This window comes from Pseudomonas sp. FSL R10-0399 (genome assembly GCF_009600165.1).
Lineage (GTDB): Bacteria > Pseudomonadota > Gammaproteobacteria > Pseudomonadales > Pseudomonadaceae > Aquipseudomonas > Aquipseudomonas helleri.
Window position 1 is genome coordinate 1 of sequence record NZ_WIWK01000003.1, and the last position, 57,671, is coordinate 57,671.

The window sequence follows — 57,671 nt, forward strand, 5'->3', positions numbered from 1 at the left end:
GCGCAAGCGCTTGGGCTGGAAGACGCCGTACGAAGTGCATACAGGGGTGAGCGTTGCACTTATGTGTTGAATTCAGGCCTCCTTGCGCGGCATTGACCATGGCCCGCAGCAGTACAGCGCAGCCGTCGGCCAAGTCTTGAGGCGCCGCGTTTTCGATTTCGTTGTGGCTGATGCCGCCTTCACATGGCACAAAAATCATCCCGGCCGGGCCCAGCTCGGCGACAAAAATCGCGTCGTGCCCGGCGCCGCTGACGATGTCCATATGGCTCAAGCCCAACTGTTGCGCGCCCTGGCGCACGGCATCGACACACGCAGGATTGAAGTCCAGCGGCGGGAAATCAGCGGTCGGGGTCAGCTCAAAACTCAAGCCGTGCTCGACACTGGCCACTTCAATGGCTTCGCGCACTTCATCCACCATGGCTTGCAGGTGATCGGCATGCAGGTGCCGCAGGTCGATGGTCATGTGAACTTGCCCGGGGATCACGTTACGCGAGCCTGGGTGCAGGGTCAGGCAGCCGACGGTGCCGCACGCATGGGGTTGATGCTGGTGGGCGATCCGGTTGACGGCGCTGACCACGTGCGCGGCGCCGACCAGCGCATCTTTGCGCAAATGCATGGGGGTAGGGCCTGCATGGGCTTCAACGCCGGTCAGGGTCAGGTCAAACCACTTCTGACCGAGGCAACCCATGACCACGCCAATCGTGGTGGCGCGGTCTTCCAGCACCGGGCCTTGCTCAATGTGCGCTTCAAAATACGCGCCTACCGGGTGCCCGAGCACCGGCCGGTTGCCAGCGTAGCCAATGCGCTGCAACTCGGCGCCGACTGACAAGCCTTGTTCATCGACTTTGCTCAGGGTTTCGTCCAGGTCGAATTTACCGGCAAACACCCCGGAGCCCATCATGCACGGCGGGAAGCGCGAGCCTTCTTCGTTGGTCCAGACCACCACTTCAATGGGAGCTTCGGTGGTCAGTTGCAGATCGTTCAGGGTGCGGATGACTTCCAGTCCGGCCATGACCCCGTAGCAACCATCGAATTTGCCGCCGGTGGGTTGGGTGTCGATGTGGCTGCCGGTCATGACCGGTGGCAGGTCGGGTTGACGTCCCGCGCGGCGGGCAAAGATATTGCCAATGCCGTCAACGGTCACCGTACAGCCGGCTTCTTCACACCAGCGCACAAACAGGTCGCGGGCCTGGCGGTCGAGGTCGGTCAGGGCCAGACGGCACACACCGCCCTTGGCCGTGGCGCCGAGTTGTGCCAGGTCCATCAGCGATTGCCACAGGCGGTCGCGGTTGATCAGCGGCGCGTTGCTGTTGAAAAGGTCGGATAACACGATAGGGCTGTTCATGGACACGAGTCTCCCTTCAGGCGCTAAGGGCCAGGTAACGGTTCTTGATCGTTGGGTTGGCACGGAAATCGGCGGCGCTGCCTTCGTACACCACACGGCCTTGTTCAAGCACGTAATGGCGATCGGCAAGCTTGTCGCAGACCATCAGGTTTTGTTCCACCAGCAGCACGGGCAAGCCGTCGTCCTTGATCTTGCGCAGGATCTTCACCAGTTCATCGACGATCACCGGTGCCAGGCCTTCAGTGGGCTCATCGAGAATCAATAGTTTGGGATCGTTGAGCAGGGCGCGGGCGATGGCGAGCATTTGCTGCTCCCCGCCGGACAACGCATGGCCAGCGTTTTTACGCCGCTCCTTGAGGCGTGGAAACATCGTGTAGACGTCTTCCAGCTGCCAGCGGCTGCTTTTGCGCTGGGCAATGCGCAAGTTTTCTTCAACGCTCAGCAGGCGGAAGATCCCGCGATGTTCCGGCACCAGGGCCAGGCCTTCACGGGCGATTTCGAAAATTTTGCGCCCGACCATGTCCTGGCCGTTAAAGCGGATCTGCCCTTTGCGCGGGCAGACAACCCCCAGAATGCTGCGCAATGTCGTGGTCTTGCCCGCACCGTTACGGCCCAGCAAGGTCACCAGTTCACCGGGATTGACCTGCAGCGAGACGCCCTCGAGCACGTGGCTTTTGTCGTAGTAGGAATGGATGTTGTCGACGATTAGCATCAGGCGGCTTCTCCCAGGTAGGCGGTGCGCACACGCTCATCGGCGCGGACAAATTCAGGGGTACCCTCGACCAGGATCTGGCCGTGGCTCATCACCGTGATGCGTTGGCTGATGGACATCACAATGCTCATGTTGTGTTCGATCAACAGCACGGTGTGATCGCGGCCCAGGTCGCTGATCAGTTGGGTCATGATCGGAATATCGTCAATGCCCATCCCGGAGGTAGGCTCGTCGAGCATCAGCAGTTTGGGTTTGGAACAAATCGACATGCCCACCTCCAGCACCCGTTGCTGACCGTGGGACAGTTCGCCCGCCAGGGTGTTGGCGCGCGCGGTCAATTGCAGGCGTTCGAGCACCTGGTCTGCCATGTCCAGGTGTTCACGTTTGCTGTCTACCCGGCGCCAGAAGTTCAGTGCGCCCAGCCCGTCACGGCCCTGAGCGGCAAGACGCAGGTTTTCCCGTACGCTGAGGTTCTGGAACAGACTGGTGAGCTGAAAGGAACGCGCCATGCCCAACGCAACCCGGCCATGGGACGGCTTTTTGATGATGTTTTTACCGCCAAACACAATCGCCCCGTCGGTGGCCCGACGCTCGCCGGTCAAGCAGTGGAACAGGCTGGTTTTACCCGCGCCATTGGGGCCGATCACGGTATGAATGGTGCCTTGCTCGACCTTCAGGTTGACCCCGTTTACAGCATTGAATGCGCCATAGGACAGCTTCAGGTTCTCGGTTTCCAGCAGATAAGGTGTTTTAGCGCTCATGGCTGTTCCTCCTGAATCGGCAGGCGGCTTTTGCGCGAGCCTTTGATGCGTTCGAAAGCGCTGGTAAATCCACCCCACAAACCGCCGCGCATAAACACCACGACGACGATCAAAATGATCCCGAGCAGCATCAGCCAGCGCGGCCACAGGTCTGACAGGAAATCACCCAGCAGCACAATGGAACCGGCACCCAGCAAGGAGCCAAACAGCGACCCGGTACCCCCGACAATGGTCATGATCAGGATGTTTTCGGACATCATCAGGTCGATGTTGGACAGCGGTACAAAGTGCAGCAGCATGGCGTACAGCGCCCCGGCAACCCCGGTGACTGCGCCCGACAGCATGAACACCAGGATCTTGAAGTGACGGGTGTCGTAGCCGATGGCCGCGGCACGGGTTTCGTTCTCGCGGATCGCCATTAACGTGCTGCCAAAGGGCGAGGCAATCACCCGGCGTGCGCCAATGAAAATCAGCAGAAACAGCACCGCGACAAAGCCGTAGAAGTAGCGTGCATCACTCAGCGACATCAGCAGCGTGTCGCCGATGCGGATTTCAGGCCGTGGCACATCGAGCAGGCCGTTGTCGCCGCCGGTCCAGCCGCTCAGGGTGTAGGTCAGGAAGTACGCCATCTGGCTGAACGCCAGGGTCAGCATCACAAAGTAAATACCGGTACGGCGAATCGCCAGGGCACCGACCAGAAACGCCAGCAAGGCACCGGCGATGGCCGCACCCAGCAGTGCGCTGAATAGCCCCCATTGCAGATGAATCATCAGCAAGGCGGCGCAATAAGAACCGGCGCCAAAGAAGATGCCCTGGCCGAAGGACAGCAAGCCGGTGTAACCCAGCAACAGGTTGCAGGCCAGCGCGGCCATGGCGAAGATCAGGATTTCAGTGGCCAGGGTGGCCGACGGCAATACCAGTGGCAGGCCGATCAGTACCGCAATCACCCACAGCAGCATCGAGCGCGACTGTGTTTTGGCGAACGGCAGGGGGTTTTTCTCGCTCATGTCAGGCTCTCCCAAACAGGCCGTAAGGACGCAGCAAAATCACCACGGCCATCGCGCCGTAGATCATCAGGCTCGCACCCTGGGGCCAGATAGTTGTCATCAGGCTTTGCACCACACCCACCAGCAGACCGCCCACCAGTGCGCCACTGAATGAACCCATGCCGCCGATCACCACCACCACGAAGGCCACGCCGAGAATCTCCGGGCCGACAAAAGGCTGGGCGCCGCGCAACGGCGCGAACAGCACCCCGGCGATCCCGGCAAGCCCGGCGCCCAGGGCGAAGGTCATGGAAAACAGGCGGAAGATATTGGTGCCCAGCAGCGACACGGTTTCGGTGCTTTCACTGCCGGCGCGAACCAGCGCGCCGAAGCGTGTGCGTTCCAGCAACAGCCACAGGGCAAAGCCCACCAGCGCCGAGAAGGCAATCAGGAACAAGCGGTAGTAGGGGTACACAAAGTCGCCGATTTCCACCACGCCGCGCAGTAACGGCGGCACCGCGACACTTTTGCCGACCGGGCCCCAGATCATCACGCTGGCTTCTTGAATAATCAGCGCGATACCCAGCGTCACCAAAATCTGGAACATGTGCGGCAGGTTATAAATGCGCTGAATCAGCACCCGCTCGATCACCCATGCGAGGGCAGCAACCAGCAGCGGTGCGATCAGCAGCGATAGCCAGAAGTTGCCGGTCAGGCTGACGGCGGTGTAGCAGAGGTAGGCGCCCAGCAGAAAGAACGCACCGTGAGCGAAGTTGACGAAGTTCAACAGGCCAAAAATGATGGTCAGTCCGACCGCAATCAGAAAATAGATCATCCCCAGGCCCAGGCCATTGAGGATTTGAAACATATAAAGTTCGAGCATGCAGATACCCTCTGCAGGCGGTCGTGGCTGACCGGCTGCGTGTAGCAAGTGCTAAATAGTCGGTTGTTTAGCTGAGTACGCAGCCGGTGTCGGCGACGGGGGCAAACGACTGACCGGAACTGACCACCAGCGCCAGATCGTCCTTGTCGGTCATTTCGCGCTCCGGTTTGCCCAGCATCAGGTAGTAATCCTTGATCACTTGATGGTCACCGGCGCGGATGGTTTCTTTGCCGGTCGGGCCTTCGTAGCTCAAGCCCTGCATGGCGTTGGCCACGGTGGGACCATCGAAACTGCCCGTGGCGGCGATGGTGTCGAGCATGACCTTGGTGCTGATGTAGTCAGCCGCCAGCGGGTAGTTGGGGTTGATGCCGTATTTGGACCGGGTCGCCTTGACCAGCTCGCGGTTGAGCGGGGTGTCGACCTGATGCCAGTACTGGGCGCCGAGGTACACGCCTTCAAGCACATCACTGCCCAGCTCCTGGAATTGATCCAGCCCGGCGGACCACACCAGCAAAATTTTCATGCGCTCTTTCATGCCGAAATTCACGGCCTGACGCAGCGTGTTGTTGGACTGGCTGCCGAAATTGAGCAGCACCAGCACGTCCGGTTTGGCTGAAATGGAGTTGGTCAAATAGCCGGAGAATTCCTGCTCCTGCAAAGAGTGGTAACTGTTGCCGACAAGCTCCAGGCCATGTTCCTTGAGCACTTCCCGGGTGCCATCAAGCAGTGCCTCGCCGAACACGTATTGTGGGGTGATGGTGTACCAGCGCTTGGCCTCCGGCAGGCGTTTGATCAGCGGTATCAGGGTTTCACGCACCGCGCCATAGGTGGGCACGGACCAGCGAAACGTCGAACTGTTGCAGTCCTTGCCGGTGACTTCATCGGCGCCGACCGGGGTCATGAACACTCCGCCAGTCTTGTTCACTTCCTTGGCCACGGCCAGGGCAGACGATGACAGGGTGCAGCCCTGGAAAAACCGTGCGCCGTCCTGGCCAATGGCTTCCTGAACCTTGCGTACTGCTTTGCCGGCATTGCCTTCGGTATCAATCACCTTGTAGACCAATGGCCTGCCCAGCAACTGCGGGTATTGCTCGACGGCCAGACGCGAGCCCATGTCGGCAAACTTGCCATAACTGGCAAAGGCTCCGGACATGGACTTCAACCCATAGAAGGTAAAGGGCTCGGCGGCGAAGGCCTGGCGTATGCCAAGCGGAAGGCTTAAAGCACTGGCAGCAGCCAGGCCAGCTTTCAACAAAGTACGACGTTGCATGGGGTAACTCCCTGGTTTAATTATTGGCAGGAGTAGCAATGGCAAACGGCGGATCAGGTCCTGTGGGCAGGCCTTTTATTGGATAGGGGTGGAGCGCTTGCTAACACACGGTTACGGCAAAACGGTTCAGTGGTGGTGATCGAACTCCAGCAGGAAATGCGGATTGACCTGGCCTTCGAGGGCGGTCATGTGATGCTCGGCGTCGCACATGTGCTCGTGCATCAAGGTGCGCACTTGCGCCTCATCCTCGGCACGCAGGGCAACCAGTAACTGCTTGTGATAATCGAGGTTGGCGGCATCAAACTGCTTGCGTTTAGGTTTGTAGGCCTTTTTCAGGACCACCAGATCGCGCAGCAAATCGTTAAGAAACTGCGCCATAAAACTTAACAGCGGGTTAGGGCAGGCCCGGGCCAGCAGGGTATGAAACTCAAGCTCGGCCAAACGCTGCTCCCGCTGGCCGGCCTCGCTGTCTTCAGGGGCGCTGCAGAAATCTACGTTGGCTTGCAGCGCTTGATAATCTTCGGCGCTCAAACGCCCGATAACAGAAACCGCCAACTCGACCTCAATGACCTTGCGCAACTGATAGACCTGTTCGCCATCCAGATGCTGGAAGTGCAGGTAGTTACGCAAGGCACGGCTGGCCGGCTCAGTCCCGGCCTGATTCAGGTAGGCACCGCCGCTGGGGCCGGTACGTGTACTCACCAGGCCTTCGACCTCCAGCGCCTTCAAGGCTTCGCGGGCTGAGCCTTTCGAGCATTGAAAGCTTTCCATCAGCTCACGCTCAGTGGGCAGACGATCACCGGGCTTGAGTGCATCAGTCACGATCGAGCGCTTCACCGATTCGACAATCACATCGGACAGCTTCTGGCGTTTGCGGCGAATCGGGCGATTAAGCATGTTTTCTATTTATCGTATTAATGCGGATAAATAGTAATAAATAGATCTGCGCAGGCGCAGTCAACCATCGACCGGGCGAGGTGTCGTTTTCAGAGAAAAGGGGTCGGGAATGGATATGGCTGTAGGAGCGAGCTTGCCTCGCGATCTTTTAACAGATCGCGAGGGTCAGGCGTCGTAGCGCAGGCAGTTTTTACTTAGCCGAAACAATGCTCGCCACCAGCTGTGGCTTGCAGTTCAAGTAAGCCGACGATTTGAGCCAGCGCTGGTCGGGGTACCAGGCAAACATGAACTGTCCGTTCTTGAGGTTGTCCACTACTTGGCGTGCCACTTGCGGGCGCACGGCGGGGCAGCCCTGGCTGCGCCCGATGCGGCCCTGGCGTTGGCTCCACAGCGGATTCACATAGCTGGCGCCATGGATCACGATGTCGCGGTCACGGGCCCGGTCATTGATGCCCGGCTCAAGGCCATCCATGCGCAAGGAGTAGCCGTTGGCACCCTGGTAGCTTTCGCGGGTACGAAACAGCCCGAGGCTGGACTGGAAGCTGCCTTCGCTGTTGGAAAACCGGGTGGCAAAATTTTCACCGGAGTTTTGCCCATGAGCGACCAGCTCACGCAGGACCAGCTTTTTAGAGGTCAGGTCGAAGATCCATAAGCGTCGGGCGGTTGAAGGCATGGAGTAGTCGATGACCGCCAGGTGCCGAGCTTGACTGGCACCGTTGTTAACGGCGCATTGCATGGCGCTGAGGGCGCTTTGCAGGACTTGCGGATTGAGTTCCGGAGCGGCCTTGGACAGGCTGTTGTAGAGCACCGGGGCGGAAGTATTGGCGGCGAACGCCGGGCTGCAGACTGAGCCCAGGGTCGCGGCGACCAGAAAAAGTCGTCGCAAAAAAATCAGCATATAAAGAAAGCTTCCACATTAAATAAACGAATGACATTGCGCTGATCCAAGGGCCACCGCGATTTAGCTGCTAGCCTGACTGTATAGCGCGACAAGCAACACGGTGACCCTCACATAAAGGCCACGGACTGGAGTTAAGCAGTTGATCAAAAAACACGCATGTTACTTGACCCTGACCTTGCTCGCTGCGCCACTGGTCGCACTGGCTGATGAGCCGCCAGTAGAGCCGTCGAACCCGGTGCAAGTGGCGTTGACGCAACTGCCGCAAGCATGCCCGACCCTGGCAGGCAGTATTAATGAGCCCACACAGGCACTGCTTGAGGCTTTTTACCAGAGCCAGAATTACCAGCCAATCTGGGCCGACAAAGTGCGTTTGGCGACCTTGCAAGCCGCGTTGCCAACCCTGGCGGATGATGGCCTCGACCCACAGAACTACCTGTTGCCCAAGGGGCAGGACCTGTGCGCCGATATCGACATCAGCCGCCAGTACCTGCAAGCCCTGCAAGACCTGCATTACGGGCGCCTGCCGCAAGCGCGTTTTGAGCCGGTCTGGCATGCCAATGAAGTAGTACCTGACAGGCGCGAGATTCTGCCGATTGCCGAAGCCGGGTTGAATAACATCAGTGACGCCTTCGCCAAGGCGCGCCCTGCGTTTGAGCAGTACAAAAACTTGCGTCAGGTCTACGCCCGGCAGCGTCTGCAACCGCTACCCAAATGGCCAACAATCGGCGACGGCCCTGTGCTGCGCCCCGGCATGCAAGACTCTCGCGTCCCGGCCTTGGTGCAGCGGCTGATGAGTGAGGGTTATCTGGATCATAAAATCGCGACAGCGGATAACGTCTACAGCAATGAGCTGGTGTCCGCGGTCAAAAGCTTTCAGCTCAACCATTCCTTGCAGGCCGATGGCATCATCGGGGCGGGCACGGTGAAAGAGCTGAACGTAAGCCCGGCGACCCGCCGTGAACAGTTGCGGATCAACCTGGAGCGCTTTCGCTGGATGGCCCAGGACGTTGAGCCCTCCATGCTGCTGGTCAATGTGCCTGCGGCGCAGTTAACGGTGTATGAAAACGGCCAACCGATTTGGCAAACCCGTACTCAGGTGGGGCGTGCTGACCGGCAGACGCCGCTGCTCAAGTCGCGGGTCACGCGGCTGACCCTGAACCCGACCTGGACCATCCCGCCGACCATTTTCAAGGAAGACAAACTGCCGCAAATCCGCCGTGATTCGTCTTTTTTGAGTCGGCACGACTTGCAGGTTATTGACAGCAACGGGCAGCCCGTCTCGCCGCAGAGTATTGATTGGGACCGCCCCGGCAATATCCTCCTGCGTCAGGGCGCCGGGCCAAGAAACCCGTTGGGCAAGATTGTCTTGCGCTTCCCCAACCCGTTTTCGGTGTACCTGCACGACACGCCAAGCCAGGCGCTGTTCAGCAAAGGCCCGCGGGCATTCAGCTCGGGGTGTGTGCGCGTTGAGTCGGTATTCCAACTACGTGACGTACTGGTCACACCGGCGGAAAAAAGCCGCACGGAAGACCTGCTCAGCACCGGCAAAACCCATGAGTTCCGCTTGTCCAACCCCAAACCGATTCTGATGACCTACTGGACGGCCCAAGCCGATAAAACCGGCAAAGTGATCTACACTCCGGACATCTACAACCGTGATCCGGCCCTGATAACGGCGCTGAGCAGCAAGCGCTGATCTAAACCCCCTGTAGGAGCGAGCTTGCCTCGCGATCTTTTGCTGCTTTAAAAGATCGCGAGGCAAGCTCGCTCCTACACGTTAGTATCCAGCTTCCGATATTGACCGTAGAGAGAACCCCGATGGCTCAATGGCCTGACTCGCGCTTTATCAATCTGGTTGGCATTAGCGTTCCGATCATTCAGGCGCCCATGCTCGGTGCTGGCGCCGATGTAATGATCGGTGTGGCAAAGGCGGGTGGTCTGGGCTCACTGGCCTGCGCCACGTTGAGTCATGATGCGATCCGTGAGGAAGTCGCAGCCTTTCGTGCGGCTACTGACCAGCCGTTCAATTTGAACTTCTTTTGTCACCAGGCCCCGGCATACGACGAGGCGCACATTCAGCGCTGGAAGGCGTTGTTTAAAGACTATTACGCCGAACTTGGCGCTGACTTTGACGCACCCACTCCGGTCTCCGTCCGTGCGCCTTTTGATGAGGCCACGTGTGCGCTGGTCGAGGAACTGCGGCCTGCGGTGGTGAGCTTCCATTTTGCGCTGCCGGCCCCAGAGTTGATGGCGCGGGTCAAAGCCACGGGCGCGAAGATTCTCAGCTCGGCAACCACTGTTGAAGAAGCACAGTGGCTCGAACGCCACGGTTGCGATGCCATTGTTGCTATGGGCAATGAAGCGGGTGGCCATCGGGCGATGTTTTTAACCACTGAGTGGACCAGTCAGATCGGCACCTTCGCGTTGGTCCCACAAATCGCTGATGCGGTCTCGGTGCCGGTGATTGCCGCTGGCGGGATTGCCGATGCGCGTGGTATCGCAGCAGCCTTTGCCTTGGGCGCAAGTGCCGTGCAAATCGGTACCGCGTACCTGTTTTGCCCGCAGGCGAAAATATCCAGACCTCATCACCGTGCGCTGCGCGAAGCCAGCTCCAGTGATACGGCACTGACCAACCTGTTCACCGGGCGACCGGCGCGGGGCATTCTGAATCGAGTGATGCGAGAGATTGGGCCGATTAACCCGCAAGCCCCGGCGTTTCCGCTGGCTGGCGGTGTTTTGCTGCCCCTGAAAGCCAAATCCGAGCCTGCCGGCTCAGGCGATTTCATCAACTTGTGGGCTGGCCAAGCGTTCCCGTTGAGCCCAGGACGCACGGCTGAGCTGTCATCGTTTGAGCTGACCCGCAAGCTGATCGACGACTATCAGGCGCGTTCAGCGGGTCAATAAGTACTTGATGTTCGAGGCTGCGGCGCACATGCCGCAGCCTCTTTGCTTACCCAAGACTCAGGGCAAATGCAGCAACACGAAGTCGTTCTTGTCGAACTGCCCGGTCAATGCCGGAACGATATTGCCCAACTCGGTGCCTTGCAGTGCTTGATAGTCCTTGCGGTCCATCACGATCCATACCGGCGCTTGCAAGGCCGTCAATTCAACTGCTGACTGAGTGAATACCGGCAGCAAGTCGCGGTCCACGTTAACCATGAACTTGATGGCCTTGGCGTCTTTGCCCATGCCATGCAACACGAGCGGCGCGGGTGCCTGGTCGATCAGGTGCAGGGCGTTGAGGGTGAAATCGCGAGTGTTGTAGGCGTTCTGCTCAGCCGGTTCGAGCACCAGAATGTAGCTGCTCCACATCGCCAATACCGCACACGCACCCAAGCCCACAGCGCGCAAATGTGCTTTGAACAGTAGACCCAGTGCGATGACCTGCAACACGCCCAAAATGATATAGATCGCGTTCAGGGGCGGCAGTTGGTCGGCGAAACGCTTGCTTGCGACTATCAGCCCGGCAATCAGCAAGGCTGGCAACACCAGCACAATGGCCTGGATAAATACGCGTAATGCGGCGAATGCCCGACCTCGAACACCTTGAAACGGGTACGCGGCAATAATTGCGGCCATCGGCAGCATCGGCAATAAGTAACGGGCTTTTTTCGCTTGCGGGACCGACAGGCCGATCATCACGATCAAGCCTGCTGCGGCGCAATACTTGACCAGATGCAAGGCCGGGCTTGACGGCTTGCGCCCGGCGATTAAGACAACAACCAGCACCAGTACGGCCAATGGATAGGCGAGGGCGTAGTTACCCATGGAACTGGTGAAGTAGTAAAAGGGGCCGCTGGCGCCTTCAGAGCCGTCGATACGGCCAGTGACCTGCATGCGGATCACGTCTTGTACAAACGCTTGCCCGCCACTGACCCAGGCCAGAAATAACAGCAGGCCAATGCACAGCAGCAAAATCACCAGTGCCTGCAAGCCGACGCTGATCATGCGTCGCCATTGGCCGCTGAGCAGGAAGTAACTGCACAACATACCGGTTGGGATCACCAGACCAATCGGGCCGCGAATGGCAAAACCGAGGACCAGCAACAGCAGCAGCCAGAAGTGTCGGCGCGGTGCTTCAAAGTGATCGTGGGCATACGCCAGATAGAACGCGCCAAGGCTGACGGCCGCGAGCATTTGGTCCAGCGACACGGCACGGGTTTCGGTGATGAAGGTCATGCTGAGTAACAGCAGCGCCACGCTGAGCAAGGCCCACGTCGTGGATTGCGGAGCCACCAGGCGATAGATCAGGGTCACAATGATCGAGCTGGCAATAGCGGTGGGCAGCCAGGCGGTGAGGCTGTTGACCTCGCCAAATGGCAACGACAGCAGCCAGGTAAACACGGTGGTGGTGGCGTTGTAATCAGCGTAGGGCTCGCCATAGGTGGTAGGGAAAAAGCTTGGGCCGTGACGCAGCATTTCCTTGGCAAACATCACAAAGCGCGAATCAAAGCCGATCGCAGCCTGGTGAATATCACCCACAATAAACAGCAGTAAGGTCAACGCACCCAGTAGCAGTGACTGTCGGTGCAAGGCACGTAAAACGCTGGGGGAAGAGAAAGCCGGCATGTCGAGTTTCCTTGACTCAATAGGGGGCGTGCAGGGGCAAACAGTCGAATTTCATCCATAAAAAACGCCGCCATTGTTACCAATGGCGGCGCTGTTGAAGCGTTAAACGGCTGTAGCGCCTTGTGAAACCGGCAAGTTGATAGACTCGCCGCGCCCCATCGGGAAGTACTGCAAGCCCGCGCGGGTCAGGCGCTCGCTGTCGTACAGGTTACGACCGTCGAAAATCACCGGGGTTTTCAGGCGTTGTTTGATCAGGTCAAAATCTGGCGCCTTGAATTGCTGCCATTCAGTGCACACGATCAAAGCATCGGCGCCTTGCAACACGGATTCCGGGGTGCCCATCAGGCTCAGGCGAGGCTCATCAACGTACAGGCGCTGAGTCTCTTGCATGGCTTCAGGGTCGAAGGCGCGAACGTCTGCACCCGCGGCCCACAAGGCTTCCATCAGTACGCGGCTAGGCGCGTCGCGCATGTCGTCGGTATTGGGTTTGAACGCCAGGCCCCACAAGGCAAAGGTTTTGCCCTTGAGGTCGCCTTTGAAGTAGGCATTGATGCGATCAAACAGCTTGTGCTTTTGACGCTCGTTGATGGCTTCTACAGCTTGCAGCAGGTCGCTGGAGCAATTGACTTGCTGAGCGCTGTGGATCAGCGCGCGCATGTCTTTAGGGAAGCACGAACCGCCATAGCCGCAGCCAGGGTAGATAAAGTGGTAGCCGATGCGGGTGTCGGCACCGATGCCCAGACGCACCGACTCAATGTCTGCACCCAGGTGTTCGGCTAGTTCGGCGATCTGGTTGATAAAGCTGATTTTGGTCGCCAGCATGCAGTTGGCGGCGTACTTGGTCAGCTCGGCGCTACGCAGGTCCATGTTGATGATGCGGTCATGGTTGCGGTTGAACGGGGCGTACAGGTCACGCATCACGTCGCGCACTTCGTCGCGCTCGCAACCAATGATGATGCGGTCCGGGCGGCGGCAGTCACTGACGGCCGAGCCTTCTTTGAGAAATTCCGGGTTGGACACCACGTCAAATTGCAACGAGCGGCCGGCTTGTTCCAGCGCTTTGTTGATGTGCGCGGTCAGTGCGTCACCGGTGCCCACGGGCACGGTGGATTTCTCGACCAGAATGGCCGGTTCTACGCGGTGACGGGCAACAGCGTCGCCCACCGAGAATACCGCTTTAAGGTCTGCCGAACCATCTTCGCTGGGCGGAGTGCCAACGGCGATAAACAGTACCTGGCCATGCTCAACAGCGGTTTTTTCGTCGCTGGTGAAGCGCAGGCGCTTGCTTTCGAGGTTTTCACGCACCAGGCTCGAAAGTCCCGGCTCAAAAATGCTGACGTGACCTTGCTGTAACAGCTCGACCTTTTTCTGATCAATGTCCATGCAAATCACGTCGTGGCCGACTTCCGCCAATACCGTTGCCTGCACCAGGCCTACATAACCACTACCAAATACACTGATTTTCATGCGCTGTTCCTGGAACTTGGGGTACGTCGAGAGTTGATCGTCAGCACCCCCAGAATGACCAAGGCCACCCCAAGGGTTTTTGAAAGGGTGAAGCTTTCATGGAATACCGGCAGGCTGGCCGCCAGCAGATAGACCAGGGCGTAGCTGAAGCTGAGCAGCGAATAGGCCCGCCCTAAGGGCAGATCACGCAAGGCCAGCAACCAGCAGAGCATTGACAGTGCGTAGGCCATGATCGCGGCAAACACGACTGCCAATGCGCTGATTGAAACGTCTCCTTGGCTGATTGCCTCCAGCCACTGGGTCGGTTCCGGCAAGCGCGTCATGCTCCAGCGCATGCCCAACTGGGCGCCGCTGACCAGCAATACACTGGAGCAGGCAAAGGTAAAACCACGGCGCAGGCTCATGCGTGTTGCCCTAGCAGAACCACACCGGCAATCACCAGCCCTACGCCACACCAGTGGCGCAGGTCGATGGTTTCTTTAAACAGGTAGCGGGCTACCAGAGTGATCAATACAAAGTTGAGGCTGAGCATCGGGTAAGCGATGCCCACTTCAAGGCGTTGCAACACCAGCAACCACACCAGCAAACCCAGACCCAGGCATAGCAGGGCCAACCATAGCCAAGGGGAGCGCAGCTTTTGCGCGATCCCCGACTCAGGCCCACGCCAGCTTTCAACGGCGTACTTCTGGGCCACTTGGCCTGCACACGTCAACAGACATGCCATGAGCAACAGGGTGAGGGTCATGGAGTGGTCTGCGGGTAGATCAAAATCACCATGTTGCCTTCGTCAAAACGTTGGGCGTCTTTGGGCAGCATGTCCATTTCATGGGTTTCATCGCTGTCCTTAACCCGCATCACAACACCTACCGGGCCTTTAAGACGTGCATCGGCAAGCCATTGCTGAACGTCTTCCAGACCGATGCTTTTGCCTTTGGCATCGTCATAAGTCAGGCCGTATTTAACCTCGCCCTGCGTGTTGTACAGCGTCACGTCTGGACGACGCAGGCGCCATGACAGTGCCGATGCCGCGCCCAAGTCGTTACTGAGCAGGGCAGTCGCAGGCTTCAATGCGTCCAGATGATGCAGCACAAACTGGTCAGGCATTTTGTTGTGCACCACGCTGCTTGGCATGCTGGCTGGCAACACCAGGACCAGAACGCCCATGGCGACTGCAGGCGCTGCCCACATTTTCAGCGGACGGGTCATGGCCAGCAGGCCGGTGACGATCCAGGTCAGCAAGACCACGACCAGCAAAGCCATGTGCAGCGGCTCGTTGTCGTAGAACGGTTTTTTGATCTGGAAGAAGATCAGGGCCAGTAAGGCCACGGCGCCAATCAGCAGGTTGACCAGGCCGTTGAGGCGCAGCGACAGGGTTTTCGCCTGATCAACGCGGTCCATCAGGGCATGGCCCAGCAACAGGGCCAGCGGCAGCATGCACGGCATGATGTAGGTCGGCAGTTTGCCCTTGCTCAGGCTGAACAAGGCCAGTGGCAGCAACATCCACATCAGCACAAAGATCACGCCGGTCTGACGCTTCTGGCTCCAGGCATCTTTGAGCGTGGCAGGCAGCAAGGCTGCCCACGGCAAGCTGGAAACCACCATCAGCGGCAGGTAGAACCACCATGGGCGACCGTGCTGGGCATCTTCACCGGCAAAGCGGCGGATGTGCTCGTGCCAGAAGAAGAAGCGCCAGTAATCCGGCTCTTGTGCGTGCACCGCCAGTACCCAGGGCAACGACACGACAGCCGCGACCAGCATGGCGACCAGGCCGTATTTGACCAACTCCAGAAAGCGCTTTTGCCAGATCATGTAGGGCAGGGCGATCAGCACTGGCAGCAACAGGGCCAGGAAGCCCTTGGTCATAAAGCCCATGCCGCAGGCAAAACCCAGCAGCGCCCAACTGAACAGGCGCTGGCGCGAGTCTTGGGTATCGACTGCAAACCACAGGGCAACCAGGCTCAGGTTGACCCACAGGGTGAACTGCGGATCGAGGTTGGAGTAGCCAGCCTGGCCAGCAATGAGGCCGAAGGTCATGTACACCAGCGCGCAGGCGAAGCTCTTGCGCGGGTCGTTCCACAGGCGGCGGGCGACCAGGTAGGCCAGCAACACGCTCAGGCCCGTAGCAATCGCCGAGGCAATCCGCACGCCAAACAGGTTTTCACCAAAAATGGCCTGGCCGATAGCGATCATCCAGTAACCGGCAATCGGTTTCTCGAAGTAGCGTATGTCCATGAAATGCGGGGTGACCCAGTTACCATCGACCAGGATTTGCTGGCCGATCTGGGCATAACGCGTTTCGTCCGGGATCCACAGGCCGTGGGTACCCAGGGGCAACAGGTAGAAAGCAACAAATGCCAATACCAGCAGCGGAATCATCCAGCGTTGAGTCATGGCTTCTGCACTCCCAGCCAACCTTCACGGCCTTCCAGCACGCCACGGCTCAATTGGCCGGCGGGCAGGCTGTCGATATCGGCAGGTAATAAGTCCTTAAGGGGCTGAAAGTGAATGTCGCGGGCACGGGCCTGCGTCAGCAATTGACGAAAGTCATTGGCCATTAGAATCCCTTCTACTTCTGCATGGATGGTGTACGCGTTCAGCTTTTGCGGGCTGAAGCGATCAAGAATGTATGAATTGAAGTCGGCAGCACTCAGCTCGGGTCCGACTACTTCATCGAATGTAGGCAAATCAACAGGGATTTGCGGCGCGCCCAGTCTGCCGTCGGCCAACCTTGGCCGAAACAGACTGTGCCCGCGGCAATCGCTGTTGTAACGAAAGCCAAAGGTTTCTTTGGCCTGGACTACGCGTTCATCTGCGCGCCAACCGGCGGCGGCCGAACATTCGACCGCTTGCCCGGTGATGTCGCTCAGGGTGTCAACACCCCGGCGAATCTGCTCGATCAGTTGTGCCTCGCTCCAACGCCCGGTGTTGGCCTGCCAGCCGTGGTGATCCCACGCGTGCAAACCTACCTCGTGGCCCGCAGCCAGGGTCTGGCGCATCAAATGCCCCAGATCCTTGCCGATCGGTTTGCCAGGCCAGGCGGTGCCGGCCAGCAAAATATCCCAGCCATACAAACTGGCTGCCTTGGAGCGCATCATTTTCCAGAAGAACTGGGGCTTGATCAGGCGCCATAAATGACGGCCCATGTTGTCCGGCCCCACACTAAAGAAAAACGTGGCTTTTACATCGGCTTCGTCGAGCAGTTCGAGTAACCGCGGCACCCCTTCACGGGTGCCTCGGTAGGTGTCGACATCAATACGTAGTCCAGCTTGCATTAACGTTTTTCCGCGATTTCAACCATGGCTTCACGCAGGAAGAAATCCAGAGTCTTGCCGATGGTTTCGCTCAGCTCGGTGGTCGGTGTCCAGTCGATCAGGCGACGTGCGTTCTCAACGCTTGGCTTGCGGTGGCTCACGTCCTGGTAGCCGGTACCGTAGAACGACTGGCTTTCAACATCGCGGAAACCGGCGAACGGCGGGAAGTTGTCACGCAGCGGGTGCGCTTCGAACTGACGCAGCAACTCATGGCCCAGTTCACGAATGCTGGCTTCGTTTTCCGGGTTGCCGATGTTGATGATCTGGCCGTCACACTTGCCGTCTTTGTTTTCAATGATGCGTGCCAGGGCTTCGATGCCGTCAGCCACGTCAGTGAAGCAGCGCTTCTGAGCGCCACCGTCAACCAGACGGATCGGGGTGCCTTCCACGAGGTGCAGGATCAACTGAGTGATGGCGCGCGAGCTGCCAACACGAGCCGAATCCAGACGGTCCAGACGCGGGCCCATCCAGTTGAATGGACGGAACAGGGTGAACTTCAGGCCTTTGGTGCCGTAAGCCCAGATCACGCGGTCCAGCAGTTGCTTGGACACGGAGTAGATCCAGCGCTGCTTGTTGATCGGGCCAACAATCAGGTTGGAAGTGTCTTCGTCGAAGTTCTGGTCCTGGCACATGCCATACACTTCGGACGTGGACGGGAAGATCACGCGCTTGTTGTACTTGACGCAGTAGCGAACCAGCTTGAGGTTCTCTTCGAAGTCCAGTTCGAATACGCGCAGCGGGTTGCGGGTGTATTCGATCGGCGTGGCAATGGCGACCAGCGGCAGGATCACGTCGCACTTCTTGATGTGGTACTCGATCCACTCGGTGTGGATGCTGATGTCGCCTTCAACGAAGTGGAAGTTCGGGTGGCTGCGCAGGCGGTCAATGGCATCAGAGCCGATGTCCAGGCCGTACACTTCGTAGCGGTCGTCTTGCAGCAGACGCTCGGACAGGTGGTTACCGATAAAGCCGTTAACGCCCAGGATCAGAACGCGGGTACGACGGGCTGGACGGCCGGATTCGCTGCCACGCAGACGCGAGCCGTCAACCAGACCTAGTTCACGGGCCAGTTGCGGGCCGCTCAGGTACAGGCCGTTGTCGTTGCGCTGACCGGCGGTGATCACCAGCGAGTCTTTGCCACAAGCGATACGCAGCGGGTCGCAGCTGATCACGTTGCCCGGTGCCTGGCCTTCGTTGCCGGCAACCACTTCACTGGCCCAGACAATCAGTTTGTGCTCGCCAACGGCGCAGAACGCGCCTGGGTACGGCTGGGTGACCGCACGGACCAGGTTGAACAGTTCTTCAGCCGGACGGTTCCACTGCAGCAGGCCATCAGCGGCAGTACGACGACCAAAGTAAGTGGCCTTGGATTCGTCTTGCGGGGTTTCTTTGAGCTTGCCTTCAGGCAGCACAGGCAAGGTTTCTGCCAGCAGTTTTGCAGCGGTTTCACGCAGCTTGGCGTGCAGGCTCAGCGCGGTGTCGCTGCGCTCGATGCTGATGCGTTCCTGGGCAACAATGTCACCGGCATCGGCACGTTTGACCATGCGGTGCAGGGTAACGCCGGTTTCGGTTTCGCCGTTAACCAGTACCCAGTTGGCTGGAGCGCGGCCACGGTAGCGGGGCAGCAGAGAACCGTGCAGGTTGAACGCGCCTTTGCTGGAGCTGGCCAGCAGTTCTTCGCCCAGCAGGTTGCGGTAGTAGAACGAGAAAATGTAGTCGGCATTCAGTTTGCGAATGCGCTCGATCCACAGTGGGTGGTTAGCATCTTCCGGAGCGTGTACCGGAATGCCTTTACGGGCGCACAGTTGGGCCACAGAACCGTAGAAGTTATTTTCCGAGGGGTCATCAGCATGGGTGAACACGGCAGCAATGTCGTAGCCTGCATTTAGCAGGGCTTCGATGCCTGTGCAGCCAATATCGTGATAGGCGAAAACAACGGCTTTCAAACTCATGGTTAGACCTGTGTCGAAGTAGAAGAAGACGAGTTGCAAGGTGTAGCAGTTTCAGTGGCCGGTTCAGCGCGGACGATTTTCTCGATGAAGAACCGAGGCCGTGCACGCACATCGCTGTACATGCGCCCCAGGTACTCACCCAGCAGGCCCATGCCAATGAATTGGCCGCCGGTGAACACAAACAGCACGGCAAACAACACGAAGGTGCCGTCGCCCGCCCAGGTAGCGCCAAAGATCAGGCGTAGTACGATCAGCAGAATGGCGAAAATGCCGCCCAGCAAGGCCATGCTGAAGCCAATGATGCTCAGCAGGCGCAGGGGGGTGGTGGTCATGCAGGTGATCAAGTCAAACATCAGGTTGATCAGGCGCATCGGGCTGTATTTCGAATCGCCGTGTTCACGCTCGGCGTGCTGCACCAGCACCTCGGTGGTGTGGCGGGCAAAACTGTTGGCGAGAATCGGGATAAAGGTGCTGCGCTCGCGGCATGCCAGCATCGCGTCGACAATCGAGCGGCGATAGGCGCGCAGCATGCAGCCGTAGTCGCTCATGGCAACGCCGGTGGAACGCTGTACGGCCAGGTTGATGAGGCGCGAAGGCCAGCGGCGCCAGGCCGAGTCCTGACGGTTGTTGCGCACAGTACCAACCACGTCATAGCCCAAGGCTGCCTGGGCAACCAGACGCGGGATTTCTTCTGGAGGGTTTTGCAAGTCAGCGTCCAGGGTGATGACTACATCGCCTTTGGAGTTTTCAAAGCCGGCCATGATGGCGGCATGTTGTCCATAGTTACGGTTGAGGATCACCGCCACTACCGGGCTGCCTTCACGCTCGGCAGCGTCTTGCAGGATTTGCGCCGATTTGTCTCGGCTGCCATCGTCGACCAGTACGATTTCGTAAGCTTGGGTAAGCTGGGCACAGGCTGCTTCGGTACGGCGCAGCAGCTCAGGCAGGCTCTGTTCTTCGTTGTAGACCGGAATGACGATCGACACGCACTGGATAGGGTAGGGTTTCAAGTTATTCGTTCCAGTCAGTTTCAATGGTACAAGATGACTCGTCTGAGAAGTCGGCCTGTTCAGGCGCGCTAGACAGATTACGCCTGCAGGCATTAAAGCCTAAAACTGACGAAGGTAAAGTCATCAAACTACGTTATCTACATGATTTTTCTTACAAACTATTTTTGTTATTCCTAAAAGCTGACGCCTACGTTAAACGCAGAGGTGTGAAAAACCTATGAAAGTTGAATCAAAAGGCCATGTTTTTAGGGGGCAGACAGGTGCTATTCAGGAAACCCCGTGTAGCGCTTGGCCCGCGGCTTTATGGGTAAAAGTGTGAGGGAAATGTATCGGGTAACAAGGATGGGGTTTTGGCGATTTTAAACAATGATCCAAGTCATTCATTACACAGAAAAATGACTTTTTTTAACGTACGCAAAAAACAGCGCCAACCTGCGGATTTGTGAAGTGCGTCACACAGATTGGCGCTGCTCAAGCGGGTTTAGTTCAAGCCCAGCTTGCCGCGCAATGTAGACAGGTCTTCGGCCAAAGTGTTAACCGGGCCAACCAGTGCCTTACGATCGTTATCCTTGACCTTGTCGTAGGTTTCAAAACCGCCATCTTTGGTTTTGTACTTGGCCAGAATCTTGTCAACCGTGGCAAAGTTTTTGTCGACCTTGTCGGCAAAAGCTTTGTCATTGGCTGCAATTTGCGGACGGAACAGGTCGAAAATCTTCTTCGCGCCGTCTACGTTGCCCTGGAAGTCATACAGGTCGGTATGGCTGTAACGGTCTTCTTCGCCAGAAATCTTGGTCGCAGCCACTTCTTCCATCAGCGCAGCCGCACCGCCCACGACTTTATCTGGCGGGAAGGTTAGACCGGCAACGCGGGTTTGCAAGTCTTTGACGTCGGCATTGAGTTTGTCAGCCAGCACATCGAGGCCTTTGGTGGTGTTCTCGGAGAACAGGGTGTATTCGATGCGGTGGAAGCCGGTGAAGTCTTCAGCGGTCACGCCTTTCTCATGGTCATCAACCCGGGAGTCGATAGACGCGTCGAGGTCACTGAACAGCTCGGCGATCGGCTCAATCGACTCGTAATGCACGCGGGTCGGTGCGTAGAGCTTTTTGGCGGTGGCCAGGTCGCCCTTTTTGATGGCGTCGGTGAACTTCTGGGTTTCTTGCGCCAGCGTGTCGATTTCATCGGTGACGTAAATCTTGTAGTCCGATACAGGTTGCACCAGGTCCAGTGGTGCATTCGCCGCGAATACCGAGAGCGGGGTGTGGAGCAAACCTAGAGCGATAAACAGTGCGAGCGGCGTCTTCTTCATGGGACTTTTCCGGTTTTTTTTAGGTTCAGGTTGGGGGTGAAATCAAGTTCGGGTCAGGGGCGCTGTGGCATTCAGCAGCGAGCGCCCAATAAAGTCCTTGTCGTCGCGTACGCCCGGCAAGGTAAAGAAGTAACCACCGCCAATTGGCTTGAGGTATTCCTCCAGTGGCTCACCATTGAGTCGGGTCTGTACGGCGATAAAGCCGTTTTCCAGGTTGCTCTGGTAGCAGATAAACAGCAGGCCCATGTCCAGCTGGCCGTTCTTGTTGACGCCGTTCGAGTAGTTGAACGGGCGGCGCAAGATCAAGTTTTTGCTGGTTTCGGCGGTGCGCGGGTTGGCCAGGCGGATGTGCGCATCCAGCTTGGTGACTTTGCCTTCGGGGTCTTTGCTGTAATCCGGCACGTCGGTTTCGTGATGGCCATCCATCGGTGCGCCGCTGGCCTTGTTGCGGCCGAAGATGCTTTGCTGCTCTTGCAGCGGCGTGCGGTCCCAGCGTTCGACGAAGTTGCGAATGATGCGCACCGCCTGGTAGCTGCCATCGACCGCCCATTTGGGTTCATCGCTGCCTGGCTGAACCCAGACGATGCTGTTCATCAGGGTGTTGTCGTTGGAGTCCGGGTTGGCTGAGCCATCACGGAAACCCAGGAAGTTGCGCGCGCTCTGCGGGGGAACGCCCGGTTTGGTGGGCGCTTGCGGCGGAACTGTGCCTTCTTGCTTCCAGCGCACCAGCAGCAGGTCGGGCAGGTTTTTAACGATGTCGCGCAGGGCGTGGATGTTGGTGTCGGCGGTGTTGGCGCAAAATTGCAGGCTCAAATCGCCATGGCAAAAGGCAGGCTCCAGCGCGTCGTTGGGAAAGCCCTGCATGCGGCTCAGGTGTTTGGGCTTGACGCTGCCCAAGCCGTAACGCTCATCAAACAGCGACTCTCCGACCGACACCGTCACGGTCAGGTTGTCAGGCGTAACCACCGGGCCGAGGATCCCTGAGTCGGTGGGTGGCAGTTTGGGGTCGACTTGTGTCACCGGGCCGCCCTTGGTCATAAACGCGATGCGTTCGTTCAGGGTGCGGAACAGGCGTTCGAGGTCTGCACGATCAGTGGCCAGCACGTCGAAGGACACCAGCATGCCGGCAGCCGGGCGAGGCGTGACGATGCCGTTTTGGTGCTGGCCGTGGAACTCGTGGTGATCCTGGGTCTTGTCGCTGCTGGGTGCCTGAGCCACTTGCGCATTGGCTGCACCGCTGGCGGCCATGGCCGGGCAACTGAGAGCGCTGCCTGCCAGCGCGGCACCGGCGACGCCCATGCCGAGCAGTACGCGACGACGTTGCAGGTTGATCTCATTCTGGGTGTTGTCTGAATCGCTCATGTGCGTCTCGTCTGCATTACAGGCCGGAAAGGCCGAGGGCTGGATCGATTCCATCGAGTGCATCGGCCAGAGCCTTGGCCTTGTTACTGATTGCTTGACGCTGGGCGGCGCTTACCGTGTCGTACGTGGCGTAACCCTGTGCGGTTTTAAAGGTGTCGAGTTCGGTGTCGAGTGCAGTGCTGGCGTTATCAATGTTGAGCAAGATGTCGGCATTGTTTTTGGCCAGCAGTGGGCGCAACAGGTCAACCACTTTGCGGGTGGTTTGCAGGTTGGCGGCAAAACCGTTGAGGTCGATATGGCTGTAGCGCTCTTCTTCGCCGCTGGTGGCGCGGGTGTCGGCCATGTTGTGCAGCGTGCGCGAAACGATGCTGACTAACTGCTCGGGCGGCAGTGATTGCGCCATCAGTTGCTGCTTGAGCAACGCCGCATTGGCTTGCAGTTGTTCGGCCACAGGCGCCAGGCCCTGGGTGCTGCGTTGATCAAACAGGCCATATTCGAGGCGATGGAAGCCGCTGAAGCCTGGATCCTGCTCGCGTTTTTCAAAATAGTCGGCGCGGGCATTGAGGGTGTTGTCCAGTTCGCCCAAACGTTGCGCGGCGGGTGCCAAGCGCTGATAAGCCTCGCGCGCCGGTACATAGAGTGTTTGCGCCTGGGCAAGGTCGCCACTGCTGATAGCTTGCGACAGAGCTTCTACCGCCTTGATCAGCGCGTTGCTCTGGCTGCTCACGTACACCCGGAACTCAGACAGCGGGCCGATAAACGCCACCATCGATGGGCGCGCCTTGGCCTTGGCTTCAGATTCGGCGGTCGGTGTGACATGGAGCTTGCCGCGCGGGTTGCTGAGCAGGCCGCAAGTAATGGCGTAATCACCGGGGTTGAGCGTGGCATTGATCACCTGACTCAAACCGGGGGCAATGTTTTCGCGCTCTTCGATCACCAGCACGCCGTCGAGGATTTCCCATTCCACTGCGCGTTCCGAGGCGTTGACGATGCGGAAGCTGTTAAAGCCTGCCGGAACTGTCAGCTCATTCGGTTCGCAGCTGTGCGGGTGAATCGTAACGGTGATTTCATTGCTGTGAACCTTGCGTTTGGCGGCGGCCAGTTGCGAGGCGTAATAGAACAAACCGCCGGCCGCGATCATAACGATCACCGAGCCGGCCACCGCCCAGCGCAGTGCGCGAGGGGGTGTACCGCTTGCAGGGGTAGACATGCAGGACCTTATGAGTTTGTCACTGAAGAGGGTTGAGCAACCTTTGGTGCGGGCGGGGAGCGAAAGAACATCACCAGGGCCGCGACCAGATAAATGACATAAGCGCCGAGCACGCTGACGGTGGGCGCATCTTGATAGCCGAACATGCCGGCGAGGACTGAGCCGAGCGGGCCGTCCATCGGCAGCGTGCTGCTAATGTCAAACACCACGCCTTGCAGGGCATTCCACAAGCCGGCTTCGTGCAGGGCCTGGACGGAGTTGGCCAGAATGCCCGCCGCTACTACCAGAATGAACAGCCCGGTCCAACGAAAAAACAGGCCGAGGTTCAGGCGCATGCTGCCGGTGTAAATCGCAAAACCGACAAAGATCGCCAGAATCAAACCGAGCAGAGCGCCCAAAGGCGCTGCCGGGCCCTCGCTTTGCTGGAAAACCGCGAGCAGGAAGAACACGGTTTCCAGGCCTTCACGGGCCACGGCAAAAAACACCATGGCGATCAGCGCAGTGACCTGGTGTTTGGAGCCGGCAAGAGCGTGATCAAGGGAGGTGTGCAGCGAGCTTTTAATTGAACGCGCGACTTTGCGCATCCAGAACACCATCGAACTGAGGATGCCGACGGCAATCAGGCCGACGATGCCTTCAAAGAGTTCTTGTTGCTTTTGCGGGAATTCAGCGCTCATCAGCTCCAGGCCGCCACCGACCAGCAGGGACAAGGCTGCGGCAAGGAAAACCCCGATCCATACCGCTGGCATCCACTGCCCACGCCCGGTTTGCTTAAGGTAGCTGGCAATAATGCCGACGATAAGCGCGGCTTCAATGCCCTCGCGCAGCATGATCAGAAAAGGAACAAGCATGAAGAGAGCACCGCGTCACGAATTAGTAGTGGCTAATTTGTAACATACTGATACGTATTGCTAAACAAGAATCGATTTCATTGGCTGAACGGTTGCTGAACGCATGTTCTGGGAGCGGGCTTGCACGTGGAGTTGCTGGCGCTGACGGGCAAGCCTGCTCAAGGGTTAATTCTCGGTAGCCTCTTTTGGGGTGTTGCTTGGGCTGGCAGTGAGGGTCTCCAGCGCCGCCTCCGCCTTGAGGGCTCTTAATGTCAAAGCTGCGCTGGCTTCAAGGGCCTGATTTTGCGCTTCTTTTAATGCCTGACTTTCTTGGGTGGCGACCCGCAAGCGTTCTTGCAGCAATGTGCGTTCGCTTTCTTGCTGGCTCAGTTGGGCGGTCAGTCGTTCATTCAGGTTGCTCAGTTTGTGCTGCTGATCGCTGGCTTGATTCAGCTCTTTGCTTAATACGCGGCTTTCACTGAGTACGCGTTCGTTATCGCGGTGCAGTTGGGTGATTTCGTCCTGACGCACCAGCGCGCTTTGCTGCGCTTGGCGCAATTCCATTTGTAGTTGTTGCAGTTGCCCTTCATGACGGCGCTGTTCCTGCTCGCGCTGCTCTTTGACCGCGCTGCGGTAATGCTCCAGCGCATCGCGGGCGTGCAGGTGTTTTTCTTCCAGAGAGCGGATCTGCTCGTCGCGGTCGTTGAGGCGCAGCTCGAAATCGCTGCACGCCTGATTGAGGGCGGCGTTGCGCGTTTGCTCGGTTTGCAGCATGGAGCGGGTGGCTTCCAGGTTCGCAGTTTCTTGCTGCAAGGCCGTGTTCTGGATGTCCAGCTCTTTCTGCAATTGCAGATGGTCTTGCTGCGCTTGCGCCAGTTGGTCGCGTAACTCTGCTTTGAGCTGCTCGTAGTGCGCTTCGGCGCGGTCTATCGGCTCTTGCGCTTGCTCTTTCAGGCGCTGAGCGAGGCGGGCGACCAGTTCGCTCAGCTCGTCACCTAACTGTTCGTGCTGCACGCCACGCCGGGAGTCAGTCTCGTCGAGCTCCTTGAGGTAGCGGTGGATCGTGGTTTTCGACCCGGTGTTGCCCATTTCAATTCGTACTGCATCGATGCTGGGGTGTTCGCCGCGAGCCAGTATCGCCGTGCGCGCTATTTGCACCACCGCCTTGTTTACGCCGCCACGAGCCATGGCCTTCTCCTACGATTATGTACTGTGGTATGTACCCTGTAATTACGTACTATATTAGCACTTTATTTTTGTCATTAATTGCTAATTTTAAGGCGGGATATACTGGTATTATCCCGTGTCATAGCGCCTGAGCCGTTTTTTAGGCGCTATTTCAGTACGTCAACCAAGAGAACAGGGCATGAGCGAGCTGGATCGCTACTTAAACGCCGCGACCCGCGATAACACCCGTCGCAGTTATCGGGCAGCCATCGAGCATTTCGAAGTGACCTGGGGCGGCTTTTTGCCCGCCACCAGCGACAGCGTGGCGCGCTATCTGGTTGCGCACGCCGGCCTGCTGTCGATCAACACGCTCAAGCTGCGTTTGTCGGCGATTGCGCAGTGGCATAACAGCCAGGGCTTTGCCGATCCGACCAAGTCACCGGTGGTGCGCAAAGTGTTCAAGGGCATTCGCGCGCTGCATCCGGCCCAAGAGAAGCAAGCTGCGCCGCTACAGTTGCAGCATCTGGAGCAAGTCATTGACTGGCTTGAAAGTGAGGCGAATATCGCGCAGGCCAATGCGGATCAACCGGGACTGCTGCGCGCGCGGCGCGATGCGGCGTTGATCCTGCTGGGGTTCTGGCGCGGGTTTCGTAGCGATGAGTTGTGTCGCTTGCAGGTCGAGCACGTCCAGGCGGTGGCAGGCTCGGGCATTACCTTGTATTTGCCGCGCAGCAAAAGTGATCGCGACAATCTGGGCAAGACCTTTCAAACCCCGGCGCTGCTGAGGCTATGCCCGGTGCGGGCTTACATCGAATGGCTGAATACAGCAGCCCTGGTACGCGGCCCGGTGTTCAGGGGTATTGATCGCTGGGGCAATCTGAGTGAGGAGGGCTTGCACGCCAATAGCGTGATCCCGCTGCTGCGCCAGGCGCTGGAGCGCGCCGGTATTTCTGCCGAACATTACACCAGTCACTCGCTGCGTCGCGGTTTTGCAACATGGGCGCATCAAAGTGGATGGGACTTGAAGTCGCTGATGAATTACGTCGGCTGGAAAGACATCAAGTCAGCCATGCGCTATGTTGAGTCCACCCCGTTTGCCGGGATGAGCATGACCGCTGAAAAACGCATTGGTAGCTGATCGACGTCAACTTGAAAGCCGGCCATTCGGTCCATATTTAGTTTTTGACTATTTATAGGGTCGGCTGATAGTCAAAACCAATCGTGAGCATCAGCTTTACCAATGAGCCAGATACGAAATGAGTTGTTAGGATTCACCCCATCAACTTTTCAACCCTGACGGAGAGTCAACGATGCCTATCATCAACAGCCAAGTAAAACCGTTCAAAGCTACTGCATACAAAAACGGCAGCTTCGTGGAAGTGTCGGACGCTGACCTGAAAGGCAAGTGGTCTGTAGTGTTCTTCTACCCAGCCGACTTCACCTTCGTTTGCCCAACCGAGCTGGAAGACCTGGCTGACAACTACGAAGAGTTCAAAAAACTCGGCGTGGAAATCTACAGCGTGTCGACTGACACCCACTTTGCTCACGCTGCCTGGCACAACACTTCGCCAGCCATCGGCAAAATCCAGTACACCATGATCGGCGACCCTACGCTGACCATCTCCCGCAACTTCGACGTTCTGATCGAAGAAGCAGGTCTGGCTGACCGCGGTACTTTCGTGATCAACCCGGAAGGTCAGATCAAAATCGTTGAACTGAACGACGGCGGTGTTGGCCGTGACGCTTCCGAGCTGCTGCGCAAAATCAAGGCTGCTCAGTACGTTGCTGCTCACCCAGGCGAAGTCTGCCCAGCTAAATGGAAAGAAGGTGAATCCACCCTCGCTCCTTCGCTGGACCTGGTTGGCAAGATCTAAGTCTGTGAAGACTAGGGCGGTGATCCGCACCTGAGTTGTCAGCAGCATCGCCCTCAAAACGCCCGGGCGATATTCGCTCGGGCGTTTTTTTTGACACAGAATTAAACAGTTAGGAGATCGCCCGTATGTTGGACGCCAATCTAAAAGCACAGTTGAAGTCATACCTGGAGCGGGTCACACAGCCGATCGAGATCGTTGCGTCTCTCGACGACGGTGCGAAATCCCGTGAAATGCATGACCTGTTAAAAGAAATTACCAGCCTCTCCAGCCAGATTACCTTGCTGGAAAACGGCAACGATGCGCGCAAACCGTCGTTCTCGTTGAACCGTCCAGGCGGCGATATCAGCTTGCGTTTTGCTGGTATCCCGATGGGCCACGAATTTACTTCGCTGGTGCTGGCCCTGCTGCAAGTCGGCGGCCACCCATCGAAAGCCAGTGCCGAAGTGATTGAACAAATCCGCTCACTTAAAGGTGAGTTCAGCTTCGAGACGTATTTCTCGCTGTCATGCCAGAACTGCCCGGATGTGGTGCAGGCGCTGAACCTGATGGCGGTGTTGAACCCTAACATTCGCCACGTGGCGATTGACGGCGCGCTGTTCCAGGACGAAGTCACCGAGCGTCAAGTGATGGCGGTGCCGAGCGTTTACCTCAACGGGGTTAACTTCGGTCAGGGCCGCATGGGCCTGGAAGAGATCCTTGGCAAGCTGGACACCAGCGCCATTGAGCGTCAGGCCGAAAAAATCAGCGCCAAAGAAGCCTTTGATGTGCTGGTTATCGGTGGCGGCCCAGCCGGTGCAGCAGCGGCCATCTACGCGGCGCGTAAAGGCATTCGTACCGGTGTGGCGGCAGAGCGCTTCGGCGGCCAGGTGCTCGACACCATGGCGATCGAGAACTTTATCTCGGTGCAAGAAACCGAAGGGCCGAAACTGGCCACCGCGCTGGAAGAACACGTCAAGCAATACGACGTCGACATTATGAACCTGCAACGTGCCGACAAGCTGTTGCCGGGCAAAGCGGGTGAGCTGCACGAAGTTAAGTTCGCCAGCGGTGCTTCGCTCAAAGCCAAGACCGTGATTCTGGCGACCGGTGCCCGCTGGCGCGAAATGAATGTGCCGGGCGAGCAGGAATACCGCAGCCGTGGCGTGGCTTACTGCCCGCACTGTGACGGCCCGCTGTTTAAAGGCAAGCGCGTTGCGGTAATCGGTGGTGGTAACTCGGGTGTCGAGGCGGCCATTGACCTGGCAGGCATCGTGTCACACGTGACATTGCTCGAGTTTGACACCAAGTTGCGTGCTGACGCCGTGTTGCAGCGCAAGCTCAACAGCTTGCCAAACGTAACGGTGATCACTAACGCCCAGACCACTGAAGTGACCGGTGACGGGCAGAAGGTCAACGGTCTGCGCTACAAGGACCGTGCGACAGAAGCTGTGCACACTGTTGAGCTGGAAGGCATTTTTGTGCAGATCGGTCTGCTGCCTAACACCGACTGGCTCAAAGGCACCATCGAGCTGACTCCGCGTGGCGAGATCGTGGTTGATGCACGCGGTGAGACATCGATCCCGGGGATCTTTGCTGCCGGTGACGTGACCACCGTGCCTTATAAGCAGATCGTGATTGCGGTCGGCGAGGGCGCTAAAGCTTCTCTGAGCGCTTTCGATCACTTGATCCGCACTTCGGCGCCGGATTGATTGCTCTGCAATAGAGTCGCGTTGCGTTAGCAAAGCCTCTCAGTAAACAAAAGCGCAGCCCACGGGCTGCGCTTTTTTTGTGTGCAAAATGGATTACGCTTTGGGGCTTGAATCTTTCAGCAAACCATTGGCCAGCGCGACGAATGCATTTTTTGCTTTCTCCAGTGCGGCCAGTGGTTGTGGATCAGCGGCGATCCACAAGGCGGCGCTCAATGTGGCGCCATTCAACAGCCTGGCTGTTGCTTCAACCTCGATGTCCTGGATGACGTGCTCGCTTTTCAGCTTCTCCAGGCAGTCCATGGTGCCCTGAATGCAAGCGTTCTGGTTTGACCACAGGGCAGGGTTGCCCAGTACTGCGGGGCCATCGAGCAGCACAATACGCTGGATTTCCGGCTCTATCGCCATCTCCATGTAGGCGATGCTTTCATTGATAAAGCCATCCCAGGTGGAGTTCGCCTGAGCGGTAATGGCGTGCAGGCGTACAGACGTCTCGGCGTCTATTTGCTGGATGACGGCCTCAAGCAAGCCTTTTTTGTCGCCAAAGTGGTGATAAAGCGCTCCCCGGGTCAGGCCGACATTGGCAGTGAAGTCATCCATTGAGGACTCGGCATAGCCTTTGCTCGCGAATGCTTGCCTGCCTGCTGCCAAAAGCCTGTGCCGCGTGTCTTCGATCATCTCTTTGCGTGTTCGTACCATAGAGGCGCAGATCTCCTGAATCCAATTCAATCCATACAACATACGTGGCGTATCTAATGCTACGGGCTTGATCGCTTCTGAACAACGCTCATGTTTCAGGCGTAAAAAAACCCATGAGCGATCATGGGTTTTTTGACGTGCGAACGTTACAGCGGGGTCGGCTGAATGATCTCGACCCAGTAGGCGTCCGGGTCCTTGATAAAGGCCAGAGACTTCATGCGGCCGTCAGTCAGGCGCTTCTGGAAGTCCACGCCCAAGGCTTCAAAGCGCTCGCAGGCGGCGACGATATCAGGTACCGCGATGCAGATATGGCCGAAACCACGCGGGTCAGTGTTGCCGTTGTGGTAAGCAAAATCGGCATCGTTTTCGGTGCCGTGGTTGTGAGTCAACTCCAGGATGCCTGGGATCGACTTCATCCACACGGTGCGGGCAGCATCGTCAGCCGGGATCAGGGCTTTATCAACCAGCGCCAGAAAGTACAGGCTGAATTCGGCTTCCGGGAAGTCGCGCTTTTCCAGCAGCGAGAAACCCAGGACGCGGGTATAGAAATCGAGGGATTTCTCGATGTCTTTGACGCGCAGCATGGTGTGGTTGAAAACGAATTGTTGGGTAGCGCTATCCGGTTGTGCGGTTACGCCAGGGACGTTGTTCAGCTCTTGCAGGCTCATGAACCCTCCGAAAGTGATGCATGGGTAAACAGTCGATGCACGAATGATACGGAATGTGACGGCCTGCGCGAACCCCGCGGGCAACAAAAGATCGTTGTTTGGGGTGTTCAGCGAGAGTGCGTGGAGGGGAATTGGCAAAATTCAGGCAAAAAGAAGCCCGCCGAAGCGGGCATGGGGCGCTAGTCCTTTAGCAGCCTCTATCCTGTGATGAATCGTGTGAAAAAACTGTGAAAGGGCATCGGTTAATTTGGCCTTTCATCCGGGGAGACTCCGTTCTCGGGAAATGGGCTTATTGTGCCTTGCGCGAGGGTCATCATTGTGACAATTGATCGTGAGTGATTATTAACATTTTGCTTAACGGCGCGTGTTGCACGAACCTCACACTGTCTGTAAGTCACGTTAGTTATGTCTGGGTTTAGTGATATTAAAAAACCCTGCCGGGCAGGGTTTTTATACTACTAAAGCATTAAGTGCGTACCCAGGACTCAACAGTGGCTGCGCCGTATTGTTCTTTCCATGCCTTCAAACCACGGTGATTACCACCTTTGGTTTCAATCAATTCGCCGGTATGCGGGTTTTTATAGACTTTTAAAACACGAGCCTTGCGCTGTTTAGGCGCTGCTGTTTGGCGCGCAGCTGCAGGGTTTGGATCCAGAATGGCAATAATCTCTCGCAGGCCTTTGCCGTAAGAGCTCATCAGCGCCTTAAGTTTCTGTTCAAACTCGATTTCTTTTTTAAGCCCGGCATCATTCTTCAAGGCTTCCAACTGAGCCATTTGTTCTTGAAGGGCCTTTTCGGCAGCACGGTATTCAGCAAGTCTGGACAAGGTCATTACTCCGGTCATGGCTTCGGCATTGACAGGGCCGAAGTGAATTAATGAGGCGAGGCAGCAAGGGGTAGACAGAGACCCGAGTCAACAGTTCAGCCGAAACACGAGGGCTTTGTTATTGACTGTCAATAAACTTCAACCTGATCGAAATTGTAGTTGTCATTTTTCCGTGCGCCAGCCGATATTCACTTTTGCTGAAGAATCACCTTGAACGTTTAAACCGACGCTCGATGTTGCGCCATTAAAGACTTAATGAAATCGTCGGCAGTTAACGGACGGGCATATAGATACCCCTGCAAGAACTCTACGCCTTTAAGTGCCAGGTACTCACTTTGCTCTTGTGTTTCGACGCCCTCAGCCACCAGCCCGAGGTTCAGCTTGGCGCTCAAGTCAATGATGCTGTCCAGGATCGGGCTGGATAATGCATCTGCCCCAATCATGGCGACAAAGCTTTGATCGATCTTCAAGTAATCGACATTGAATTCGTGCAAGTAGCTCAAGCTTGAGTGCCCGGTACCAAAATCATCCAGCGCAATCATGATCCCCATCGCGCGCAGCTCGGCAAACAACTGGTGGGTGATCACGCTGGGTATCACCAATTCGCGCTCAGTCAACTCCAGTACCAACGTGATGCGTCCCGGCGGGAATGCCTGAAGCAGCGCACGGCAATCGTCTATCAGTTCAAGGCTGTGGCAGTGATGAGCGCTAATGTTGAAGCCCAAGTGAAAGCCCGGCGCCATGCTGTTGGCGTAAGGCGCCAGTAACTGTGCAGTTTGACGAAACAGTGAACGGGTCATCGGCACAATGAGACCCGAGTGTTCCGCCAGTGGAATAAACAAGTCAGGCCGCACCAACCCTTCAGTTGGGTGTTGCCAGCGCATCAGGACTTCGGCACCGGCCCATTGTTGTGTGTCACTGCGCACCACTGGCTGAAAGTAAGGAATGAACTCTTCAGCTTCCAGCCCGCGTTGCAGCTCGTGGGTGGGGGAGGATAAAGACATACGCTTTTGCAGCCAGAGAACAGTCGCGCCAGAAACGCAGCCCAAAAATACAAACAGGGCCAATAAGCCCAAGTACCGGGCTTTAATAAAACGCCACAGCGTGCCTTCGCTAAACCCTGCCATGACGCGATAAGGATATTGCGCAGACGACACGCTTACAGATGCAACAGGATAAGGCGCAGGCGGTGTGTTACGGACCACTGCGTAGCGGTCTATGGAGTTGTTGGCCACTTGAAACATCATTTGCGTGTACGGGTTGATTAGACTCAAGACATTGATCAAGTGCAGGCCGTAGAGGCTGACAATGGCACCGGCCTGGTCTTGTTCGCGGCGATAAACCAGCAGCGGCTGGTCTGGGGTAACCGCGTTGCCGGGCATGAGCCACAACACACCGTTGTTATAGTCAGCCGCATTGACCGGTTCTTTAAAGTTGCCAAACAGGGATGTGCAATAAATCTGGTTATTCCAGACCAGATTCACTGAGCGGACAAAAGGGCGGCGCGTCACCTGTTCACGCAGGTCCAGTTCTACCTGTTCGCACGGCTGGCCTGCGAGAGGGGATACAACATCTGCGGCCAGCTTGGCATTGTCCAACATGAGATCGAATTGGCGAACGGCCTCTTTAGCGGTATCACTGGCTTCTGATTCCAGTGACCTGCTGGCCTGCCAGACAATGATAAAAACACCCAGGACAATGGGCAGTAACGCGCTGAGTACGACCAGCGCGTAGCGATCGGTCCATTTTCGGGTCCGTTTGAGCGTTAATGGCATTCAAGATCCCGAGGACTGATGGCGACTGCGGCAAGGTGAGATGAATAGACAAAGCCTAGCATTGGTTTAGGGTCATTTCACATGATGTAAGACAAACATGATTACGCCATGTAGAATCCGCTTACGCATACAAGAATAATGACCCCTGTCATCAGGCGTCACCACCGCGTAAGAGATGGCTAAATGAAGATATTCGGGTTTCAACTGATCTACGGAGATTTCCTGGCGCGCAGTGTACGCGGGATCTCCTGTGCGCCGCCTGTGTCCCTCAGCATTCTTGGCAAATAACCTACTGTTAATTGTAAAAATGACTCTGATGAGGCGCCAAAATGGCCGATCTATACGAAAACCCAATGGGCCTGATGGGCTTTGAATTCATCGAATTCGCAGCACCCGTAGCCAATACCCTCGAACCTATCTTTGAAATCATGGGCTTCACCAAGGTGGCCACCCATCGCTCCAAAGACGTGCACCTGTATCGCCAGGGCCATATCAACCTGATCCTCAATAATGAGCCGCACAGCGTTGCCTCCTATTTCGCCGCCGAGCACGGGCCTTCCGTGTGTGGCATGGCGTTCCGCGTAGCCAACGCGCAAAAAGCCTATAACCGTGCGTTGGAACTGGGTGCTCAACCTATTGAAATCCCGACCGGCCCGATGGAGTTGAACCTGCCTGCGATCAAGGGCATTGGCGGCGCGCCGCTGTACCTGATTGACCGTTACGGCGAAGGCAGTTCGATTTATGACATCGACTTCGTGTTTATTGAAGGTGTTGAGCGTCATCCAGTGGGAGCAGGGCTGAAGATCATCGACCACCTGACGCACAACGTGTATCGCGGTCGCATGGCTTATTGGGCCAACTTTTACGAGAAGCTGTTCAACTTCCGCGAAATTCGCTACTTCGACATCAAGGGCGAATACACCGGCTTGACCTCCAAGGCCATGACTGCACCGGATGGCATGATCCGTATTCCGTTGAACGAAGAGTCGTCCAAAGGCTCTGGTCAGATCGAGGAGTTCTTGATGCAGTTCAACGGTGAAGGCATTCAGCACGTGGCCTTCTTGACCGATGACTTGATCAAGACCTGGGATGCATTGAAAAAAATCGGCATGCGTTTCATGACCGCGCCGCCAGACACCTACTACGAAATGCTCGAAGGTCGTCTGCCTGACCATGGTGAATCGGTCGAAGCCCTGCAGTCGCGCGGCATTCTACTGGATGGCTCGTCGGTTGAAGGTGACAAACGCCTGTTGCTGCAAATCTTCTCGGAAAACCTGATGGGCCCGGTGTTCTTCGAATTTATCCAGCGCAAGGGTGATGATGGCTTTGGCGAGGGCAACTTCAAGGCACTGTTCGAATCCATCGAGCGCGACCAGATTCGTCGTGGCGTGCTTGAAGCCAACTAAGTAACAGCCAACGGCTGCAGGAGCGAGCTTGCCTCGCGATCTTTTAAACACGCTAAAGATCGCGAGACACGCTCGCTTCTGCACGTTTGGCGGTTAGTGTTAAAACAGCCCCGCTGCAATGTTGATCGAAAACCCCAGCACTGCCGTATTGAACAAAAACCCCAGCAGCGAATGGCCCAGCACTGCTTTGCGCATTTCGCGAGTGGCGACTTCTACGTCTGACGTTTGTACCGCAACGCTCAGGGTGAAAGAAAAATACATAAAGTCCCAGTAGTCCGGGTTCAATTCACCTTCGGGGAAGCGCAAGGCTGGCTCCGTCCCTTCGTTGTTATAAAACAACCGCGCATAGTGCAGGCCGAAAATAACCCCGATCATCAGCCATGAGCCCACCACGGTCAGCCCGGTAAAGGCGTAGTGCAGCAGTTGCTCGGAGTGACGCAGTTGGCTGTTGCCGGTGAGTTCGAGGGTAATCGCCGCCAAGCTGACAACCGCCGCGAAGCTCACGGTGAACAGCACCATGCTGGCATTTTCGTCTTCTATTTCTGCGGTGCGTTTGACGTCGCCCACTTTGGAGCGAAGCATCAGCCACAGGGTCAGGAGCAAGTACAGCCAGACACCGGCGTTCCAACCCAACAGAAACTTGGTGGTCAACGAGGTGGCGGGATTAAAGATGCCGACCGCCAGCCCCAACAAGGTGCCAGCGGTCAGGCGAGGATGGGTACGTGCAAGGTGCGGCATCGTCAATACAATCCATGTTACTGGGCGTTGCCGAACCTTAGCACGTGAAGCAGGCGTTAACGTTGACGCGGTTTGCTGCGGGTCAGTTTCATCACCACCACAAAGAATACCGGCACAAATACCACGGCCAATGTGGCGACGATCATGCCGCCGATAACGCCTGTACCAATGGCTTGCTGGCTGCCCGAGCTGGCGCCTGTGGCAATCGCCAGAGGCACAACGCCGAGGATAAAGGCCAACGAAGTCATGACAATCGGCCGCAGACGCAAGCGGGCGGCTTTCACCGTGGCCTCAACCAGGTCATGGCCTTCGTCGTACAGGGTCTTGGCGAATTCGATGATCAAAATGGCGTTCTTGGCCGACAAGCCAATAATCGTAATCAAGCCCACTTTAAAGAACACGTCATTCGGCATGCCGCGCAACGTCACCGCCAACACCGCACCGAGCACGCCCAAAGGCACTACCAACAGCACTGCGGTGGGAATCGACCAGCTTTCATACAGCGCCGCAAGGCACAGGAACACCACCAGTAACGACAGGCCCAACAACAACGGCGCCTGAGAGCCGGAGAGCTTTTCCTGCAGCGACAACCCAGTCCATTCAAGGCCGATGCCTGCCGGCAACTGATCAACCAGGCGTTGCATTTCCAGCATGGCTTCACCCGTTGTGTGGCCCGGGCCTGCTTCACCCGAAATACTCACCGCCTGATAACCGTTGTAGCGGGACATCTGCGACGGGCCTTGAATCCAGCGCGCTTCGACAAATGACGACAATGGCACCATTTTCCCCAGGTTATTGCGCACATTGATCTTCAGCAGGTCTTCAACCTGGCTGCGTTGATCGCCTTCAGCCTGTACGACAACCCGTTGCATGCGCCCCTGATTGGGGAAGTCGTTGACGTAGGCAGAGCCCACGGCGGTCGACAGCACATTACCGATGTCGGCAAACGAAATGCCCAGCGCATTGGCCCGTTTGCGGTCGACTTCGAGTTGTACTTGCGGGCTTTCTGCCAGGGAGTCTTCGCGCACGTTGGCCAGCACCGGGCTTTTCTCGGCCAGAGCCATCAACTCGGTTCGCGCTTGCATCAGCACGTCATAACCGACACCGCCACGGTCTTGCAGGCGCAATTCAAAACCGCTGGAGGTGCCCAAACCACTGACCGCAGGCGGCAGAATGGAGAACGCCACCGCGTCTTTGAGCTCGCCAAACGCGGCGTTTGCGCGATCTGCGATGGCCGAAGCGGAATCCTTGATGCCACGGGTCGACCAGTCCTTGAAGGTGGTAAACGCCAGCGCGGCGTTCTGTCCGCTACCCGAGAAGCTGAAGCCCAGAATCATGGTCACGTTGCTGACCCCGGGCTCTTCGGCGTAGTGAGCTTCGATCTGCTTGGCCACCGCGATCGTCCGGCCCTGGCTGGCCCCTGGCGGCAACTGAATGTCAGTAATGATGAAGCCCTGATCCTCAACGGGCAGAAAGGAGGAGGGCAGGCGCGCAAAACACACCACCAGCACCACCAGCAAGGCACCGTAAAGCAACAGATAACGGCCGCTGCGTTTGATCAGGTGCACCACCCAATGCTCGTAGCCCTCAGACAGACGCTCAAACTTGCGGTTGAACCAGCCAAAAAAGCCGCCCTTGGCATGGTGCTCACCCTTGGCAATGGGCTTGAGCAGTGTCGCGCACAGGGCCGGGGTCAGCGACAGGGCCAAGAACGCCGAGAACAGAATCGAGGTTGCCATCGCCACCGAGAACTGCTGATAGATCACGCCCACCGAGCCCGGCATAAACGCCATGGGAATGAACACGGCCACCAGTACCAGAGTAATGCCGATGATCGCCCCGCTAATTTGCGTCATGGCCTTGTGCGTGGCCTCGCGGGGCGGCAAGCCTTCGCTGAGCATGATCCGCTCAACGTTCTCAACCACCACAATCGCGTCGTCCACCAGAATCCCGATGGCCAGTACCATACCGAACATGGTCAGTACGTTGATCGAGAAACCCAGCACTAGCATCGTGGCGAATGTGCCCATCAGGGCCACAGGCACTACCAGGGTCGGGATCAGCGTGTAACGGATGTTCTGCAAAAACAGGAACATCACCGCGAACACCAGCACCATGGCTTCGATCAGTGTGTACACCACCTTGGTGATCGAGACTTTGACGAACGGCGTGGTGTCATAAGGGATCTTGTACTCAACGCCCTCAGGGAAGTAGCGGCTCAGCTCATCCATTTTGGCGCGGATCATATTGCCGGTACTCAAGGCGTTCGCCTCAGGTGCCAATTTGACGCTGAAAGCACTGGACGACTTGCCGTTCAGGCGGGTGCCGTATTGGTACTCCTGGCTGCCGATCTCAACCCGTGCCACATCGCTGACCCGAACCGTGGAACCGTCCGGGTTGGCGCGCAGGACAATATCGCCGAACTCTTGCGGGCTCGACAGTTGGCCCTTAACCAGCACCGTGGCGGTAATTTCCTGGGTCGAACGCCCCGGCAAATCACCGATGCTGCCAGCAGACACTTGCGCGTTCTGGCTGGCAATCGCTTGGTTGACGTCCGCCGGTGTTAGGTTGAAACCAATGAGTTTTTGCGTGTCGATCCAGATCCGCATGGCCCGTTCAGAGCCATACTGCTGAGCCTTGCCGACCCCTTCAACACGCTTGATCTCGTTCATCACGTTGCGCGCGAGGTAGTCGCTGAGGGCAACCTCATCCAGCCCGCTGCTCGGGTCTGCGGTCAGCGTTACCAGCATCAAGAAACCCGAGGAGATTTTCTCAACCTGCAAGCCTTGCTGGATAACTGCTTGTGGCAAACGCGACTCCACCGCTTTAAGGCGGTTTTGCACGTTGACCTGAGCCATTTCCGGGTCTGTACCCGGCTTGAACGTGGCTGTAATGCTGGCACTGCCCAAACTGCTCTGGGACTCGAAATACAGCAGGCCGTCGGTGCCGTTGAGCTCTTGCTCAATCAGGCTGACCACGCTTTCGTCCAAGGTATGCGCCGACGCGCCGGGGTACACCGCATACACTTCAACTTGCGGCGGCGCGACCACCGGGTATTTGGCCACGGGCAGCTTCGGCAGCGCCAAGGCCCCGGCCAGCACAATAAATAACGCTACGACCCAGGCAAAGATCGGGCGATCGATAAAAAACTGCGGCATGCTCACCGATCCGTGGAGTGTGCGAGGGGAGGTGTCGGGTCATCAATTTGCACCTGTTCACCGGGACGTGCGTGTTGCAGACCTTCGATCACAATGCGGTCGCCCGCCTTCAGGCCTTCGTTAACGATCCAGCGATCATTGATCACGCCGCCCAGTTGCACGGGCTGCTGTTTGACCTTGCTTTCAGCATCTACCAGCAGCACCTGCGCCACCCCCGCGCTGTCACGCAGAATGGCCCGTTGCGGCACGCTGATGCCTTGCTTATTGACCGCCTGTTCCAGGCGCACGCGAACAAAGCTGCCCGGCAACAAGTCGCGGTCCGGGTTGGCAAACTCACTGCGCAGGATGATCTGCCCGGTGCTCGGGTCAACGCTGACATCGGTAAACAACAGTTTGCCCGGTACCGGGTAGAGACTGCCGTTGTCGCGGATCAAGGTGACGCGTGCCTGATTCTTGCCGACCTGTTGCAAGTCCCCGGCGCGAAATGAATCGCGCAGGTTGTCGAGGTCACGGGTTGATTGCATCAGGTCAACCTGAATCGGGTCCAGTTGTTGGATGCGAGCCAGCGGTGTCACTTCACCCTGGCCTACCAGTGCACCTTCGGTGACCAGCGCACGACCGATACGCCCGGAAATCGGCGCTATCACGGTGGCATAGCCCAGATTCAGTTTTGCCCGTTGCACAGCGGCCTTGTTGGCGGCGACTTCGGCCTGGGCCTGCAGCGATTGCGCGCGGGCATTGTCGTAGTCCTGACGGCTCACAGCATTGCTGTCGACCAAGGCGCTGTAACGCTGGTCTTGCAGTTTTGCCTGGAGGGCAAGTGCCTCGGATTTGCGCAGTGCTGCTTGCGCGCTGTCCAGATCGGCCTGCAACGGCGCAGGATCAATAATAAACAGCACGTCCCCTTGTTTGACTTCGCTGCCTTCTTCGAAAGCGCGCTTGATGACGACGCCCGCCACTCGCGCGCTGACCTGCGCGACACGCGGCGCAACCACGCGGCCACTCAGTTCGTTATTGATCGACAGCGCTTGCGGGACGATGACTTCAGTGCTGACCTTGACCACAGGCGTCTTTTCTTCAGTGGCCGGAGTTTTACCGCAGGCACTCAAGGCTAAAGCCAGTGCCGAAAGACATAGCGGGACGAAGAGCTTTTTCAACGTTCGTGCCTTCTTATATATGCAGGGTAAGTCTGTAAAAGACCTTGGCATGCTAAGCGCAGCACGCAAAAGGCGTTGTGAAGCTGTGTAGGCGGTGTGTGAAAAAGTGTGAAGGTTCTGCTCCTATCCCTGAGAGGTTGTATATCCTTTGGGTTTTCCCCCGGTTGTAAGCATTTATTATGCCCACTATCTTGCTGGTCGAAGACGACGCCGCACTCTCCGAACTGATCGCCAGCTATCTGGAACGCAATGGTTACCAGGTCAATGTCATTGCGCGCGGTGACCAAGTGCGTGATCGAGCGCGAAACAACCCCCCGGATCTGGTGATTCTCGACCTGATGTTACCGGGGCTGGATGGTTTGCAGGTCTGCCGATTACTGCGCGCCGACTCCGAAAGCTTGCCAATCCTGATGTTGACTGCGCGCGACGATAGTCATGATCAGGTTCTGGGGCTAGAGATGGGGGCCGACGATTATGTGACAAAACCTTGCGACCCTCGCGTCCTGTTGGCGCGTGTGCGCACTTTATTGCGGCGCAGCAGCCTGGCAGAGGCGCACGTCGCCAGTGACCGGATCCTGATGGGCAACCTGTGCATCGACTTGTCGGAACGCACAGTGACATGGCGCGGCGACATCATCGAACTGTCCAGCGGCGAATACAACCTCTTAGTGGTGTTGGCCCGGCATGCCGGCGAAGTGCTCAGCCGCGACCAGATCCTGCAACGTCTGCGCGGCATCGAGTTCAACGGCACCGACCGTTCGGTTGACGTGGCCATCTCCAAATTGCGCCGCAAGTTCGACGATGACGCCGGTGAAGCCCGCAAAATCAAAACTGTGTGGGGCAAAGGTTACTTGTTCAGCCGCTCGGAATGGGAATGCTGATTCGTGTTCAAAATTCTCATCCGTCTGTATCTGGTGACTATCGTGACGTTCGCCGGGGCCATTTATCTGGTGCCGGAAATGATCGTGGCGGTGTTTCACGACCGTTTCATGAATTACAACGTTGATATGTCACGCGGCATGCAAGCCTTGCTGGTCAAGCAGTTTGACCAGGTGCCTGCGCAACAGTGGCCCGAGTTAGCGCAGGCCCTTGATAGCCAATTTGCACCGCTGCGGATCAATCTGCTGCCCATTACTGACCCGCAGTTCAGCACCGCCGAACAGCACCAGTTACATCAGGGGCAGGGCGTGTTGCGCATCGGTGAGTGGGGTTGGCGCACGCGGGTGGTTTCACCGTTGAACGGCGAGCAGGCCATCGAACTGGTGATGCCGCCTGATCCGTTTGACCTGAACGTGCTGTATTGGAGCATCAACGTGTTGATTGGTGCGGCATTGCTTGCTGGCTTATTGCTGTGGCTGCGCCCGCACTGGCGCGATCTTGAGCGCCTCAAACGCACGGCAGCACGTATTGGTCAGGGGCAGCTCAGCGAGCGTACGCAGATATCCCCGCGCTCCAACATTTACAGCCTGGCCAGCGCCTTTGACACGATGGCCCAGGACATCGAAAACCTGCTCAACCAGCAGCGGGATTTGCTCAACGCCGTCTCACATGAGTTGCGTACCCCATTGACCCGCCTCGATTTTGGCCTGGCGCTGGCACTCTGTGACGACCTGCCGCCCGCCAGTCGTGAGCGCTTGCAAGTGCTGGTCGGGCATATTCGCGAATTGGATGAATTGGTGCTGGAATTGCTGTCGTTCAGCCGTCTGCAAAACCCGGCGCTGGTCCCGGAGCGCATCGAGGTGTCACTGGCGGAGTTTATCGACAGCATCCTCGGTAGTTTTGACGAAGAGCTTGAAGCCCCGGAAATCGTCCTCGACGTGATGCTGCACGGCACCGAAGAGCGTTTTGTCCTCGACCCGAGGCTGACGGCCCGGGCTTTGCAAAACCTGTTGCGCAACGCCATGCGTTACTGCGATCGACGGATTCAGGTGGGGGTTAGCCTCAATGCCAAAGGCTGTTCGCTGTGGGTGGATGACGACGGCATCGGCATTCCCGAGCAAGAGCGGGAACGCATCTTCGAGCCGTTTTATCGCCTGGACCGCAGCCGCGATCGGGCAACCGGTGGTTTTGGCCTGGGGTTGGCCATCAGCAGGCGAGCCCTGGAAGCCCAGGGCGGCACCTTGAATGTTGAGCAATCGCCGTTGGGCGGGGCGCGTTTCAAGCTGTGGTTGCCAGTCTGACGCAACGTAGCGCGGGCGAACCCGCGCTTTGCCTCAGATCGAGCGGCGTTGCCGGCTCACGTGTTTCAAGCCTTCAAGCACCAGGACCGCCACGGCCAGCCAGATCGGCCCATAGGTCAGCCATTGGCCTTCTTCCAGGCTATCGCCCAGCAACAGGGCGACGGCCACCAGCAGCACCGGCTCAACGTAGCTGAGCAGGCCAAACAGGCTGAAGGGCAGCAAACGGCTGGCGAGAATATAAGAAAAGCCGGCGGCCGCACTGATGATCCCCATCAAAGGCACCAGCCAATACAGTGCCTGGCGCTGCGCATCGAGGTCTACATGCTGGCCCGCCAGCACAAACCACAGTGCAACTGGGACCATCAGCAGCATGTCCAGCCACAGACCGCCCAGGTTATCGATGCCGATTTTCTTGCGCAGCACGAAGTACATCGGGTAGCCGATGGCCACAACCAGTGTGGTCCAAGAGAAACCGCCGGTGCGGTACAACTCGTTCGCCACGCCAATCACGGCCAGGGCGGTGGCTATTTTCTGCAAATGCGAGAGATGCTCGCCGTAGACAATGCGCCCGGTGAGAATCATGGTCAGCGGCAGCAGAAAGTAACCCAACGACACATCCAGGCCATGCCCGTTGAGTGGCCCCCACATAAACATCCAGAGCTGCACGCCGACCAGAAAGCTGGTGATCAGTGCGCAAGGAATTAGTAGAGGTTTGTCTCGTAAGCGATTGAAAATTATAGGAACCCATTTCCAATCACCAGAGAAGCAGAGAAACAGAGTCATGAAGGGCAGCGAAATCAGTATTCGCCAGCCGAAGATTTCCTGGCCATCAAGCGGCCAAAGCAGGGAAGTGAAGTAGTACAGGACGCCAAACAAGCACGAAGCCAAAATCGATAAAACAATACCTTTAGACACAACAACCTCAATGGATCTACAGCGTTACTCATGAGAGTGGGCACATAGATTGAGGTTGTTGGAGGTCGTTGGCAAATCCCCTTTAAACCAGTGACTTGGCTTAAATACTTACAGAAAACGATCAAACTCTAAAAGTCCAAGCAAATACTGGGCCAAAGTCGTTTTAAACGAGCGTTCGTGTTTTCTGAAAAAGTGATTAACGGTAGTTTGGGCAGCATCCGGGCAGGCTCAAACGCTACACAGATCGACGTTGGCGCACCAAATGTTTGAACCCTTCGAAGATCAGCACCATCACCGCCAGCCAGATCGGGATGTACGTCAGCCATTGGCCTGAGCTGATGCTTTCGCCCAGCAGCAGGGCGACAAGGACCAACAACACCGGTTCAACATAACTGAGCAAGCCAAACAGGCTGAACGGCAGCATCCGGCTGGCAATGATGTAGCTGATCAAGGCCAGGGCACTGATGCCGCCCAGAATCGGGATTAGCACATACAGTGCTGCTCGCTCGCTGGCCACGTCGAAACCGTGTTCGCCGCTTTGCACGAACCACCAGGCAATCGGGATCAGCAACAGCATGTCAAACCACAAACCGCCGAGGTTGTCGGTCGCCATGCGTTTGCGCAGCACGAAATACACCGGGTAACCAATGGCCACCAGCAGCGTGGTCCATGAGAACCCGCCCACGCGATAGACCTCGTTGGCCACACCAATGGTGGCCAGGGCAGCAGCGATTTTTTGCAAGTGCGACAAGTGCTCGCCAAACACGATGCGCGCGGTCAGCAGCATGGTCAGCGGCAGCAAAAAGTACCCCAGCGACACATCCAGGCTATGCCCGTTAAGCGGCGCCCACAGGAACAGCCAGAGCTGCACCCCAACCAGCGCGCTGGAAGCCGCCAGCACGCCCCACAACCGAGGCTGCTTGCGCAGGCGGGAGAAGATCACCGGGACGTGTCGCCAGTCACCCGAGAAAAACATGAACAGCGTCATGCATGGCAGCGTCAGAAGCATCAGCCAACCGAAGATCTCAGCCCCGCTCAGGGGCCACAGCATGGACGTGTAGTAATACATGACACCGAACAGGCTCGATGCCAGAACCGATAAAACAATACCTTTGGACACAACAGCCTCGTTGAAACGCACTTTATGATTTTTAGGAAGTGCATAGCTTGAGGCTATGGAAGGTGCAGGGCAATAACATAAAGGAGGTAGGGGTTTGTTCCCGCAGGGTTAACCGATTCAGTCGCGGTAAAACACTTGCACCAGGTGATAGCCGAATTTGCTCTTCACCGGGCCGTGCACCACGCGCAGCGGCTTTTTGAAGATGATCTGATCAATCACCCCGACCATCTGCCCCGGACGCACTTCGCCCAAGTCACCCCCGCGCTTGCCTGACGGGCAGGTCGAGAACTTTTTGGCCAGCACATCGAAGGCTTCGCCTTTGGCAATGCGCTGCTTGAGCGACTCGGCTTCTTCGGCGGTCTTGACCAGAATGTGGCGGGCTTGAGCTTTCATGGGGCAGATACCTTGCAACTGTGGGGCTTTTTACGAGGGCGCGGATTATGCCTGAGTTTTCTCCAGGTAGCGCGGCAAGTGCAAGCGCACGCGGGTGCCGGAGCCACTTTCGCTGATGATGCTGACGTGCCCGCCGGACTGCTGGGCAAAGCCGTAGATCATCGACAGGCCCAGACCGGTGCCTTGGCCCACCGGCTTGGTGGTAAAGAACGGGTCAAAGGCCTTGGCAAGAATTTGCGGAGTCATGCCCGCACCGTTGTCGCTGACTTCAAACATCACATACTCACCGGCCTTGATCGGCTCAAGCGTGCTGGACTGGCTGTCCGTGAGGTAGGTATTGGCGGTACGCACGACCAACTCGCCGCCGTCTGGCATGGCGTCCCGGGCATTGATAATCAGGTTGAGCAGGGCGCTTTCGAGCTGGCCGCTGTCAGTGTTCACGGCCCAGACGTCTTCGCCCAGTTCAACGTGCAAATCAATATTGGCCCCTTTGGTACTGCTGAACAGCGCTTGCAGTGAGCTGACCAGTTGGTTGGGGTCCAGCGGCCTGCGGTCCAGCGACTGACGCCTGGAAAACGACAGCAGTCGGTGGGTCAGGGCAGCTGCACGCTGGGCTGAAGACACGGCTGCGTCGGTAAAACGGCCCACTTCAGTGATCCGCCCGGCCGCGATGTAACGCTTCATCAAGTCCAGGCTGCCGAGAATCCCGGTGAGCATGTTGTTGAAGTCGTGGGCGATACCTCCCGTTAACTGGCCGACGGCTTCCATTTTTTGGGCATGCCGCAAGGCTTCTTCGGCCCGTTCACGCTCTTGCATCTCGCGTTGCAGTTGCGCGTTGGCTTCGGCCAAGGCCTGGGTGCGCTGCGCCACGCGTTCTTCTAGGGTTTCATTGAGGTTGAGCAGCGCTTGCTCGGTTTTTTTACGCTCGGTGATGTCCAGCGCCGCGCCCATAAAGCGCTGAGCGCTGCCAGGGCCACCGGAAAAACAACGGCCCCTGGCAAAAATCCAGCGCACCTTGCCGTCCAGGTTCTGCAGGCGATATTCCTGGGCATACTCGCCGTTGCGGGTCACGCAGTCCTTGATCGTACGGGTCAGCAGCGCGCGGTCATCAGGGTGCACGCCTTGCAGGTAGGCGGTGATCGGCAATTGCCCGGAAAGCTGCGGCTCGATTCCGTGCATTTGCGCGAAGCGGCTGTCGGTCACAAACAGGTCCTGGTCAATGTTCCAGTCCCAGGTGCCGACGCCATTGGTGGCGGTCAGTGCCAGTTGCAGACGCTCTTCAGTGTCATGCTGGGCTTTGCGGCTGGCCAGCGAGCGTTGGCGCAACTTGATGGCGGTGCGCCTGCGCCGTGAGGTCTTGGCCGCCGTCATCAAGATCCCGGCCACGTTGCCTTGTTCGTCGTGAACCGGGCTGAAGGTCAGGTCCAGCCAGAGTTCGGTGGCGTGCTTCTGGTCCGGGTAAAGAAAGTACTGGTCCAGGTACGAGCGGCTTTGTCCGGCCCACACCGAGGCAATCACCGGACGACTGAACTCGGTGTATTCCGGCCAACTGAAATGCAGCGGCTGAGCAAAGCCTGCGGGGTGCTTGTTGCCCGCCAGTGCGGCAAAGCTGTCGTTGTAGATTTGCGTCAGTTCAACGCCCCACAGCAACAGCATTGGCATGGGTGAGTGCATGACCATTTGCGCACTGGTTCGCAAGCTTTGCGGCCAGTCAGTGATCTGGCCCAAAGGGCTGCGTGCCAACGCCGTGAGTTGGCGGGTGGTAAAAACGGCGCTCATGGATAAGTCCCGAGTGTGAAGCTAAAAGAAGTGTATTTAATGCCGGATAGCGGCTAAAGGCTATTAATGATCTTGAAAAGCCCGTGCTTGAGCGTGCGACTAAGGTCCAATGAGTGTCGAGCTTAGCCTTTCGTACAATTGCGCCCCGTTTTTACAGGCAAGGGATTCGCTTCGGTATTTCACCGCAGGTGCGACGTCCCTTGTTTTTGTTGCGCGAAAGATTCGCTGCTGGAGCATGGTCATGGTTCATCCTTTTTCATCGTTGAAGCAAAGCCGCATGGCGCGTATGAGTGCACTGGCCGTGTTTGCCGGTTTCGCTGCCCAGACGCAGGCCGGCGGTTTTTTTGAAGACAGCAGCGGCTCGCTGGAGTCGCGCACGGTGTACTTCAATCGCGACTTCCGCGATGGCAGCAGTTCAAGCCCTCAAGGCGCTTCCAAACGCGATGAGACGGCCCAAGGGTTTATCCTCAACCTGCAATCGGGCTACACCGAAGGCACCGTCGGCTTTGGCCTCGACGCGCTGGGCATGCTGGGGATCAAGTTGGACTCCAGCCCGGCCAACAGTAACAGCGGCCTGCTGCCTTCGACCGGCAGCGATCCGCGTCGTTCCAAAGATCAATACGCCAAAGGTGGCCTGACCGCCAAAATGCGTGTTTCCAAGACCGTGCTCAAGTACGGCACCTTGCTGCCTGACCTGCCGTTGCTCAAGTACAACGACGGCCGTTTGCTGCCCAACATCTTCAACGGCGCGATGCTGGAGTCCCAGGAAATCAAAGACCTGAAGTTCATGGCTTCGCGTCTGGACCGCTACACCGCACGGGACTCCACCGACTCCCAGGACCTGCGGCTGAACTGCAAAAACAAGCGTTATGCCTGCAACATCACGGCTGACCATTTCACGATGTACGGCCTCGATTACAAGGTTAACGAGCAACTGACGGCGCAGTACCACTACGCTGAGCTACAAGACATTTACCGTCAGCAGTTCATTGGCCTGTTGGCCAAGCAGCCGATGGGGCCGGGTGTACTGGCCGCCGATGTGCGCTTGCTGAAAAGCGATGACAGCGGCTCGTCCAGGGCCGGAAATATCGACAACCGTGCCTTTGGCACTCTGCTGTCGTACTCGTTGGGCGGTCATAAATTCGGTGCCGGTTGGCAGACCCTGAACGGCAAGACCTCAATGCCGTACCTGGATGGGACCAATCCGTACCTGGTCAACTATGTTCAGGTCAACGACTTCGCCAACGCGCAAGAGCGTTCGTGGCAACTGCGTTACGACTACGACTTCAAGGCCATGGGCATCGACGGCTTGTCCTTCATGACCCGTTACGTGAACGGCGACAACATCAAAGTGGTTGGCCGCAACGAAGAAGGCAAAGAGTGGGAGCGCGACAGCGAGCTCAAATACGTGGTGCAGAGCGGCCTGTTCAAAGACGTCAGCGTGCGCTTCAGAAATGCGACCTACCGCACCAACTACTCAAAATTCGCCCGCGACGTCGACGAAACACGACTGATCGTCGGCTATAACCTGTCGATCTGGTAACCATCCCCCCTGTAGGAGCGAGCTTGCCTCGCGAGCTTTTAAAGATCAAAAGATCGCGAGGCAAGCTCGCTCCTACAAGAGATGTCTCAATCCAATTGGTGCCTGTACGGCAAATCCGGCCCGGTTTTGCTGCAGGTCAGTGCCGCCGCACGGCACGCAAAATCGAGCAGGGCGGCGATGTCCGCTTTGCTCAACTGCTGAAAACCTTCGATTGAATCCCGTTGCTGCTCGGTCAGCCAGGCGATGACCGCAGCCTGAAAGGTGTCACCGGCACCCACGGTATCGGCCACGGTCACCGACTGCGCTGGCAGCGAATACTGCCCATGTTTGCGACTGAACACGCTTGCGCCTTCTGCGCCCCGAGTCAAAAACACTAACTGACAACGCTGACTCAACCAGGATTGCGCGATCTGCTGCGGGTCTTGTCCCGGATACAGCAACTCAAGGTCTTCATCGCTGACTTTTATCAGGTCAGCATAGGGGATCAGTTGCTTGATCCGCTGGCGCCACACCTCGATATCAGGCTCAGGGTTGAGCCGCACGTTAGGGTCAAGGCTGATCAGGCGCTTGCCGCTTTCGCGTTGCACCAAGGCCAGCAACGTATCGGCAATCGGTTGCACCACCAGCGAGAACGAGCCAACGTGCACACCACGTATCTGCGGCCCCAGCGTTGGCAAGTGCTGCACGTGCAATTGCCGGTCGGCACAGCCTTCACCGCGAAAGCTGTAATTGGGCACGCCATTGGCATCCAGCGCGACCATGGCCAGCGTGGTGGGTGCATTGATCTCCCACCAATACTGAGCCGTCACGCCTTCGTTGAGCAGGACCTGTTTCAGGCGTTTGCCCAGATAGTCTGTGGAAAGCCCGGCAAACAACCCGGCTTCGACGCCCAGTCGGCGCAAGCCCACGGCCACATTGAAGGGCGAGCCGCCAGCAATCGCATTAAAGCCGACTTTATTCGGCAAGCCAGCCGTGTCCGCCTGGGCAAAAAAATCAAATAACGCTTCACCGCATACCAGGTACATAAGTCTCACTCGGTTAAGGCGCCTACCTGTTCTCGGTAGCGCTGATAAGCCTGTTCATAGGCAGCGACGTGGTTCGGGTCGGGTTGGGTCTGGCTGTTTGACTCTAGCCGCACACAACGTTGGCAGAGGTCTTCAAGGGTCTCGGCACCTGCGCTGACACACCATGCCGCCTGAATGGCCGCCCCCAGTGCTGCCGCTTCGCTTTGTTCGGTACAGACCACCGGGGTGTTCATGATGTCGGCCACCATCTGGCGCCACAGTGCGCTTTTGGAACCGCCGCCAACCAGGCGGATGGCCTGGCTTTGCAGGCCGTTGCGGCGCAATAAATCCAGACCGTAACGCAAACCAAAGGTGGTGCCTTCGATGGCGGCGCGGCACAGATTGGCCTGGGTCATGTTGGTCAGGGTCAGGCCCTGAACACTGCCGGTGGCGTGGGGCAGGGCGGGCACCCGTTCACCGTTCAAAAACGGCAGCATGCTGACCCCGTCGGCGCCAATCGGGGCCTGGCTGGCCAGCGTGTTAAAGACCTCGACGGACAACCCGAACAAGTCACGAACAGCGCTGGTGGCATTGGTCAGGTTGAGGGTGCAAATCAACGGCAGCCAGCCGCCGCTGGAGGCACAAAAGCTCGCCACCGAGGCATCCGGGCTGACCTGCGCTTGCGCATTGAACGCATACACCGTGCCCGACGAGCCGAGGCTCATGGTGATGATCCCCGGGCTGATATTTCCCGTACCGATGGCGCCCAGCATGTTGTCGCCGCCTCCGCTGGATACCACGGCATTCGGGTTGAGGCCCAGCAAGTGGGCGACGTGCGAGCGCAGTGTGCCGACCGCTTGATGGGGTTCCAGCAGCTGCGGCAGTGCCTGTTCCAGACGCCCGCTGGGGTCGATGTGGCGCAAGATGCCGAGGTCCCACTGGCGGGTTCGCACATTAAAATAACCGGTGCCGGAAGCGTCGCCATATTCACTGCAATAGCGCCCCGTCAGCCAGAAATTCAGGTAATCGTGGGGCAGCAAAATATGCGCGGTCTGTTCAAGTACCTGCGGATGGTGACGGCGTGTCCAGAGCAGTTTGGACACGGTATAACCCGGTGCAATCACCAGCCCCAGGCGCTCGAGCGCCCCGGCATCACCGCCCAGCCAGTCCAGCAGTTGTTGGTTTTCGGCGCTGGACTCGGTGTCACACCAGAGTTTGGCCGGGCGCAGGACGTTACCCTCTGCGTCGAGCAATACCAGCCCGTGCTGTTGGCCGCTGACGCCGATGCCTTGAATCTGCAGGCCGCTGACCCCGGCGTTGTTCAGGGCCTGGCGGGTGGCGATCTGCAAGGCCTCTAGCCATTGCCCGGTGTCTTGCTCGCGACGCCCGTTTTCGCCCTGGATTAATGTGTGAGCGGCAGCCCCCAGCCCCAGCACCTGGCCGGACTGGCTGTCGAGGACCAGGGCTTTTGTGCCCTGGGTGCCGCAATCGATGCCCAGATATAGATGCTTCATAGAAACCTGGCCTTGCAGTACGTGTGGTCGCGGATGAGGGTGGGGGGAATAGGCGCTTTTACAGCCGCGCCAGCCTCTCCAGCGTCCCGCTCACGCCCACTTCACGCAAACTGTTGAGGCACCAATCAAACGCCGCCACAAACTCGGCCGACTGCGCGATTGCCGTGCCAAAAATTTCCTCAACCCCCAGCAAGCGCTGCACGATCAGCTCGTCGTCAGCCACCAGCGCCTGGCAGAACTCAGCACGCGGGTCCGGAATGGCATAGGTTTGCCCGGTTTCATCAACCCCCTTGAGGTACAACGCCCACGCCGCGACCACCAAGGCGGCACGCTTCAATTCAGCGCCGTCGGCAATCAGGCGATTGATCGTCGGTACGGTGAATTTGGGGAATTTCGACGAGCCGTCAGAACACACGCGCTCCAACTGGTCGGCAATCGCCTGATTGGAGAAGCGCTGCACCAGTGTGTTTTTGTAAACCGCCAGGTCAATGCCCGGCACGGGCGCCAGTTGCGGGGTGACGTCTTTGTCCATATAGGCGCGCATGTACGCCACAAACAGCGGGTCGTTCATGGTGTCGTGGACGAAGCGATAGCCCTTCAAAAAGCCCAGATATGTCAGCGCCAGATGGCTGCCGTTGAGCAGTTTGATCTTCATTTCTTCATAGGGCGTGACGTCATCGGTGAGCTGCACGCCCACCGTTTCCCAGGCGGGGCGGCCGTTGCTGAACTTGTCCTCCAGCACCCATTGAATAAACGGTTCACACACCACCGGCCAGGCATCGTCGATGCCCAATTGGTCATGCAGTTGCAAACGGTGGGCGTTGCTGGTCATGGGCGTGATGCGATCGACCATTGCATTGGGGAAGCTGACGTTGGCGGCGATCCAGTCGTGCAAATCCGGGTTGCTCAACGCGGCGAAGGCCAGCAGGGCTTTACGGGCCACATTGCCGTTATGCGGCAGGTTATCGCACGACATTACGGTAAAGGCCGGGGTGTGGTTGGCGCGGCGTTGGGCGAGGGCGGCACACAACACGCCAAACACCGTGCGCGGTGCGTGCGGCTGGGCCAGGTCCTGCTGAATCTGCGGCAGATGAGCCATAAATTCGCCGGTGCTGTCGTCGATGCAGTAGCCACCTTCGGTGATGGTCAGCGAGACGATGCGGATGTGCGGGCTGGCAAGTTTGTCGATCACTGCTTGAATGCTGTCTTCGGCCAGCAGCATGTCGCTGATCGAGCCGATGATGCGGCTTTGCGTGTCGTCGCTGTCGCCCAGTTCGAACAAGGTATAGAGGTAGTCCTGGCCTGCCAGGTCGTCACGCACTTTGCGGTCTTCGGGGCGCAGGCCAATACCGCAGATGCTCCAGTCCAGATCGCGCCCTTCATTCATTAGCGCATCGGTATAAAACGCCTGATGCGCGCGGTGAAAGCCGCCGACCCCGAAGTGCGCGATGCCGTGCTGCGTGTCGCTGTCGAGGTAGTTTGGCTTAGCCACTTTGGAGGTCAGGTTGTCGAGGTTACGACGGTTCAATTTCATGGGGGCGATCTCAAAAAAAGCGCGTCAGAGTCAGGCAGCAGCACGCAAGGAACGGCTTATGGCCAGCCCTTGGGCATCAAATAAATGGCAATGTTCACTGTCCAGATGCAGGTGCAATTGCTCGCCGTACTGGCTCGCCATGTCACCACGAATACGCATGGTCAGGGGTTCGCCACAGGCAGTGATCACATGGCAATAGGTGTCGCTGCCCAGACGCTCACCGACGTCAGCGGTGACCGTCAGGGTGCAGTCGCCGGGCTTGGCCAAATTCAGGTGCTCGGGGCGAATGCCCAGTGTCACCTCACTGCCCAGGCTCAGCGAAGGGCCGCTCAATGGCAGTTGAATACGCGTGCCCGCATCCAGCGCGACTTCGCAGCCTTGGCTGTCGAGACGGCTGATTTTGCCTTTCAAAAAGCCCATTTTCGGCGTACCGAGAAAGCCTGCGACAAACAGGTTGACCGGGTGGTGATACAGCTCCAGCGGCGAGCCGACCTGTTCGATTTTACCGGCGTTGAGCACCACTACCTTATCGGCCAGGGTCATGGCTTCGACCTGATCGTGGGTCACGTAAATCATGGTGGCTTGCAGTTCTTGATGCAGGCGCGCCAGTTCCAGGCGCATTTGCACCCGCAGTGCCGCATCAAGGTTGGACAGCGGCTCGTCAAACAGGAAAATCTTCGGGTTGCGCACAATCGCCCGGCCAATGGCCACGCGCTGGCGTTGCCCGCCAGATAACTGTTTGGGCTTGCGCTCAAGCAAGGGCGCCAGTTCAAGGATGCGCGCCGCTTCGTTGACCTTTTTCTCGACGTCGGCTTTGGGTACGCCCGCCAGATCCAGCGCAAACGACATGTTCTTACGCACGGTCATGTGCGGGTACAGCGCGTAGGTCTGGAACACCATCGCCAGGTCACGTTTGGCCGGGCTGACTTCGGTGATGTCACGTCCGTCCAGGGAGATAGTCCCGCCGGTGACTTCTTCAAGCCCGGCAATCAGGCGCAGCAGGGTCGATTTACCGCAGCCCGACGGGCCGACAAACACCACGAATTCCCGGTCATTCACTTCAAGGTCGATGCCCTTGATGATCGACAGCCCTTCGAAACCTTTTTGCAAATTCTTGATTTTCAGGTTGGCCATGATGAGCCTCCAGTCGTTATTTTTATTTAACAGCGCCGAAAGACAAGCCGCGCACCAGTTGCTTCTGGCAGATCCAGCCGAAAATCAGGATCGGCGCGCAGGCCAGGGTCGAGACGGCCGACAATTTGGCCCAGAACAACCCTTCAGGGCTTGAATAAGAGGCGATCAGGGCGGTCAGCGGTGCAGCGCTGGAGGATGTCAGGTTCAGCGACCAGAAGGCTTCGTTCCAGCACAGAATCAGCGACAGCAACAAGGTCGACGCCAGGCCACCCTTGCTGATGGGCAGCAGCACGCGAATCACCTCTTGCCACAGGGTGGCGCCGTCCAGCCGGGCGGCTTCGAGGATGTCTTTGGGGATGTCCTTGAAGTAGGTGTAAATCATCCAGACCACAATCGGCAGGTTGATCAAGGTGTAGATGATGATCAGCGCGACACGGGTGTCGAGCAGGCCGAAGCTTTTGGCCAGCAGGTAAATCGGCATCAGCACGCCCACCGGCGGCAACATCTTGGTGGAGAGCATCCACAGCAGCGTGCCTTTGGTGCGCTTGGTCTCGTAGAACGCCATGGAGTAGGCGGCCGGGATCGCGATCAACATGCACAAGATGGTCGCGGTGAACGAGATCACCACCGAGTTCCAGGCAAAGTGAAAGTAGCCACTGCGCTGCTCAATGTGCAGGTAGTTTTCCAGCGTCGGGGTGAAGATAAACTGCGGCGGTGAGGCAAACGCGTCGAGTTCGGTCTTGAAGCTGGTCAGCACCATCCAGAAGATCGGGAAGAAAATCAGGATCGCGATGGCCCAGGCCAGGGTGCCGAGCAGCACGCTTTGCAGACGGCGGGATTGTTGGAGTGTCATCACGTGATCCTCACGACTTGTCTGTCAGGTTTTTGCCCAACATGCGCACCAGAATAATGGCGGCGATGTTGGCGATAACCACGGCGATCAACCCACCGGCCGATGCCATGCCGACGTCGAACTGCACCAGTGCCTGGTTGTAGATCAGGTAGGCAAGGTTGGTCGAGGCGTAGCCAGGGCCGCCGTTGGTGGTGGTGAAGATTTCGGCGAATACCGACAGCAGGAAGATGGTTTCAATCATCACCACCACGGCAATCGGGCGGGCCAGATGCGGCAGGGTCAGGTGCCAGAAAATCGCAATCGGCCCCGCGCCATCGAGGCGGGCGGCTTCTTTTTGCTCCTGGTCCAGCGACTGCATGGCGGTCATCAGGATCAGGATGGCGAACGGCAACCACTGCCACGAAACAATGATGATGATCGACAGCAGCGGGTAATGCGCCAGCCAGTCAATCGGCTGGGCGCCGAAGAACTTCCAGACGGCCGCGAGAATCCCGGATACCGGGTGGAAAATCAGGTTCTTCCAGATCAGCGCGCCCACCGTGGGCATGATGAAAAAGGGTGAAATGAGCAATATCCGGACAATGCCGCGGCCCATGAACTCAGTGGCTTCCAGCAGGGCACTGATCAACACGCCGAAGACCACGCTGATCAACAGCACGCTGCCGACCAGCAGCAAGGTGTTGGTGGCGCCCGGCAAAAAGCCCGAGTCGGTCAGGAAGTAGGTGAAGTTTTCCAGCCCGACAAACTGGTTTTCGCCGGGGTAGAGCAAGTTGTAGCGGATCAGCGAAAAGTACAGGGTCATGCCCAGCGGCACGATCATCCACAGCAGCAACAGCGCCACGGAGGGTGAGACCAGAAACCAGCCAGGGTTGAGCAGCCGTGATTTACGCACCTGCGGCGGGGCGTCGATCGCTGTCGTAACAGTCGAAGTTGTCATGGTAAGTACCTGAAAAATAACGCAAAGCGTTTGTGGGAGCGGGCTTGCTCGCGATCGCATCACCTCAGTGAATCAGGTGTGCCGAGTTGCCTGTATCGCGAGCAAGCCCGCTCCCACAAGTTTTTGGCGTTGGGTCGACTATTTTGGATAGCCCGCACGTTTCATTTCGCGCTCAGTGGATTGCTGGGCGGCTGCCAGCGCTTGGTCCACCGTGGTCTGGCCAATCAGCGCCGCCGAAAACAATTTGCCGACCTGGGTGCCGATGGCCTGGAACTCAGGGATCGTCACCAACTGAATGCCCACATAGGGCACAGGTTTGAGGGTCGGGTCTTTGGGGTTGGCGGCTTTGAGCGACTCCAGCGTGACCTTGGCAAATGGCGCCGCCTGCAGGTAGGCGTCGGTGTAGGTCGAGTTGCGCGTGCCCGGCGGCACATTGGCGATGCCGTCTTTTTCAGCCACTAAAGCGCCGTAGTCCTTGGACGTTGCCCAGGTGCTGAAAGTTTTTGCGGCGTCTTTGGCTTTGGAGCTGGTGGGAATGGCCAGTGCCCAGGAGTAAAGCCAGGCGCTGCCTTTGTCGGTGACTTGATGCGGGGCAAAGGTGAATCCGACATGGTCAGCAACTTTGCTCTGGGTTTTGTCAGTGACAAATGACCCGGCGACGCTGGCGTCAACCCAGATCGCGCATTTACCGCTGTTGAACAGTGCCAGGTTTTCGTTAAAACCATTACTGGTCGCACCCGGAGGGCCGGACTCCTTCATGGTGTTGACGTAGAAGTTCAGGGCGTTTTTCCATTCAGGGCCGGTAAAATCTGGCTGCCACTTCTCATCGAACCAGCGCGCGCCATAGGCGTTGGCCACAGTGCCGATCAAGGCCATGTTCTCGCCCCAACCCGCTTTGCCGCGCAGACAAATGCCGTATTGCTCCTTATCGGGTTTGTTCAGTTGTTTGGCAAAGCCTGCGATCTGTTCCCAGGTCGGGTGCTCAGGCATGGTCAGCCCTGCCTCTTTGAACAGATCGGTGCGGTAATAGGTCATGGAGCTTTCGGCGTAAAACGGCAGGGCGTAGAGCGTGCCGTTGACTGACAAGCCATCACGTACTGACGGGAACACGTCTTCGATGGCGTACGTGGCGGGCAAGTCGGTCATGGGTTCGAGCCAGCCTTTGGCACCCCACAGTGCGGCTTCGTACATGCCAATGGTCAGTACGTCGAACTGGCCGCCCTGGGTCGCAATATCGGTGGTCAGGCGCTGACGCAGGACGTTCTCTTCGAGGACGACCCAGTTGAGCTTGATATCGGGGTGTTCGCTCTCGAAGGTTTTCGCGAGCTTTTGCATACGGATCATGTCGCTGTTGTTGACCGTGGCGATGGTCAGGGTTTGCGCGCCCAAGGCGATGCCGCTGAGGGTCATGCAAGTCGCCACACATAACGCTTTGACAGGAATATTCATTGAGCACTCCTCTTCATCGGCCAGGCGGCTTTTGAAGGACGGTTATTGTTTTTATAGCTGCCGGCCCAGAGACCTGCACGTGGGCTGATTACAGCCCTCAATCACCGTCGTGACAAAGCTTTGGAAACACTTGAACCGATACTATTTTGCACTGCGCTGGCGTTCACCCGGCAGCGGCTGGTTTTGCTCGGTTAAACGCTGGACCGCAAGGCGCCGATAGTGTGATGGAGTCATGCCTTTAAGCTGCTGAAAACGCCGATTGAAGTTGGAAATATTGTTGAAGCCCGACTCAAAACAGACGTCGGTGACGGCTTTTTCGCCATCGGCCAGCAGCTCGCAGGATTTGCTGATGCGCAAACGGTTCACAAACTCGATAAAACAACGCCCGGTGGCCTGTTTGAACACCCGCGAGAAATAGGTCGGTTTCATGCCCATGTACGCGGCCACTTCTTCCAGGGTCAGCTCGCGGGCGTAGTGAGTAAAAATATAATCCACGGCGCGGTTGGTACGGTCGATGGTCTGCTCGTCAGCCAAGTGCCCGGCCGTCACGCCAGACAACAGCTGATAATCGTCGCAGTCGGCCAGCAACTGCAGCAGGATCAAAAAATGCCCCAGGCGGGTGGTGCCGGTGGCGTCAGCAATGGCCTGCATCAGGTCGACCGCCCGGAGAATGGTTTTTGCGCAACGAAACTCGATGCCGTACTGCGCCCGTTCAAGCATTGGCGTCAGGGCTTTCAGCTCGGTGAACACGGTGCTCGCGTTTTCGAGCATTTCATCGGTGAAGTTGACCAGCATGTCGCGCAGGGGCACCACTTCATCCTCGCTCACCTGGCTGATCCAGTTGTGAGGCAGGTTGGGCCCGGTCAGAAACAGTGTTTCAGGGTAAAAATTGCCGATATAGTCGCCGACAAACACTTTGCCGCTGCTGGCCATAATCAGGTGCAGCTCGTATTCCTTGTGGAAGTGCCAGCGGACCAAGGGGCAGGGGAAGCCATGCTGGCGATAAATGATCGACAAGCCGTTATGGTCGTCCATCAGTTCGTAGGAAGGGTCGGTAGCTCTGGCGAGTCGCGTCATGATTTCGCGCTTAGTCGGATTGTTATAGGGCGATCATGCCGCCTTATCTAAATTCCTACCAGCTACGGTTATTACTCCGTCGCAATTGAGGCGACGATCTGTACGCAAAGGGCCTGATTCAATGAAAACACTGCTACTGATCGGCATCGGCGCGGGTGACCCGGAGCACATCACCGTCCAGGCGATTAACGCCCTCAACCGCGCATCGGTATTTTTTGTGCTGGATAAAGGCCAGACCACTGAAGATCTGGTGCGCCTGCGCCTGGAAATCTGCGAACGTTATATCCGCGAACCCGCCTACCGGGTGGTACAGG

49 protein-coding genes and 1 pseudogene (1 of these 50 running past the window's edge) are annotated in these 57,671 nt (G+C 57.7%); 10 read left to right on the forward strand and 40 right to left on the reverse strand.

The annotated features are described in order from the left end of the window. Positions 1–82: 82 nt before the first annotated feature. The 8 genes and pseudogenes from GHO41_RS01240 to GHO41_RS01275 all read right to left on the reverse strand — a co-directional run. Positions 83–1,345 (reverse strand): annotated as a pseudogene (locus GHO41_RS01240) (Zn-dependent hydrolase); the annotation flags it as partial. A 16-nt stretch (positions 1,346–1,361) separates the two neighbouring features. Next, positions 1,362–2,057, reverse strand: coding sequence for an ABC transporter ATP-binding protein (locus tag GHO41_RS01245; RefSeq protein ID WP_048391310.1), 696 nt, complete (start codon positions 2,055–2,057; stop codon positions 1,362–1,364). After that, positions 2,057–2,818, reverse strand: coding sequence for an ABC transporter ATP-binding protein (locus GHO41_RS01250; protein WP_048371797.1), 762 nt, complete (start codon positions 2,816–2,818; stop codon positions 2,057–2,059). Before GHO41_RS01250 ends, GHO41_RS01245 begins: the two co-directional genes overlap by 1 nt. Further along, entirely contained in the window at positions 2,815–3,825 is a 1,011-nt protein-coding gene (locus GHO41_RS01255) for a branched-chain amino acid ABC transporter permease (RefSeq protein WP_153330293.1), read from the reverse strand. The genes GHO41_RS01250 and GHO41_RS01255 overlap by 4 nt, the downstream gene beginning before the upstream one ends. Before the next feature lies 1 nt (position 3,826). Beyond that, entirely contained in the window at positions 3,827–4,687 is an 861-nt protein-coding gene (locus tag GHO41_RS01260) for a branched-chain amino acid ABC transporter permease (protein ID WP_048371794.1), read from the reverse strand. Positions 4,688–4,754: 67 nt separating this feature from the next. Then, positions 4,755–5,957 carry an ABC transporter substrate-binding protein gene (locus GHO41_RS01265; protein ID WP_153432702.1) on the reverse strand — a complete coding sequence of 401 codons (1,203 nt, stop codon included), beginning with the start codon at positions 5,955–5,957 and terminating at the stop codon, positions 4,755–4,757. Between the two features lie 126 nt (positions 5,958–6,083). After that, positions 6,084–6,854 carry a FadR/GntR family transcriptional regulator gene (locus GHO41_RS01270; protein WP_048371789.1) on the reverse strand — a complete coding sequence of 257 codons (771 nt, stop codon included), beginning with the start codon at positions 6,852–6,854 and terminating at the stop codon, positions 6,084–6,086. A 190-nt stretch (positions 6,855–7,044) separates the two neighbouring features. Next, a complete protein-coding gene (locus tag GHO41_RS01275; RefSeq protein ID WP_048371787.1) occupies positions 7,045–7,752 on the reverse strand; it encodes a murein L,D-transpeptidase catalytic domain family protein in 708 nt (235 codons plus the stop codon). 142 nt (positions 7,753–7,894) lie between these two features. On the opposite strand from GHO41_RS01275, the gene GHO41_RS01280 reads away from it, so the two are divergent. After that, the gene (locus GHO41_RS01280) at positions 7,895–9,451 is read left to right on the forward strand and encodes a murein L,D-transpeptidase (RefSeq protein ID WP_048371786.1); all 1,557 of its coding nucleotides are present in this window, start codon (positions 7,895–7,897) and stop codon (positions 9,449–9,451) included. 122 nt (positions 9,452–9,573) lie between these two features. Further along, entirely contained in the window at positions 9,574–10,659 is a 1,086-nt protein-coding gene (locus GHO41_RS01285) for a nitronate monooxygenase family protein (protein ID WP_048371784.1), read from the forward strand. Positions 10,660–10,716: 57 nt separating this feature from the next. Here GHO41_RS01285 and GHO41_RS01290 read toward each other — a convergent pair whose 3' ends face one another. From GHO41_RS01290 to GHO41_RS01350, 13 genes are all read right to left on the reverse strand, one after another. Continuing rightward, positions 10,717–12,324 (reverse strand): phospholipid carrier-dependent glycosyltransferase, encoded by a 1,608-nt coding sequence (locus GHO41_RS01290; protein ID WP_153432704.1) that lies wholly within the window; start codon positions 12,322–12,324, stop codon positions 10,717–10,719. A gap of 102 nt (positions 12,325–12,426) precedes the next feature. Further along, positions 12,427–13,791, reverse strand: coding sequence for a UDP-glucose/GDP-mannose dehydrogenase family protein (locus GHO41_RS01295; RefSeq protein ID WP_153432706.1), 1,365 nt, complete (start codon positions 13,789–13,791; stop codon positions 12,427–12,429). Continuing rightward, positions 13,788–14,195: a 4-amino-4-deoxy-L-arabinose-phosphoundecaprenol flippase subunit ArnF gene (gene arnF / locus GHO41_RS01300; RefSeq protein WP_048391328.1), complete on the reverse strand. Its 408-nt coding sequence runs from the start codon at positions 14,193–14,195 to the stop codon at positions 13,788–13,790. The genes GHO41_RS01295 and arnF overlap by 4 nt, the downstream gene beginning before the upstream one ends. After that, entirely contained in the window at positions 14,192–14,536 is a 345-nt protein-coding gene (gene arnE, locus GHO41_RS01305) for a 4-amino-4-deoxy-L-arabinose-phosphoundecaprenol flippase subunit ArnE (RefSeq protein ID WP_048371776.1), read from the reverse strand. Before arnE ends, arnF begins: the two co-directional genes overlap by 4 nt. After that, complete coding sequence (gene arnT, locus GHO41_RS01310; protein WP_153432708.1) at positions 14,533–16,182, reverse strand: lipid IV(A) 4-amino-4-deoxy-L-arabinosyltransferase; 1,650 nt, start codon at positions 16,180–16,182, stop codon at positions 14,533–14,535. The genes arnE and arnT overlap by 4 nt, the downstream gene beginning before the upstream one ends. Further along, positions 16,179–17,063 carry a 4-deoxy-4-formamido-L-arabinose-phosphoundecaprenol deformylase gene (gene arnD, locus GHO41_RS01315; RefSeq protein WP_048371772.1) on the reverse strand — a complete coding sequence of 295 codons (885 nt, stop codon included), beginning with the start codon at positions 17,061–17,063 and terminating at the stop codon, positions 16,179–16,181. Before arnD ends, arnT begins: the two co-directional genes overlap by 4 nt. Further along, positions 17,063–19,054 (reverse strand): bifunctional UDP-4-amino-4-deoxy-L-arabinose formyltransferase/UDP-glucuronic acid oxidase ArnA, encoded by a 1,992-nt coding sequence (arnA, locus tag GHO41_RS01320; RefSeq protein ID WP_048371769.1) that lies wholly within the window; start codon positions 19,052–19,054, stop codon positions 17,063–17,065. Before arnA ends, arnD begins: the two co-directional genes overlap by 1 nt. A 2-nt stretch (positions 19,055–19,056) precedes the next feature. Beyond that, entirely contained in the window at positions 19,057–20,064 is a 1,008-nt protein-coding gene (gene arnC, locus GHO41_RS01325; protein ID WP_048371766.1) for an undecaprenyl-phosphate 4-deoxy-4-formamido-L-arabinose transferase, read from the reverse strand. A gap of 481 nt (positions 20,065–20,545) precedes the next feature. Next, positions 20,546–21,370 carry an iron uptake system protein EfeO gene (gene efeO, locus GHO41_RS01330; protein ID WP_048371765.1) on the reverse strand — a complete coding sequence of 275 codons (825 nt, stop codon included), beginning with the start codon at positions 21,368–21,370 and terminating at the stop codon, positions 20,546–20,548. A gap of 42 nt (positions 21,371–21,412) precedes the next feature. Then, positions 21,413–22,732 (reverse strand): iron uptake transporter deferrochelatase/peroxidase subunit, encoded by a 1,320-nt coding sequence (gene efeB, locus GHO41_RS01335; protein ID WP_153432710.1) that lies wholly within the window; start codon positions 22,730–22,732, stop codon positions 21,413–21,415. Between the two features lie 16 nt (positions 22,733–22,748). After that, positions 22,749–23,942, reverse strand: a complete 1,194-nt coding sequence (gene efeO / locus GHO41_RS01340; protein ID WP_153432712.1) for an iron uptake system protein EfeO — start codon at positions 23,940–23,942, stop codon at positions 22,749–22,751. Between the two features lie 8 nt (positions 23,943–23,950). Next, positions 23,951–24,793 carry an iron uptake transporter permease EfeU gene (gene efeU, locus GHO41_RS01345; protein ID WP_153432714.1) on the reverse strand — a complete coding sequence of 281 codons (843 nt, stop codon included), beginning with the start codon at positions 24,791–24,793 and terminating at the stop codon, positions 23,951–23,953. Positions 24,794–24,958: 165 nt separating this feature from the next. Next, complete coding sequence (locus GHO41_RS01350; RefSeq protein ID WP_153432716.1) at positions 24,959–25,960, reverse strand: DNA-binding protein; 1,002 nt, start codon at positions 25,958–25,960, stop codon at positions 24,959–24,961. A 178-nt stretch (positions 25,961–26,138) separates the two neighbouring features. Here GHO41_RS01350 and GHO41_RS01355 point away from each other — a divergent pair, with 178 nt between their 5' ends. The 3 genes from GHO41_RS01355 (at position 26,139) to ahpF (ending at position 29,501) form a co-directional block, all read left to right on the forward strand. Next, entirely contained in the window at positions 26,139–27,077 is a 939-nt protein-coding gene (locus GHO41_RS01355) for a site-specific integrase (protein ID WP_153389808.1), read from the forward strand. Between the two features lie 172 nt (positions 27,078–27,249). Next, positions 27,250–27,813, forward strand: a complete 564-nt coding sequence (gene ahpC, locus GHO41_RS01360) for an alkyl hydroperoxide reductase subunit C (protein ID WP_016780891.1) — start codon at positions 27,250–27,252, stop codon at positions 27,811–27,813. A 125-nt stretch (positions 27,814–27,938) separates the two neighbouring features. After that, positions 27,939–29,501, forward strand: a complete 1,563-nt coding sequence (ahpF, locus tag GHO41_RS01365) for an alkyl hydroperoxide reductase subunit F (protein ID WP_153330304.1) — start codon at positions 27,939–27,941, stop codon at positions 29,499–29,501. A 93-nt stretch (positions 29,502–29,594) separates the two neighbouring features. Here ahpF and GHO41_RS01370 read toward each other — a convergent pair whose 3' ends face one another. From GHO41_RS01370 to GHO41_RS01385, 4 genes are all read right to left on the reverse strand, one after another. Next, positions 29,595–30,239 carry a TetR/AcrR family transcriptional regulator gene (locus tag GHO41_RS01370; RefSeq protein WP_305977927.1) on the reverse strand — a complete coding sequence of 215 codons (645 nt, stop codon included), beginning with the start codon at positions 30,237–30,239 and terminating at the stop codon, positions 29,595–29,597. Positions 30,240–30,343: 104 nt separating this feature from the next. Next, positions 30,344–30,865 (reverse strand): lactoylglutathione lyase, encoded by a 522-nt coding sequence (gene gloA / locus GHO41_RS01375; RefSeq protein WP_048371747.1) that lies wholly within the window; start codon positions 30,863–30,865, stop codon positions 30,344–30,346. 466 nt (positions 30,866–31,331) lie between these two features. Next, on the reverse strand, positions 31,332–31,691 hold the full coding sequence (locus GHO41_RS01380) for a histone-like nucleoid-structuring protein, MvaT/MvaU family (RefSeq protein ID WP_048371921.1): 360 nt from the start codon (positions 31,689–31,691) through the stop codon (positions 31,332–31,334). A 218-nt stretch (positions 31,692–31,909) separates the two neighbouring features. Next, positions 31,910–33,466 carry an EAL domain-containing protein gene (locus GHO41_RS01385; protein ID WP_153432719.1) on the reverse strand — a complete coding sequence of 519 codons (1,557 nt, stop codon included), beginning with the start codon at positions 33,464–33,466 and terminating at the stop codon, positions 31,910–31,912. Positions 33,467–33,795: 329 nt separating this feature from the next. Here GHO41_RS01385 and hppD point away from each other — a divergent pair, with 329 nt between their 5' ends. After that, positions 33,796–34,872 carry a 4-hydroxyphenylpyruvate dioxygenase gene (gene hppD / locus GHO41_RS01390; protein ID WP_048371743.1) on the forward strand — a complete coding sequence of 359 codons (1,077 nt, stop codon included), beginning with the start codon at positions 33,796–33,798 and terminating at the stop codon, positions 34,870–34,872. A 99-nt stretch (positions 34,873–34,971) separates the two neighbouring features. Here the strand turns inward: hppD and GHO41_RS01395 are convergent, their stop codons facing one another. From GHO41_RS01395 to GHO41_RS01405, 3 genes are read right to left on the reverse strand one after another with little or no spacing between them, the layout of a single operon-like run. Further along, positions 34,972–35,610: a DUF1345 domain-containing protein gene (locus tag GHO41_RS01395; RefSeq protein WP_048371741.1), complete on the reverse strand. Its 639-nt coding sequence runs from the start codon at positions 35,608–35,610 to the stop codon at positions 34,972–34,974. A gap of 56 nt (positions 35,611–35,666) precedes the next feature. Continuing rightward, positions 35,667–38,768: an efflux RND transporter permease subunit gene (locus GHO41_RS01400; protein ID WP_153331599.1), complete on the reverse strand. Its 3,102-nt coding sequence runs from the start codon at positions 38,766–38,768 to the stop codon at positions 35,667–35,669. 2 nt (positions 38,769–38,770) lie between these two features. Then, entirely contained in the window at positions 38,771–39,925 is a 1,155-nt protein-coding gene (locus GHO41_RS01405; RefSeq protein ID WP_153432721.1) for an efflux RND transporter periplasmic adaptor subunit, read from the reverse strand. Between the two features lie 179 nt (positions 39,926–40,104). Between GHO41_RS01405 and GHO41_RS01410 the strand changes: the two genes are divergently transcribed. Together GHO41_RS01410 and GHO41_RS01415 are read left to right on the forward strand one after the other, a co-directional pair. Beyond that, positions 40,105–40,806, forward strand: coding sequence for a response regulator transcription factor (locus GHO41_RS01410; protein WP_153428077.1), 702 nt, complete (start codon positions 40,105–40,107; stop codon positions 40,804–40,806). Between the two features lie 3 nt (positions 40,807–40,809). Beyond that, the gene (locus GHO41_RS01415) at positions 40,810–42,105 is read left to right on the forward strand and encodes an ATP-binding protein (protein WP_323368831.1); all 1,296 of its coding nucleotides are present in this window, start codon (positions 40,810–40,812) and stop codon (positions 42,103–42,105) included. A gap of 33 nt (positions 42,106–42,138) precedes the next feature. Here the strand turns inward: GHO41_RS01415 and rarD (GHO41_RS01420) are convergent, their stop codons facing one another. The 4 genes from rarD (GHO41_RS01420) to GHO41_RS01435 all read right to left on the reverse strand — a co-directional run bounded on the left by rarD (GHO41_RS01420) (position 42,139) and on the right by GHO41_RS01435 (position 46,312). Beyond that, complete coding sequence (gene rarD, locus GHO41_RS01420) at positions 42,139–43,020, reverse strand: EamA family transporter RarD (protein WP_371928793.1); 882 nt, start codon at positions 43,018–43,020, stop codon at positions 42,139–42,141. Between the two features lie 235 nt (positions 43,021–43,255). After that, complete coding sequence (gene rarD, locus GHO41_RS01425; protein WP_371928794.1) at positions 43,256–44,140, reverse strand: EamA family transporter RarD; 885 nt, start codon at positions 44,138–44,140, stop codon at positions 43,256–43,258. Between the two features lie 117 nt (positions 44,141–44,257). Then, the gene (locus GHO41_RS01430; protein ID WP_019409622.1) at positions 44,258–44,533 is read right to left on the reverse strand and encodes a peptidylprolyl isomerase; all 276 of its coding nucleotides are present in this window, start codon (positions 44,531–44,533) and stop codon (positions 44,258–44,260) included. Between the two features lie 45 nt (positions 44,534–44,578). Continuing rightward, positions 44,579–46,312 carry an ATP-binding protein gene (locus tag GHO41_RS01435; protein ID WP_178126450.1) on the reverse strand — a complete coding sequence of 578 codons (1,734 nt, stop codon included), beginning with the start codon at positions 46,310–46,312 and terminating at the stop codon, positions 44,579–44,581. A gap of 241 nt (positions 46,313–46,553) precedes the next feature. Here GHO41_RS01435 and GHO41_RS01440 point away from each other — a divergent pair, with 241 nt between their 5' ends. Further along, positions 46,554–47,855 (forward strand): OprD family porin, encoded by a 1,302-nt coding sequence (locus GHO41_RS01440; protein ID WP_153432723.1) that lies wholly within the window; start codon positions 46,554–46,556, stop codon positions 47,853–47,855. Between the two features lie 86 nt (positions 47,856–47,941). Here GHO41_RS01440 and GHO41_RS01445 read toward each other — a convergent pair whose 3' ends face one another. The 8 genes from GHO41_RS01445 to GHO41_RS01480 form a co-directional block, all read right to left on the reverse strand. Further along, positions 47,942–48,880 (reverse strand): carbohydrate kinase, encoded by a 939-nt coding sequence (locus tag GHO41_RS01445; protein ID WP_153432725.1) that lies wholly within the window; start codon positions 48,878–48,880, stop codon positions 47,942–47,944. 5 nt (positions 48,881–48,885) lie between these two features. After that, positions 48,886–50,373, reverse strand: a complete 1,488-nt coding sequence (gene xylB / locus GHO41_RS01450) for a xylulokinase (protein ID WP_153432727.1) — start codon at positions 50,371–50,373, stop codon at positions 48,886–48,888. Between the two features lie 58 nt (positions 50,374–50,431). Continuing rightward, entirely contained in the window at positions 50,432–51,907 is a 1,476-nt protein-coding gene (locus GHO41_RS01455; RefSeq protein WP_153432729.1) for a mannitol dehydrogenase family protein, read from the reverse strand. Positions 51,908–51,937: 30 nt separating this feature from the next. Then, positions 51,938–53,041 carry an ABC transporter ATP-binding protein gene (locus GHO41_RS01460; RefSeq protein WP_153432731.1) on the reverse strand — a complete coding sequence of 368 codons (1,104 nt, stop codon included), beginning with the start codon at positions 53,039–53,041 and terminating at the stop codon, positions 51,938–51,940. Positions 53,042–53,063: 22 nt separating this feature from the next. Continuing rightward, positions 53,064–53,897, reverse strand: a complete 834-nt coding sequence (locus GHO41_RS01465) for a carbohydrate ABC transporter permease (protein ID WP_371928796.1) — start codon at positions 53,895–53,897, stop codon at positions 53,064–53,066. A gap of 7 nt (positions 53,898–53,904) precedes the next feature. Next, positions 53,905–54,831, reverse strand: a complete 927-nt coding sequence (locus tag GHO41_RS01470) for a carbohydrate ABC transporter permease (protein ID WP_048371714.1) — start codon at positions 54,829–54,831, stop codon at positions 53,905–53,907. A 138-nt stretch (positions 54,832–54,969) separates the two neighbouring features. Further along, entirely contained in the window at positions 54,970–56,280 is a 1,311-nt protein-coding gene (locus tag GHO41_RS01475; RefSeq protein WP_153432734.1) for a sugar ABC transporter substrate-binding protein, read from the reverse strand. Positions 56,281–56,421: 141 nt separating this feature from the next. Further along, positions 56,422–57,357, reverse strand: coding sequence for an AraC family transcriptional regulator (locus GHO41_RS01480; RefSeq protein WP_153432736.1), 936 nt, complete (start codon positions 57,355–57,357; stop codon positions 56,422–56,424). Between the two features lie 121 nt (positions 57,358–57,478). Here GHO41_RS01480 and cobF point away from each other — a divergent pair, with 121 nt between their 5' ends. After that, positions 57,479–57,671, forward strand: the 5' end (the start) of a protein-coding gene (gene cobF, locus GHO41_RS01485) for a precorrin-6A synthase (deacetylating) (RefSeq protein WP_153432738.1). Its footprint extends 569 nt past the window's final position; the window shows 193 of its 762 coding nt (coding positions 1–193); it begins with the start codon at positions 57,479–57,481; the stop codon falls past the right edge of the window.

Excerpts from the sequence above, each read along its gene's own strand:
- GHO41_RS01245 (WP_048391310.1), bottom strand. The coding sequence starts at position 2,057 with ATGCTAATCGTCGACAACATCCATTCCTACTACGACAAAAGCCACGTG.
- GHO41_RS01250 (WP_048371797.1), bottom strand. The coding sequence starts at position 2,818 with ATGAGCGCTAAAACACCTTATCTGCTGGAAACCGAGAACCTGAAGCTG.
- GHO41_RS01255 (WP_153330293.1), bottom strand. The coding sequence starts at position 3,825 with ATGAGCGAGAAAAACCCCCTGCCGTTCGCCAAAACACAGTCGCGCTCG.
- GHO41_RS01260 (WP_048371794.1), bottom strand. The coding sequence starts at position 4,687 with ATGCTCGAACTTTATATGTTTCAAATCCTCAATGGCCTGGGCCTGGGG.
- GHO41_RS01265 (WP_153432702.1), bottom strand. The coding sequence starts at position 5,957 with ATGCAACGTCGTACTTTGTTGAAAGCTGGCCTGGCTGCTGCCAGTGCT.
- GHO41_RS01270 (WP_048371789.1), bottom strand. The coding sequence starts at position 6,854 with ATGCTTAATCGCCCGATTCGCCGCAAACGCCAGAAGCTGTCCGATGTG.
- GHO41_RS01275 (WP_048371787.1), bottom strand. The coding sequence starts at position 7,752 with ATGCTGATTTTTTTGCGACGACTTTTTCTGGTCGCCGCGACCCTGGGC.
- GHO41_RS01285 (WP_048371784.1), top strand. The coding sequence starts at position 9,574 with ATGGCTCAATGGCCTGACTCGCGCTTTATCAATCTGGTTGGCATTAGC.
- GHO41_RS01290 (WP_153432704.1), bottom strand. The coding sequence starts at position 12,324 with ATGCCGGCTTTCTCTTCCCCCAGCGTTTTACGTGCCTTGCACCGACAG.
- GHO41_RS01295 (WP_153432706.1), bottom strand. The coding sequence starts at position 13,791 with ATGAAAATCAGTGTATTTGGTAGTGGTTATGTAGGCCTGGTGCAGGCA.
- arnF (WP_048391328.1), bottom strand. The coding sequence starts at position 14,195 with ATGAGCCTGCGCCGTGGTTTTACCTTTGCCTGCTCCAGTGTATTGCTG.
- arnE (WP_048371776.1), bottom strand. The coding sequence starts at position 14,536 with ATGACCCTCACCCTGTTGCTCATGGCATGTCTGTTGACGTGTGCAGGC.
- arnT (WP_153432708.1), bottom strand. The coding sequence starts at position 16,182 with ATGACTCAACGCTGGATGATTCCGCTGCTGGTATTGGCATTTGTTGCT.
- arnD (WP_048371772.1), bottom strand. The coding sequence starts at position 17,063 with ATGCAAGCTGGACTACGTATTGATGTCGACACCTACCGAGGCACCCGT.
- arnA (WP_048371769.1), bottom strand. The coding sequence starts at position 19,054 with ATGAGTTTGAAAGCCGTTGTTTTCGCCTATCACGATATTGGCTGCACA.
- efeO (WP_048371765.1), bottom strand. The coding sequence starts at position 21,370 with ATGAAGAAGACGCCGCTCGCACTGTTTATCGCTCTAGGTTTGCTCCAC.
- efeB (WP_153432710.1), bottom strand. The coding sequence starts at position 22,732 with ATGAGCGATTCAGACAACACCCAGAATGAGATCAACCTGCAACGTCGT.
- efeO (WP_153432712.1), bottom strand. The coding sequence starts at position 23,942 with ATGTCTACCCCTGCAAGCGGTACACCCCCTCGCGCACTGCGCTGGGCG.
- efeU (WP_153432714.1), bottom strand. The coding sequence starts at position 24,793 with ATGCTTGTTCCTTTTCTGATCATGCTGCGCGAGGGCATTGAAGCCGCG.
- GHO41_RS01350 (WP_153432716.1), bottom strand. The coding sequence starts at position 25,960 with ATGGCTCGTGGCGGCGTAAACAAGGCGGTGGTGCAAATAGCGCGCACG.
- GHO41_RS01355 (WP_153389808.1), top strand. The coding sequence starts at position 26,139 with ATGAGCGAGCTGGATCGCTACTTAAACGCCGCGACCCGCGATAACACC.
- ahpC (WP_016780891.1), top strand. The coding sequence starts at position 27,250 with ATGCCTATCATCAACAGCCAAGTAAAACCGTTCAAAGCTACTGCATAC.
- ahpF (WP_153330304.1), top strand. The coding sequence starts at position 27,939 with ATGTTGGACGCCAATCTAAAAGCACAGTTGAAGTCATACCTGGAGCGG.
- GHO41_RS01370 (WP_305977927.1), bottom strand. The coding sequence starts at position 30,239 with ATGTTGTATGGATTGAATTGGATTCAGGAGATCTGCGCCTCTATGGTA.
- gloA (WP_048371747.1), bottom strand. The coding sequence starts at position 30,865 with ATGAGCCTGCAAGAGCTGAACAACGTCCCTGGCGTAACCGCACAACCG.
- GHO41_RS01385 (WP_153432719.1), bottom strand. The coding sequence starts at position 33,466 with ATGCCATTAACGCTCAAACGGACCCGAAAATGGACCGATCGCTACGCG.
- hppD (WP_048371743.1), top strand. The coding sequence starts at position 33,796 with ATGGCCGATCTATACGAAAACCCAATGGGCCTGATGGGCTTTGAATTC.
- GHO41_RS01395 (WP_048371741.1), bottom strand. The coding sequence starts at position 35,610 with ATGCCGCACCTTGCACGTACCCATCCTCGCCTGACCGCTGGCACCTTG.
- GHO41_RS01400 (WP_153331599.1), bottom strand. The coding sequence starts at position 38,768 with ATGCCGCAGTTTTTTATCGATCGCCCGATCTTTGCCTGGGTCGTAGCG.
- GHO41_RS01410 (WP_153428077.1), top strand. The coding sequence starts at position 40,105 with ATGCCCACTATCTTGCTGGTCGAAGACGACGCCGCACTCTCCGAACTG.
- GHO41_RS01430 (WP_019409622.1), bottom strand. The coding sequence starts at position 44,533 with ATGAAAGCTCAAGCCCGCCACATTCTGGTCAAGACCGCCGAAGAAGCC.
- GHO41_RS01435 (WP_178126450.1), bottom strand. The coding sequence starts at position 46,312 with ATGAGCGCCGTTTTTACCACCCGCCAACTCACGGCGTTGGCACGCAGC.
- GHO41_RS01440 (WP_153432723.1), top strand. The coding sequence starts at position 46,554 with ATGGTTCATCCTTTTTCATCGTTGAAGCAAAGCCGCATGGCGCGTATG.
- GHO41_RS01445 (WP_153432725.1), bottom strand. The coding sequence starts at position 48,880 with ATGTACCTGGTATGCGGTGAAGCGTTATTTGATTTTTTTGCCCAGGCG.
- xylB (WP_153432727.1), bottom strand. The coding sequence starts at position 50,373 with ATGAAGCATCTATATCTGGGCATCGATTGCGGCACCCAGGGCACAAAA.
- GHO41_RS01455 (WP_153432729.1), bottom strand. The coding sequence starts at position 51,907 with ATGAAATTGAACCGTCGTAACCTCGACAACCTGACCTCCAAAGTGGCT.
- GHO41_RS01460 (WP_153432731.1), bottom strand. The coding sequence starts at position 53,041 with ATGGCCAACCTGAAAATCAAGAATTTGCAAAAAGGTTTCGAAGGGCTG.
- GHO41_RS01470 (WP_048371714.1), bottom strand. The coding sequence starts at position 54,831 with ATGACAACTTCGACTGTTACGACAGCGATCGACGCCCCGCCGCAGGTG.
- GHO41_RS01475 (WP_153432734.1), bottom strand. The coding sequence starts at position 56,280 with ATGAATATTCCTGTCAAAGCGTTATGTGTGGCGACTTGCATGACCCTC.
- GHO41_RS01480 (WP_153432736.1), bottom strand. The coding sequence starts at position 57,357 with ATGACGCGACTCGCCAGAGCTACCGACCCTTCCTACGAACTGATGGAC.